A 57,671-nucleotide genomic window follows, 5' to 3' on the forward strand; every position below is an offset into this window, starting at 1 on the left:
CGGTCTGGAGTGGTGGTAGCTTTGTGTATGTCCCACGCAACGTGCGTGTCGAAGTACCTCTGCAAGCCTACTTCCGTATCAATGCCCAGAATATGGGACAGTTCGAGCGTACACTGATTATCGCCGAGCCTGGATCATATGTCCATTACGTCGAAGGCTGTACCGCTCCCAGCTATTCCAGCGATAGCTTGCACAGCGCCGTGGTAGAGATCAAAGCCATGGAAGGTGCGCGTGTACGCTACACGACCATCCAGAACTGGTCCAAGAACGTCTACAACCTGGTCACCAAGCGTGCCGCAGCGTATCGAGACGCCACCATGGAGTGGGTCGATGGCAATCTCGGTTCGAAAGTCACCATGAAGTATCCGGCCGTCCTGTTGATGGAGCCCGGTGCTCGTGGCGATGTCTTGTCGGTTGCCTTCGCGAACGACGGCATGCATCAGGATGCGGGAGCCAAGATCACCCATCTGGCGCCACACACCACATCACAGATCCTCTCGAAATCCGTTTCGAAGGGAACCGGGCGAGCATCCTATCGAGGACTGGTACGTATCAATCCAGGAGCGCATCACACCAAATCCAGCGTTCGCTGTGACGCTCTCTTGCTCGACGAGTTTGCCCGTACTGACACCTATCCGACCATCCGCGTCGAAGAGAATCAGACTGAGATTGGTCACGAAGCCACCGTCTCCAAAGTCGGTGACGACCAGCTCTTCTATCTCATGAGCCGTGGATTGGACGAGACCGAGGCGTATTCGTTGATCGTAAACGGTTTCATCGAGCCCATCACCAAAGAGCTCCCGATGGAATACGCTGTCGAGCTCAACCGCCTGATCCAATTGGAGATGTCCGGTAGCGTGGGCTAGTCTGCGCACGCTTCGATCATCACAAGAAATAAGAGGATGTCTCACATCATGTGGGGCATCCTCTTTGCTGTGGAAATGAGACTGGATCGAGATAGATGCTTTCGTTAGACAGTTCCACGATTGCTCATTCTCATGGCGGGTTTCCAGCGCGAGGTGGTACGATCGATCAGGTCCACGATGGCATTCAGGATCGCAGAGATGATGGTCAGAACCAGTAAGGCGGCGAAGACGCCTGCCGTATTGAAGTTCGCGGCAGAGTCATTGATCAGGTAGCCGAGGCCGTGGTTGGATGCGACCAGTTCGCCGATCACAGCTCCAATGAGCGCGTAGGGGATAGCGATACGCAAACCTACCAATACATAGCTGGAAGCCGAGGGAATAATCACCTTGAACAGAATATCTCGTCCTTTGCCGCCCATCAGACGTACGGCGTCGACAAGATCCTGATCGACATTGCGTACTCCGGCCAGCGTGTTGAAGAAGACCAGAAAGAAGACCGTCACGGCGGCCAGAATGACTTTCATGGGCATATCGATGCCGAGCCAGATGATGAAGACAGGTGCCAGTGCGACTTTAGGAATACTGTTGAAGGCGATCAAGAAAGGATCGATGATTTTTCCGATGATGTCCAGCTGACCGATGATAATGCCGCAGATGATACCTGTTGTCGCTCCAAAGAAGAGTCCCAGCAAGGTCTCCTCCAGCGTAATCGCTGTATTATCCCAGAGCGTGCCATCAAGTATCCATGCATGCGCCTGATCCCAGATCGCTGCTGGATTGCTGAAAAAGAGGGGATTGAGCAGTTTGCCCGATTCAAATTGCCAGATACCTAGAAATAAAATGAGGAACAGCAGTCGTCCTCCGTTGACGATCCATCCTTGTCGGCGCTTGTGGTTCTTTGCTTGCACGCTGGCAGATGTATGCAGAAGGACTGCCGGCTTCTGTTTCGAGGTCTTTTCCTGAAATGTTGTCATGCTTACACGTTCACTTTCTGCTGTGTACGAGCGTCCATTAAAGCATCCCATAAACGATAGTGAATTTGCGCAAACTCGGGACGAAAACGTATTTTGATGGCATCACGTGGGCGGGGAAGCTGAATGTATTCGTCGAGGACGATACGACCTCCCAGGCCGAGGACGATCACGCGGTCTCCCAGCACGATGGCCTCTTCGATGTCATGCGTGACAAAAATGACCGTCTTGCCGCTTCCCGACCAGAGGTTGAGCAATTCGTTTTGCAGCTCGACACGTAGCTGTGCATCCAGGGCTCCAAATGGCTCATCCATCAGCATGGTTTCAGGATCGGCTGCCAGCATACGTGCCAGGCTGGCGCGACGTAGCATTCCTCCTGATAGTTCACGCGGATAGTGTTTCTCGAAGCCCTTTAGCCCCACGCGGTTGATGATTTCGCTGGCTGTGTTCTGGATGCGCTCTTTCTTGGCCCCTCGGATCTCCAGTGGCATCTCGATGTTACGGGTAATGCTGCGCCAGGGCATCAAGGTATCTTTTTGGGTCAGATATCCCACTTCGAGGCGCGGATTGACCATCTGGCTACCTTTATAGTAGGCCTTTCCGGAGGTTGCGGGTAATAATCCGGCAATGATACTCAGTAGCGTCGATTTTCCACAGCCACTCGGTCCTACGATCGTGACAAAACTGCCCTGTTCAATATCTAAACTCGTAGCGTTCAGGACTGTGATTTCCTGATCACTGCGCACAAACGATTTGCTGAGCTTTTCGGTACGAATAATTGCAGTCATTGCATTACTTCTCCCTTACTGCCATCATCTTAAAGATTGGCATATCGTACGTGTCATGCACTGCGTTCTGTCCTACCACGCAGTCCCGACATGATGACGTTTTTTGGTGTGCAATTGCAACTTCGCTGTGCGTTATTTGTTTCATCTCGAAGTTACTCATAATACATTCCTTCTATCCGGAAGATGGTACAAATAAAAGGTTCCGACTTTCAATGCAGTAATACCAATCATCACATACAGAGAAATTGTGTGGATCATTTGCCAACAACGTTACATTTTTTCTGTAAGGAGAATCCTTTAAAAATGTACAACAATATTGTCTACAATCCATACTGCGCAACCAAAATACATTCGCACATTACCATACTGCAAATCATAATGTCAAACGTTTTTGATATTCTTCCTACCTTTGCTCTTTTTCTCTTACGAGTGCAGTTTATTTTCTCTAGTGGAGAATGACTAGAAAATTTGCAATAGTACCTTATCGTTCTTTTTAGCAAGAGAGTGTCATTTTTTAGCTTCTAGTGATAGACTTTTAAATACAGCATGAATTGGGCTTTACTCTTTAATGAAAAAACAAGTTAGCTATGTCGTTTGGCATATCTTTATATAATCCTTATTGACTACTACTTGACTATGCGTAAAAAATTTCTTTATAATAGAAACACTTTATTCTAGTAAAGTAACACTTACGAGTAAATAGTAGTGTGTGTATTACAACTGAGGTTGGCGGGTCGGGATGATCCAGGTAAAATTTGTAATACTTGAAGCGCAGAATTGCGTCCAGGACAGATAAAAGCTTCTATGAAAATTCTTGCCAATCTTTGCATTGGTTGAAGGCATGTGGGTCTCCACGCTGCTTTTGGGTACAGAAGTGCACTGAGGGGGGAATGAATACTCACGACTGTCTGGCCAAAAAACCAACCAGCCTCGTGCCTGTAGAGCCTAATCAATAGAGTTCTTACAAATCCATTGAGATAGGATGAACCCTGATCAATGTACACGCTCGATTTTGAAACAATGAAGCAAGTGATGCAAGAGCATCGGATGACCGGTTCCTTGACCGCTGAAGCTGCGACAGGGGTAATTGGATTGCATGAGCCCTGCCGCATTGAGATCAGCATTAAAGAAGGAGCCATTATTTCTGCTGCCATTATTGGTAGCACTAGTGGACGTAGCTTGACTGGAAAAGATGTGACCAAAGCGCTTTCTCGCCTTGGTCGTATACGCTGGGACTTCGCGGCTCAGCAGGCCAAACCAACTCAACCATTGTCTCCTGTTGCGTTTGTACCAGTGGAGAAAGTCTTTGTTCCTCAGCGTACTGTCATGTTGGATCAAAGGCAGATGCAATCCTGGCCGCGCATCCACCGCGTTGTTTTTGCCATGGCTGATGGGACTAAGAGCACTGTGAAAATTGCGTCTCTTCTTTCAACATCGCAACCGATCGTCGATAAGGTGTTGAGTGAGTTGCAGGCTATTGGTGTGATTACTATCTCACAGCATGACAAAAAGAATTTTCAGTAGCTACGTATGAGCTGTCTCCTCTTCGCTGCTATGTGTGACTTTATTTAAAGAGTGAGGTAGTTCAGTGTAATCGGACATTGTATTTTTTATGATTGGACATTGTCTTTGGCATGTGTGTCTCCGGCTATTTACGCGCTAGAGAGCCATGTGGCGCTGACAGTTAGTATTGGATATTGATGGGAAGACGTTGTTCGCATCTGCGTGCAGATGTGATAATCTGCTTTCTCGGTACACTGTAATATTGAAAGAGATTCACGCATGAATGAACTTTCTGCTAATTCAGCTGATCTTTCACATGATGGACAGCAAGGACCCTCATATTTAAATCGGCCACGTCAGCAAGAAAACAAAATTTTCTACTGGTGGTATCGTCTCGCCTCCCCCGTGAAACCAGAACCACTTGCCCCTTTTGAGGATCAAGAGAGGTTTCGGCGTGGGAGAACGGGCAGCCAAATCATCCTGGCGCTCTATCTTCTGCTTGGCGCCATTGGCTTATCTATCGTGACCGGCAGTGCAGGACCAAATTCTGAGAACCTGAGCGCCTTGCTCATTTATGCTCTGGTTTTGTTGGTTGTTGCCACTGTACTCAATCGCCTCGGCAAGGTTACTATTGCGGGTGCCCTCGTGGTGGTCACTTTTATCGCGGTGCCTGTTTTGAACATCATCACCACACCTGGCGGTCTGGGTATGATGGTCCTGCCAATTTATGGCCTTCTGATCCTACCTTTGGTCTGTGCGGTAAGCTTTCTCCCATCCTGGTGGGTCTTTATTGTTGCACTGGTTAATTGTATTTTTACCTTCTGGTCGTTGAGCTATATGCCTACCACTGCTGAGCTGAGCGTTATCCTTTTCGGCTATAGTGATGGGAGTCTTAAAGGCTCGTTGTATGCCATTCTCATTCCGATTATCATCAGCCAGATCATTGTCTCGATCGTAGCCTACATCTGGGTACAAGGTACCTCGAAAGCTCTGGTACGTGCTGATAATGCTGAGGAATTGGTCAAACTTGAACATGACCTTGCTGTGCAGGCCAGAATCGCCACGCAGGAGAAGCAGCAGTTGGAATCAAGTATCCAGAAAATTATTGACACGCATATGCGCGTTGCTAATGGCGACTTCGATGCTCGTGTTCCTTTGACCGAAGATAATTCGCTCTGGCAAATTTCTGGTTCTCTGAACAACCTGCTCTCTCGTACACAGCGTCTACGGCAGGAGGCGGCTCGCCTTCAGCAGGTGGAGCGATCCTTGATGCAGGCTCGTGAGGAGAATAGACGTTTACTACAACGTATAGAGGGGCGCTAGCTTGCCTGATGTTTTCTCAAAAAAGGAAGGTTTACCATCTCCAGGTAAACCTTCCTTTTTTATCTGTACCTCCTGGTAGGCTATTTTGAAACGTAGAAGCCGACCATTCCTCCCATCATATGTTCCGTAACGTGGCAATGATAGAGCCATGTCCCTGGATTATCCTCGACATAATCAAACGTTAAGGTCGTAGAGGGACCGAAGACAAGAGAGTCATCGTAGCGGCCGTTAAACTGCCAGCGGTGTCCATGCAGATGGAAGACGTGGAAATCTGTCCCTAGCACCATGATGCGCCAGCGTACGCGCTCTCCGACGCGTGCCTCAAAGGTGGGCGTATTTCCCAGGAAGGCAAAGCCATTGAAGCAATCGAAGTCCTGGCTGAGCTGTGGCACATCGGTCTCATAGAGATCGTGGAAGCAGAGGATGAATTCTCGATCCACTTTTGGTGTCTGAGCATCGGTGATCGCAATCATTCCGAACAGGCCTAACTCCGCTCCCAATTCCATGATGCCACTCGATGCGTTCATCTCGCTATCGCTGGAACCCGTGCTGCCTGGAATAAAGGCTGGCTTGGAATGATCATGATAGGGCCAGCTCCCAACCGAGCTGGCAACCGCCTTCCACTCGTAGGTAAAGGTATCGCCGACCATCAGTGCCGTTCCTGGTTGATCTCCATTTTTGGCGATCCAGGTGCCATCGTTGGCGGGAGTATAGAGCAGGCCGTGAGGATGCATGCTGTGAGCAAATTTATAATGTGTATCATTATTACGAAAGTGAATACGAATGGTGTCTCCGACCTCTGCGCGTAGTGTTGGCCCAGGGATACCCGTGTTAGGTCCAATATTGTCGTCGCCGTGCAGGAGCGTTTCCCAATTGGAGCTATAGGCTCGATATCCAACTGCCCAATAGGAGGTTTGATTGGCCATGTAACTTGTATTCGTCATTGCATCCATCCCCGTAGGCATCAGATTATGGAAGAAGGAATCGGCCTGAATCCAATATTCTCGCAGCTTCCCGCTTGACGGAGCAGTCGTGATGAGTTGATTATCAACCATAGCTTGCGTTTCTTGCGCACTGGAGGCGGCCGCCAGCACAGCTGCTCCACTGCTCAAGAAAGCAATCGTACCTGTTGCCACTGCCGTTCTGTTGAACAGGCGCCGGCGCGTGAAACCTCTTTTTGTGCGTCGTGGTCTCGATGGTGTTGGTGTGTCGTGCGCGTCCATAGACTAATTTGACCTTTCTGGCGAGGTATTGCTCTGTCAACGTCCATACCTCCTAATGTAGCGTCGCACGCTTGCGTGCGATGTCCCTGTTTTTCGTACGAGATAGTGGGGTCTCGGCGAGCAACGCTGGTCTGCCTGATCGTACGTCGAGTGGACATCGCACGCAAGCGTGCGACGCTACTATTAGTAAAAAAGTACAAGCTTATGCGAAGCAACCGCATAAGCCTGTACCATGTCGGGACGAGACGGTGAAACGGATAGAAGCGATTTTATTTTTTTGTTGGCTCGCCCGTACTTGGATTCAGATAGAGATGGGTATCTCCTTGCCTGAAATTGAGCATATTAGTGATGCTACCGGCACGCGCATCCAATGATTGATCGCCGATCTTTCCCAGGCTCCAGTTATCTTCGATGAAGCGTAAGATGGAGGTTTGATCGGTGGTGGTGTGATCAACAAAATTCTTCTTAGCAAATGGCGAGATGATCAGGAGTGGAAGTCGTGGACCATAGCCGCAACGAGCCTGATACGCGCCAGCCTGTGAGGTGCCACAGAGTCCAGTGCCAGTCAAGGCGTCGACGGCGCTGGCCGATTGGCTTTCGATCGGAGGCATGACATGATCATACCAACCATCGGAGTCATCATACGCGATGACGATCGCGGTGCTGTTCCATTCGGAACTCTTCTGCAGCGTATTGATCGTGTTGACCAGGAAGTTCTGCTCGTCGAGTGGATCAGAATAGCCAGCGTGACCATCCTCATAGGCAGGAGCTTTCAAGAAGCTCACAGCGGGCATATTCTTAGTCTGTACCGACGTCCAGAAATCGGACAGATCGTACTGATGATTGGCCTGATCAGTTTTCCCAATCATCCTGGCCGACGTGGGTGCCAGATGATGAGGATTGGCTGTGGATTGATAATATTGAAAGGGCTCATGATGCTGAGAATAGTCTGTGACGCTGACGCCGGCAATATTCTTGTGGGCTGAGCCACAGACAGCCTTGCCATTTGTCGTCGCGGTCGGCTTAAATCCGCCCTCGAACCAGCCCCAGGTAACATTCTTCGCATTTAACAGATCGCCTACATTCTTGCCAGACATAGAAGCTGTGTTGCCATTTGTGGTTGAGCAATCGTCATAGGTGGGATCAGAGTCACCAATCAACGTACCATCGGTGATCTGTGCGAGTGCTGAACCCGAGGTTGCGCCGTGCGTCTGTCCAGAGATAAGATTCAGTGCGCCTGGTGTCGATGGCCCAAAGGTTGTGTCAAAGGAATTATCATTCATGGCATAATTTTGTGCATAGTTCCACATTGCTGTCACCGTATTGCCATCATAGTAATCCATGACCGTTGTTTTATCGGTGCAGCTACCGCCGCTGCTGTATTGAACGAACTTATCGACCAGACCACTATCATAAGCTTTTTGCTCATCTGTATAGCCATGGTCCTGGTCGCAGGTAACCGCCTGCGAGCGATCCAGTCGCTGCGGATTGGCCGTGTTGGGATTATTGGTGAGGAGACCAGCACTCAATCCATTCACCGATGGCGTATTGGCGCTGGCATGAAATGCCGGTTCGCCAGCTGCATTGGTCGCATTTGGATAGGTCGCAAAATAGTGATCAAATGAGACGTTTTCCTGGAAAATTACGACAACGTGCTTGATCGGAGTCGTTGTATTGGATGCCGATGTCTCTATATGTTGTACCGCTCCGACCGATGTTCCAGACGATGTTAAGAAAAGTTGTACACTTAAGAGCACGACACCTAATGCAAAGATTGACGAAGCAATGATACGCCAATTTTTTTTCATACGTTTATCAATCCTCTTTTTAACAAGTAGCTAGAGATAGCCAGTCACACTTCTGGATTCTTCATTATTATACCCTTTTTATATTAAATTTGTACTAAATCCAAGTTAAAGTTGATAAGTCTATTTATACTTGTGCTTATAGCATCGTGCTTGCTTGCTCTCATTGCCACTGCTTGTCAAATCAAGGCTGATGCTCGATACTATTACCGCTTTGCTCTCGTTCTTAGAGAATAGATGAGTATAAGTTGGTTGGTTGTTTATTGTACTTAGTAGTAATGAAGGGATTTGTATGCAGATAAATATTCCAGGCGATTGGCACACGCATCTGGCACATGAGTTTGAAAAGCCTTATTTTGAGAAGCTCACAAAGTTTGTCGATGATGAACGCCAACGTGCCACTGTCTTCCCGCCTGAGGATGAGGTCTTTGCGGCATTGCAGCATGCTCCGTATGAGCGTGTGAATGTTTTCTTGCTCGGTCAGGATCCGTACCATGATCATAATCAGGCACATGGATTGTGTTTCTCGGTGCAACCAGGCATCAAGCCGCCGCCGTCGCTGGTCAACATCTACAAAGAATTGCGCGAAGATCAGGGCTGTCGCATCCCTAATCATGGCTATCTGATCCCGTGGGCCGATCAAGGTATCCTGATGCTCAACGCTGTGTTAACTGTGAGAGCTCATGAGCCGAACTCGCATAAAAATCGTGGCTGGGAGACTTTTACCGACGAGATTATCCGCGTGGTCAATGCGAAAGAGTCTCCAGTGATCTTTGTGTTGTGGGGCGGCTATGCGCAAAAGAAGAAGGCCCTGATTAATACTTCGCGACATACAATTATTGAGTCTGCTCATCCATCTCCATTATCCGCTCGCAATGGCTTCTTTGGCAGCCAACCGTTCTCCAAAATCAACGCCGCGCTCCTCCAGGCGGGCAAGCCTGCCATCGATTGGCAACTGCCCGACCTTTAGTCGAATCCGCATTCCTCTTGCTTTGAGATATGCTTTGTGCCAAAGTATACTTACATAGAATTGTGTACTTTACTGAATAGATAAGTGGAAGCTTTGTTTGAAGTTTCCACTCTTTTCATGGCGCAGAAAGTTGATGATGTATGACTCTTAAAAGTAGAGGTTCCTGGATACTTCTGGCGACGATTCTGGGATCAAGCATGGCCTTTATTGACTCCAGTGTTGTCAATGTTGCCCTGCCGCGTATCCAGGTTGATCTAAACGCTTCAGCTGCGACCGTTCAATGGGTGGTGGAGGCGTATGCATTGCTTCTTGGCTCGTTGATTCTGGTTGGTGGGTCGTTGGGCGATGTCTATGGACGTAAGCGGATTTTTGCTCTGGGTGTGATTATTTTTGGGTTTGCATCACTCTGGTGTGGCTTGACCGGCGACATTGCTCAACTGGTAGCTGCGCGGGCGGTACAGGGGATCGGGGGCGCTCTCCTGACTCCCGGAAGTCTGGCGATTATTCGCGCCAATTTCGCTGAGGACCAACGTGGGAAGGCAATTGGCTTATGGTCAGCATTTTCTGCGATTACATCTGCACTTGGTCCAGTAATCGGTGGCTGGCTGGTCCAATACGCGTCGTGGCGTTGGGTCTTTTTTATCAATTTGCCAATCGCGGTGCTTGTCCTGATCGTGGCGCTGGTCTTCGTGCCAGAGAGTCGCAGCGAGGAGAATAATCGGCATCTCGATATCGCTGGCGCTTGCCTGGCCACTCTTGGTCTGGGTGTGCTGGTCTTTGGATTTGTCGAAGCGAACACATTGAGTATCTTTGATCCTATTGTGCTGGTTTGTATTCTCGTCGGTGCGCTGACGCTGATCGGTTTTGTGTTTGTGGAGTGGCGGAGTCCTGCTCCTATGATGCCTCTTCATCTCTTCAAATCGCGGACCTTTAGCGGTACTAATCTGCTGACGTTTTTCCTCTATGGAGCTCTGGGTGCCACGCTCTATTTCTTGCCCTTTAATCTGATTCGTGTGCAGGGATATTCTCCTACGGCTGCTGGCTCAGCGCTGCTGCCCTTTACCCTGCTGATGTTTGCCCTGTCACGCTTTTCCGGCGGCCTGGTTACGCGCTATGGTGCACGTTTGCCGCTGGTGGTAGGTCCATTGATTGTGGGTGTGGGCTATCTCCTGTTTGCGCTGCCCGGGATCGGTGGTAGTTACTGGACGACATATTTTCCGGCGATTGTGACGGTCGGATTAGGCATGGCTGTGACGGTGGCTCCCCTGACGACAACTGTCATGGGAGCAGTCAGTGATCAATATGCGGGCACGGCATCTGGCATTAATAATGCTGTGGCGCGTGTGGCAAACCTGTTGGCGATTGCTATCTTTGGTCTTGTAGTTTTAAGTGTATTTAATCTGGCTCTGGATCAGCAGTTGTTGTCCCAGCACATCACGCCGGAGGTACGAGCGTTGCTGGACCCACAGCGAGCAAAATTGGCTAACGCGACCGTGCCTGCGAGCGTTGCTCCTGATATGAGGCTGCTGCTACAAGGTGATATTGCGGCCTCTTTTATCAGTGGCTTCCGTCTTGCGATGGTGATGGGGGCGGTTCTGGCATTTGTGAGCGCTATCTGTGCCGGACTGACAGTGCCATCACATCGTATCGTTGTGTCCACGGAAAAGCATGAGCAACAATGTGCAGATAATGCGTGTACACTAATGTATGCGCGCAGTCACCGTGAGATTGCAGGAGAGCAAGTTGCTGAGAAAGTGCGGGATGCTTGACAATGTTGTTATTTGAGTCGTGTGGAAGGTAGCTACTATGACTGATACGAAATCACCTTATATATTATCCCTGGATGTTGGTACGTCATCGACGCGAGCGCTCCTCTTTGACGCGGCTGGAAGGGCTGTGCCAGATATGATCTCGCAAAAAACCTATCAACTGACGACATCAGTTGAGGGAGAGGCGTCGGTTGATGCTGATAAACTCGTCGAGATTGTCACTCAGACCATTGATGAAGTGATCCAGAAGGCCGGGACGCTGGCCACGCAGATCAGAGCGGTGGCCATCGATACCTTCTGGCATAGTCTACTTGGCCTCGATGGTGAGGGACATCCTGTGACTCCTGTGATCACCTGGGAAGACACGCGGGCTTATGGCACGGCTCGTGCTCTGCGCCAGGAATTTGATGAGAAAGCTGTCCATGATCGTGTGGGGGTGCGCTTTCATGCCAGCTATTGGCCTGCGAAGTTGCGTTGGCTGGCGCAGAATCAGCCTCAGATCTTCAAGAGTGTCAGGCAATGGATCTCATTTGGAGAATATCTGCATCGCACGCTGCTCGGACGATCTGTCTGTAGCCTTTCGATGGCTTCGGCGACCGGCATGATGACAACAAAGACGCGCCAGTGGGACCCGGAACTGATGCGGGCGCTTGATGTCCGTCGGGATCAGCTCTCCGATATCGGCGATTTCCAGGATGCGATTACCGGCCTGCAAGGCAAGTACGCATCCAGTTGGCCTACGTTGAAAGACATCCCCTGGTATCCAGCCATCGGCGATGGAGCATCCGCGTGTGCCGGCACTGGATGCGTGACACTGCAGAACTGGTCGCTCACCATGGGAACGTCTAGTGCTGTGCGGGTTGTGATCGAACCGGGACAAATCGCAGAGCCTCCACTTGGTCTCTGGCTCTACTTTCTCGACGGTCGACATGCTATCCTGGGAGGAGCACTCAGCGAGGGAGGAAATCTTCTGGCCTGGCTCAAAGATACGCTTAAAATGTCCTCCTTGCAAGATGTAGAGCCCGAGGTGGCGGCTCTCGTGCCGGATAGCCATGGACTTACCATTCTGCCATTTATCTCGGGCGAGCGTAGCATTGGCTGGCACGCAGAAGCTCGTATGACCGTCTCTGGCATCTCGACTCATACCGCTCCGGTAGAACTTCTCCGCGCTGGCATGGAATCCCTTGCCTATCGTTTGGGCGCTATCTGCACCTCACTGCGTAGCGCACTTAACATGAGTCCTTCGGACTATCGACTCATGGCAAGTGGAGGGGTCTTATTCCACTCGTCAATTCTGCGCCAGATCATTGCCGACACACTTGATAGCGCCATTCATCCCTCGCAAGAGCAGGAAGCCTCCGCACGTGGAAACGCCCTCATGGCTCTTGAGGCTCTGGGTATCATCCCAGACCTCGAAAAGCTCCCATCCAGCAACCTGCCTCCGACGCAACCTGACCAGAAGAATGGCACCATCTATCGCAAAGCTGCCGCGCGGCAGGATGACCTTTATCAAAGGCTCCTGCCCGATTGAGAATGCTACTTGGCCCAGGATTCATCACCCCATTTGTTGTTGGTGATGTTCCTGTCCGCCGCCTGCTTCCAGGATGTGTCTAGCGCTTGCTCCGTCTGGCTAATGCTGTTTTTACCGAGCAGGAGCCCTTGCATGATTTGTGGGAACTCCTGTCCGGCTTGATTATCCAGGCCGGTGAGGGCGTAGCCGTTCGATTTTGGCGTTTTACCCCAGTCTCCTCCCGCGAAGCCGGCGACGCTGGATGGCGCTTGCACTCCGTTGATGGATGGGATACTGGTGGTGGCCGTGGTCCATGGTTGGTTATACTTTGGTGCGGTCATAAATTGTAGGAAGTCTATCGCCCATTTGAGTTGATCTCCTTTGATGGTTGAGGGGATCATATAGCTTGATCCGCCGGGTTGGACTCCAAAAGATGCCGGTTCGTTGGTTGAGAGTGGTGTGGTCGCAGTTGTGATAGTGGCAAAGCCCATGCTCCCAAATTTGAACTTTACGTCTGTCAGCGCCGAGACGCCGAAGTTTACTCCCCAGGCCATGGCGGCTTTGCCGGAGATGAAGTCTTGCAGGTTGACGCCTGCTCCTGACGAGTTACTGATACCTGACCAGTTGGGGGTGGCATTCCGTTGATAAAGCTGTTGGGCAAGGGTGAGGGCTTCGGTTACCTGTGGCGAGGTCGCGCTCAACTTGCCCGTTTTGATGGCGCGGGTGAGATCTTTGACGGTCAGGTAAGAATTTGTGCCAGCTTTTCCGAGACCGTCGAAGTAGTTAAACTGATCGTAGTTGTTGGCAAACATCTGGTTGAAGATGGAGCCAGTTGGAAAGTCGATGCCGATTGTTGAGCTATCCATTGCCATCGGCGTATAGCCAGCGGCCTTAATCTTTTTGGTCGCTGTTTCCCAATCGGCGTAGGTCTTGATAGGGAAGGGGATATCAAGCTTCTTGAAGATATCCAGATTGACAAAGAGTCCGACGCCTACCAGATTGAAGGGCACCCAGTAGAGATGTCCGTCGGCGTTGAGCGACTGGGGATTGCTAAAGCTGTAGGCGGTCGAATTGAATGAGTCGATCCATTTTGCCTGCCCGGAGACGTAGGGATTAGGCTTGTTGAGATAACTGTCCAGCTGTGTGACCATAAACGGTTTGTAGGTTGCCTGATTAAAGACGATATCTGAACCGGTTCCTGCGGCCAGCTCGGTCGAGATGGTCTGATTGAAACTGCTGAGCGGGAGCGCGTTGATCTTGACTGTGACGTTAGGATGCAATTTCTCGTACTGATTGATGGCTGTTGTCCAGGCTGGACCAAAGTCGGTACTGCTTGATGTGAACTGGTTAGGTGCGGAAAGTGTGATGGTTATCTTTCCGTCCGACGATGTGGATGAATTAGAGCAGGCAGAAATGAACAGTATGCACAATACAAGTAATCCTGAAACCATCGGCCTGACGGTTTTTTGCCATGAAGTAGCATATCCCATTAATTATCTCCTTTGAATAAATAAATGGCCTCAAAACGCATGTGTTTGGAGCTGTCATTGCTCAATATATAGTGGATCTGACGCAAGTACTCTTGTATGCCTGCTGGCAGGCTACGTCTTCGTCATTGTGACTGCCTGGACAGGATTGTGATGCATGTTGCTGCTACACGACGACCTCCCCTCCCGAGCTGCTGCCCTGGATGCCTGCGATAAAGTATTTTGAGGCGAAAACGAAGAATATGAGCAAAGGCAGGCTGGCGAGGAAATATCCAGCGAAGAGCGGTCCCCAGTCCGTCGTATATTGTCCCTGAAAGAATGACACTCCGATCGTGGCTGTACGCAGATTGTTATCCGTGATAGTCAGGAGCGGCCAGAAATAGTCGTTCCAGACATTAATCAAGGTAACCATGGCGATCGTGCCCATGATCGGACCTGAGAGCGGCATCACCAGAAAAAGATAGATCTGTGCCCCATTGGCCCCATCGATCTTCGCGGCTCCAAACAACTCCTCAGGAATCTGCTCAATGAAAGTGCGCATCAGAAAGGTACAGAGGACAACTCCGCTACTCACATACGGGATAATCAGTACCCAGTAGGTGTTGAGCAGATGGATGTCGCGCATTAAAATGAAGAGAGGGATCAAGCTGGCGATGAAGGGAACCATCAGGAGCAACATCACCAGTCCATAGAGAACATTTCTTCCCGGCAACTCACGTCGCGACAAGACAAAGGCGGTTACCGATCCAATAATGACCACTCCTGCAATCGAGACTACAGCGATAAAGATGGAGTTAAAGAGATAGATGCGTACCTGGTTCCAGGCGGTGATGTAGTTTTCCAGATGCAAGGGAAAGACTGGTGCCCAGTAACTTTGTACAAATTGTGCGTTATTCTTAAATGATGTAATGATCATGAACAGGTAAGGGAAGAGTCCCAGAAAGCTCAAGATGCTTAATAGCGTTGCCGCAATAATGTTGGCACGTTTGGTACGCGACAGGCTTTTATTGACACGCCTGGCATGCTTATAGGGCAAGACAATTTTCCCGGATGCCTGATCGAGACTCGTATCAGCGAGCTTGATAGCCATATGGCCCTCCTCCATTGGGACAGGAAATGATATAACGCAAGAAAAGATGTCATCTATACAACGCGGATCAAGCGCCACCCAGGGCGCAGTTATGAAGAGCTCAGTCTACTACAATCGAAGGTTTTTGCCGCGACAGGCGTTGTATGAGCAGGCTCAGGATAAACATGATGAGGAAGAGCACTGCCGAGAGTGCGGCTGCATATCCCCAGTCTGAATTGACGAAGGCTGCTTGAATCAGATAAAGGACTGGCATGATGGTTGAGTAAGCGGGTCCTCCATTGGTCAGCAAGGCCACGGGCACTGCAAATTGGAGGAGTTGAATCACGGCCAGCACAAGTAACAGGCGAAACTGTGGGAGCATCAACGGAATATCGATAGAGAAGCAGCGCCGCAAGCGACCGGCTCCATCGATCATTGAGGCGTCAAAGATCTCTTGCGGGATGGCCTGGAGCCGTGCCAGAAAAATCAAGAATGGGATACTGGCGATCCAGGGAGCATTCATAAACATCAATGAGTAGAGGGCCGTATTAGGGTCACCCAGCCAATTGTGTGCCAGAGTTCCTAATCCCATGGCCTGCAATAGCGTATTGAAGACGCCGACGTTTGGATCGTAGAGGAAGCCCCATAGCAACACCTGGACTGCGACCGGAAAGGCAAAGGGAACAATCAAGAGCGAACGAAAAAAGAAGCGCCAGCGTTCGCTTGAAAGAGTCATCACGAGCTCGGCGGCGAAGATCGGGAGCGCCCAGGCGATCGTGACGCCAAATATGAAGAATTGTCCAATATTCTTGAACGATTGCCAGAAGAGCGTATCGTGCAGCATCTTAGCGAAATTATCCAGACCGATGAAGTTGGCATAAAATCCTGGCTCCCACTCGAAGAAGGCGTGATAGAAGCCGTTGATCGCTGGATAGTAGCCAAAGATTCCAAGCAACAGGACGGTTGGAAGCAGGGCGACGTAGTAAGGCCATGCCTTGATGGCACGTCGATACCAGGTGGCGTTGGCATGTCCGGGACGATAGTGATGTTTTAGATTTCCAGCAGGAGATTTCATTGGTTGCAGCGTTGTCACGTATTATCTCCTCACATCAGAAGTGTAAATTACAAATCAAATGTAAACGGCGGCGTTGCCAATAGCACGAATAGTGGCACTCCCAGAGCATCTCAGAAAAAAGATCAGGTGGTTACTTACTCGTGTTACTTTTCAGAAACATACCATACCAACTCTTTATTTGTCAATCCCTCACTGGCAATCAATTTGGAGTGAATCATATGACTTTAGGTGAAAAACAGGCACGTTGACATTCTTCTTTGCGGTATATATACTGATCATATATGTTCGTTTAGGTGTGCTGACCGCAAAAGGGATTTACTCGTGTTAGCACGCATACAGCTGTGCATAAATGGGGAAAAGCATGAAAGATACTCAGCCCTCACGTAAGTTATCGGCCAGACGCCCAACCAGTGAAGATGTGGCTCGTCTGGCGGGCGTTTCCCGTGCGACCGTTTCGTTTGTGATGAATGATGTGCAATCCGCCAGCATCTCGAAAGAGACACAGGCGCGCGTCTGGGAGGCCATTGCCCAGCTTGATTATCATCCCCACGAAGCTGCGCGCAACCTGCGCAGCCAATCATCGCGTATTCTTGCCACCGCCATACCCGACGCCAATAATCCTCATTACCTGCAACTGTTCTCAGGCGTTGAAGCGTACGCCAAAGAGAAAGGCTATAGCGTCTTTCTTTCCACGACCAATTTCAAGGCTGAGGAGGAGAAGCGCTGCTTTGATTGGCTCAAGCAAAAGCGCAGCGATGCCTTGATCATGATCTCAGAGATGGAACGCACGCTTTTGGAAGAGCTACGTACCATTCATCAGCATAAATACATCGTCACCTCGGTCGGCTCGACCATCGTCAACAAGCTCAATCTCGACATCGACAGCATTATCACAACGCCACGGCTAGGAGAGCAATTAATCCTGAAGCATCTGGCGGAGCTGGGGCATCGGCGTATTGGATACATTTATGGTGTGGCGAACATCAATACCCTGGGAGATCGCCTCACAACCTGTCTGGAGATCCAACAGGCGCTGGGTATTCCGGTAGTTGAGCAATGGATTCGTTCGTGTGATCCATCGCAGGAGGGAGCCTATCAGGCTACCCGCTTGCTGCTGGATACATTTTCTCCCGCTGAACGTCCTACCGCGCTGATCGTGGTTAATGATCTGCTGGCCACGGCCGTACTGGCAGCACTGGCAGCCTCCCATGTGGCCGTCCCTGAGCAGATGAGTGTGGTTGGCTTTGATAATATTGCACCATCCGCCTACACTATTCCTCCTCTGACAACGATCGATAACGATGGCTTTCATCTGGGATGGGAGGCCGCTCGTATGACCATCGAACGCCTTACCGTCCCTGACCGGCCATCGGTACGGCTGGAGCTAGCACCGAAACTCATCGTACGTCAGTCGACAGGACCGGTGTCGAGCGCAGCGAAGACCTTACTTGTGTTACCTTGACAACAAAATTTAATCTAAGTATACTCGATTGATATAGCACTTACTCGTGTTACCTCGATGCTTTATTTCTTACGTATCTGACAGAGACAAAGGAGTCGGCTTGATGACGGTTGTATTAACTCCCACGCGCTTGCGCTGCGAATATCTGACGAATCCACTGGCGATAGACACGACTCATCCACGATTGAGCTGGATACTACAGAGCGAGCAACCAGAGAAGCGTTCACAGTATCAGAGCGCATATGAGATCCTGGTGGCCAGTACGCAGGATTTGCTTGCTGCCGATCAGGGAGATTTATGGGATAGCGGACGCGTAGCCTCCTCGATATCGGCCCATCTACCTTATGCAGGCCAGGAGCTTGTATCCAGCCAACGCTGCTGGTGGAAGGTACGCATCTGGGATCAAGATGGTCAGCCATCAGCCTACAGCGAGCCAGGCTCCTGGACGATGGGGCTTCTGACGCCCGATGAGTGGCAGGCCCGGTGGATTGGTCTGGAGCGCTCAGCCCTGAGGATCGCTGAGATTGATCCGCCGCTGGAAGGTCTGGTTGCAAGTCCCTATTTGCGCAAAGCATTTCATCTCTCCAAAACCGTCACCGCTGCCAGGCTGTATGTGACCTCTCGAGGAGTCTACGAATTATCCATGAATGGAGAGCGCGTCGGCGAAAGCTTATTTTCTCCCGGCTGGACCGATTATCACAAGCGTCTCCAATATCAAGCGTACGATGTTCAGCCGCTCCTGGCCACCGGAGAAAACATCATTGGAGCTATGCTTGGCCCCGGCTGGTACAGCGGCTACATTGGATATGCGGGACAACATAGTATCTATGGCTCTGCTATGCAACTGCTCCTTCAATTGCAGATCAGCTACAGCGACGGTACGAGTCAGACTATTATTTCAGATGAAAGTTGGAAAGGGTCGACAGGACCAATCGTCTTTTCCGATATGCTGATGGGCGAAACCTATGATGCTCGGCGCGAACTGTCTGGATGGCTTGAGCCCGACTTTGACGAGAGCTCCTGGCAATCTGTCACTACCGAGGAACGAGATCAGACGGCTCTTGTCTGTGATAAAGCGGAGCCTGTACAGATCACTCAGGAGGTTGCTGCGCAAGCCGTGACTATCCTTGCATCCGGCCATGCTATCGTTGACCTGGGACAGAACATGTTAGGCTGGATGCGTTTCAGTGTGCGTGGAGAGTCTGGCTCTCAAGTACAGTTACGCTTTGCCGAAGTCCTTAATCCAGATGGAACGATTTATACCGAGAACTTGCGCGCCGCTCGCTCGATAGATACCTACATTCTGAAAGGCGATGGCCTGGAGAGCTTTGAGCCGCACTTTACCTTTCATGGTTTTCGCTACGTCGAAGTGAGCGGTTATCCGGGAGTGCTCGACAAAGAAGCCTTTACGGGTCAGGTCATCCATTCCGCGACTCCCAGATCAGGCACTTTTGAATGTTCAGATGCGATGGTGAATCAGCTCCAGCAGAACATTGTCTGGGGACAGCGCAGCAACTTTCTGAGCGTGCCCACCGATTGTCCGCAGCGCGATGAGCGTCTGGGGTGGATGGGCGATGCGCAGATCTTTGTGCGTACGGCCGCTTATAATATGGATGTTGCGGGATTCTTCACAAAGTGGATGTTCGATGTGGCCGATGCTCAATCGCCTGCTGGAGCTTTCTCTGACGTGGCTCCCCGCGTAGTTGATGAGAATGATGGCGCACCAGCCTGGGGTGATGCTGGCATCATCGTCCCGTGGACGATTTATCAGATGTATGCCGATGTGAGCATCCTTGAGCAGCATTATGAGGGGATGACGCGTTGGATTGAGTATATTCAGCAAGCCAATCCTGATCTACTCTGGAGCAGGCAGTTGAATAACAACTTCGGAGATTGGCTCTCTATCGAAGCGGACACGCCTCGTGAGGTTCTCGCCACGGCCTACTTCGCCTATGATGTCCAGCTGCTTTCAAAGATTGCCAGCGTACTCGGTCGTCAGGATGATGCTCAAAGGTATCGAGAGCTCTGGCAGAGGATCAAAAGCGCCTTTAATGCGGCCTATGTGGACTCCGACGGCCGGATTCAGGGCGATACACAGACGTGCTATGTGCTGGCGCTCCTGATGGATCTCCTCCCGACAGACCTGAGATCGCGGGCTGCTCAGCATCTTGTCGACGACATCGAGCAGCGTAACTGGCACCTCTCGACGGGCTTCGTCGGAGTCGGATATCTTTGTCCCGTCCTGAGCGAAACTGGACACAATGACGTTGCCTATCGCCTGCTCCTCAACGACAGTTATCCATCGTGGGGATACTCTATCAAGCACGGAGCCACCACCATCTGGGAACGCTGGGATGGCTGGACCAGCGAGCATGGCTTTCAGACTCCCGAGATGAACTCTTTCAATCACTACTCTCTTGGTTCCGTCGGACAATGGCTCTATCAATACGTTGCAGGTATCGACATTGACCAAGAGCATCCAGGATATCAACACATCAACATACATCCCTATCCCGACAGCCGACTCACCTACGCCCATGCCGAATATGACTCATTACACGGACCCATTGGCAGCCACTGGTCGCAAGATAATGGCTTACTAACGTTGCGTATCAGCATTCCGGCCAACACAACCGCTACCGTCAGTATTCCCATCTCTGAAGGGCATCATATTTATGAAGGAGACTTGCCAGCCGACCAGGCCATAGGCGTCACGTATGCCGGTAGCGATGGCCGCCGCCGCCTGTACACAATCAAGTCGGGACAATATACCTTTTTCGAAAAGTAGCGTTGTATGCTTTCTTCCGTGACTCGTGGCATGCCACGTTCCATCACGAGACGCAAGAAGGTATGATTGAAGAAGTCTTTTTCTGCCCATACTGCTATAGTATTGCCATGAATGAGAGTGAATCTGGTAAAGGAGAGCAGAATTGTTTAAAGACATCCCAGCATTTTCTGGTTTTTCGACCGATGATGTGCAAAAGGCTAAAGAGTTTTATGGTCAGGTACTTGGGCTAGATATTTCTGAAACGCATGGCATGCTTCAGCTTCATCTTGCAGGAGAGAATACCGTCCTGATATATCCAAAGGCTAACCATACGCCGGCAACGTTTACTATCCTTAATTTTCCTGTGGATAATGTTGAGCAGGCTGTGGACGAACTGATCAGTCGAGGAGTGCATTTTGAGTCCTACAATGAGAGCAAGTTGGTAACAGACAGCAAAGGAATTTCTCATGGGGGAGGCCCAAAGATTGCCTGGTTTAAAGATCCTGCGGGCAATATCTTATCGGTGCTCGAAAAAGATGCATGATCTTTCGTGAGCTCTGCTGAGTTAGGAAGGATGTTGCGCATTTTTTGCTGTTGGGGGACACTTGTTTTTTGCTACCCAGCGTTCTATAATCATCCATGATGATTGTTGGGGATCAAAAGGCAAGGATGGTGTGTGATGCCAAAGCGTGCGCAATATCGAGTTGTCTGGTCGCCGGAACGGGCAACCTATTTTCTCTGTCAAGCTGGGAGCCTGGAAGATTTTTCTCTCTCCGAAGGTAGCGAGGACTGGTTGCGCTGGCTGGAGGAGCATTCTGCGTTTGCCTTTGATGGTCGCGATGGGCATCTTAATGTGCTGAAAGAGAAGCGTCGACGTGGAGCCGATGGCTACTGGTATGCATATCTGCGTCGCGATGGGCAGATGATCAAGCGTTACGTGGGTCGCAGCGAGCAGGTGAGTATGGAGCTTTTGGAGGAGGTTGTGACTCTGCTATCAAAGCTTGCCAGCGAGGGGCCGACGAGCTCGTCACCGGCAGACACCTATCAAATGCCCCCTCAACCAGCTCTTCTGCCCACCATCCAATTCGAGCCGCTGCTGATGTCCAAATTACAGGTGCCTCATTTGCAGAGATCGTTGCTGGCGCGAGAGAACCTGCTGGAGCGTCTCGACAAGGCTCTGGAGCGCAAGCTGACGGTGGTGGCTGGTCCGGCTGGCTATGGTAAGACGACGCTGATTGGTCAATGGATTGCTTCTCGAGCTGTGCATGTGAATGCTTTTCGGGTCGCTTATGTGACTCTGGACGAGAAGGATAACGATCCAATCCGTTTCTGGCGCTATCTTATTGCTGCCTGTCAGACCTTTCAGCCAGATTTTGGTAAAGAGGCGCTTGCCTTATTGCTCGCGCATCGGCTACCTCCCTTTAAGTCGCTGGAAATGATGGTGACGGTGTTCCTGAATGAATTGAGCCAACTTGAAATTCCAGGCGTTCTGGTGCTGGATGATTTCCATGTACTTGAGCGATCGGCGGTCACAGAAACGCTGAGCTTCGCTCTTGAGCATCTGCCGAGCTCTTTTCATTTAGTCATCCTTATTCGTGGAGACCCTCCGTTCTCGCTGACGCGCCTACGTGCGAGCAATGAATTGCTCGACATCTATCCTCCATATCTTGCGTTCACGCCGGAAGAGACGCGCACCTTTTTGGAACAAGAGCTTGGTTTTACGCTGACCCCAAATGCTCTGCGTCAGATTTATGAACGTATTGTCGGTTGGCCGACCGGTTTACGCTTGCTCATCAAAGCGGTTAACGAGCCGGGTTATCCACATAAGGATATTGAGTCGCTGCTGGGGAATTTTGCCGGAAGCCATTGGAGTATCCAGGATTATTTTCTCAACGAAGTGCTGCACACACTACCGCCGCCGCTGCAAGAATTTTTGTTGCAGACCAGTGCATTACCTCTGCTTTCTGCTTCCCTTTGTGATGTCATTCTGGAACGTACTGATAGCGCACAATTGCTGAGCACACTCAGTGGAGGCGATCTTTTCCTCATACGGCTCAATGGGATTAGTGAGTGGTCATTTTATCAATCACCCTTTGCTGTAGCCATGCAGCAGGAGGCTCATCGGCGTCTGGGAGAGAGCTGGTTATGTCAGCTTGCCGCACGGGCAAGTATCTGGTACGAGCAGTATGGATTTCTGGCGGAGGCTATCGAGACGGCGCTCAATAGCACTGACTGGAAGCGTTCGTCCAGACTAATCAAGCAACTTCTGCATGATCAGCAGCAGAGTAAGATTCCCACGGTGCCCGAATGGTATTCCTTGAATCGCTGGATGGGACGCTTGCCGGAGGATGAGCTGAGACATCATCCTGATATTTGTTTGCAGTATGCGATGTCGTTACTCTTTATCCAGATGGAGAGTGATCGTAGTTTAACAGGGAAAGAACGCATTTATCAGTTGCTCCAGGTTGCGGAGCAAGCATGGCGGGATGCGAATGATATGGAGAAACTGGCGGAGGTCTTTGCCTTTCGGGCACTGCTGGAGCGTCAGGAGGGAAGAATGCTCCAGGCAGTTACCTGGGCTAATCAGTCCCTGGCCTGGCTTCCCAGGGATAATCTTACCTGGCGCAATCTTAGCCTGACTGTGGTTGGCATCGGCGAGTTACTGGATGGTGATCTTAATCTTGCTCAGAGCCTGCTGCTAGAAGCGCTGGCGATCAGCGAACGGCAGGGGAATACTCTTTACGCGCGTGCTACCAGAGGGATGCTCACCGGGCTGCGTTTTGAGCGTGGAGAGCTGCGCCGTCCCTCCGAGCAGTTTCGTCAGATGCAAGCTGAGGCGAGAGAACAAGAAGATCGCGACGATATCGCTCATACTCAGATAGGGTTGGCGCTGATCGAATATGAGTGGAATCATATCGTGGAGGCAGAACTGGCCGCACGTGAGGCATTGACGATCGGTGAGCACATGCATGTTGAAGAGTTTCGGGCTCGCTCGTTGACGCTTCTGGCTCGGATTGAGTATGCGCTTGGTCATACAGAACAGGCACAACATCTCTTGATCGCCTGGTTGGCACATGTACAAAGTCCTCCCAACCCTCACATCAATCAGCTGATGCGCGAGGTAGCGTTTACATTGGCACGTATCCAACTTGCAAGTGGCGACCTCATCTCAGTGGAGCGCTGGTGGGATAGCATCAATTACGATGAGAAGAACGTACCTCTGCTGCAATTGCAACGTGAACAACTATTGCATCTGCGCTTCCTGTTGTCTCAATCGCAAGGAGAGATATCTACGGTGATCGAGGAACTGCAAGGTTTGCAGGCAGTGGCTCTAAAGACAGGGCATGGGTACCTGGGATTAGAAGTGCAGGTTGTCTTGACGCTGGCATATGCTCGGCAAGGATCAGATGCCAGAGCGCGTGTGCAACTGCATGAGCTATTGAATGCGACACGCAATGAAGGTTATCTGCGTTTTTTTCTCGACGAAGGTGAACAATTATTCAGTATATTGCGTGGACTTCTTCTGCATCTGCGTGAGAGTGCGCTGATAGCCTATGTGCAGCATCTTATCAGTCTCTTTGCCCTGGAATGCGGTATGCAGATGAAGGATAGCAAACCTGAGGTAATGCTTTTGCCAGAGCCATTGAGTCCACAGGAACAGAAGGTTTTGCGCTTACTGATGGCAGGCAACTCCAATGCGGAGATCGCACGAGAGCTCATTGTCTCCGTTAATACCGTGCGTACTCAGGTTCAGAGTATCTATCGTAAACTGGGCGTCAAGAATCGTGTGGAAGCGAGTGCTGTTGCCAATCAGCTTGGCTCGCTGGCTTGAGAGATCAAAAAGAGCCGCATTAAAAATCATCCAGCGGATCATGCATAGTGGTGATGACGACTCATCCCTCTGAGAATTATAGTTGGGACAGTTATGAACTGAACAACTATCAGATTGGAGGGTATTACTTTGAACACATCTGATATCACAACATCTCAAGTGGAAACGCCCGATGAGAAACGATCCGCTCCGAGCCGGAAAGCCATCATCTTTCTTTTAATCGTTGCGTTTTTGAACACCATGGGGATGACCATTATTGCCCCCGTTATCCCATTTATGACATTGCAGCATTTGAGCGATCCCAGAGACCTCGCCATCGTGGTTGCCTGGATGACCTCGATCTATGGCATCTGCCAGCTGATCGCCTCGCCGGGACTGGGCCTGCTCAGCGATCGCTTTGGACGTCGTCCCGTACTCTTTGTGTGCCTGTTGGGATCAGTGATTGGCTATCTGCTCTTCGGATTGGGCGGCTCGCTCTGGATTCTTTTTCTGGGTCGCATCATCGATGGCTTAACTGGAGGCAATTATGGCGTTATCTTTGCCTATATGGCCGATATTACCGAACCAGAGGAGCGCGGCAAATACTTTGGGATCGTGGGAGGCATTTCAGGTGCGGGTTTTATTGCGGGGCCAGCCATCGGTGGACTATTGGCAACTATCAGCTATAGTGCTCCCTTTATTGCAGCCGCAGCGGTCATTTTACTCAACCTTATCTGGGGCTTTTTCTTCTTGCCTGAGAGCTTGCGTAAAGAACATCGTGTCGCTGCGATCCAGTTGCGCGACCTGAATCCTATCAAGCAGTTGCGCGATGTCTTTATGACTGGTAAGTTGCGCTGGCTACTGATCGCCAGTTTTCTTTACTTTCTTCCCTTCTCAATCTTGATTTCGAATCTGACCATCTTGTTGAAGGATAGCCTGGGATGGGATGCTACGCAGGCGGGCCTCCTCTCATCTGTTGTCGGTATCGCCGATATCTTTGTACAGGGAATACTGGTCGGTCAATTGTTAAAGATCCTTGGCGATGTGAAATTAAGTATTGGATCTCTGCTTCTGGTTGCAATCAGCTACCTCCTGATTGGAGCCATCACAATCATCGCCTCACCGATCCTCTTGCTTGTCGGCGTGATCCTCTTCGCAGGATCGGGTGGTCTGGTCGAGAACGCTCTGCGTGGTATGACTTCTCGGTTGGCTGGATCTGAGCAGCAAGGAATTGTTAGCGGCGCCAGTCAATCGATGGCGTCATTGGCGATGATCGTTGGTCCTTTGCTTGGTGGATTGCTCTATGTGCAGCTTGGACATGCCATCCCCTATTGGACAGGCACACTGATTATTATTCTGGCCATCTTCGCTGTTGTTCTGACCATCCCTCCACAGCCAAAAGCTCATCAAGAGTAAAAGCAGGCCATCTGGATTACCTATGGCTGTGATCCAGATGCTTCCCGGAATTTGTACTGCTCCTGGGATCTCCCGTGCCATATTGTATCGCTCTATCAAGGAGTCAGGAGCAATCACGTAATTCGTAAATTTTTGCCCATATCATTCTATAAAATGCGCATACAGTTAGAAAGGAAAACTAGATGTCTACGAAAGAGGAAAACCAGATGTTAACAGAGATGGACTACGATGTGCTCGTGGTAGGGGCCGGTCCTGTTGGCTTGATGCTTGCTACAGAACTACAGTTGGCGGGAGTCCGGGTGATAGTCGTCGAGCGGCGGACGGAGCTCGATACCGCGACCAAGGCAGGGGGGATCAATACCGCTACTGCCGAGATCTTCGAACGGCGTGGCCTGCTTCCCGCATTGGAGGCAGTAGGAGGGCCGCGTGGGGAGCAGAGAAGAGCGCCTTCTGTGGGGCACTTTGGTGGAATTCAGGTTCCAGCAGATCCCGTCGATGAGGAGGATCCTGGCCTGCGCGGCCATGGTCCAGCCTGGTATATGATAGTTCCGCAGATCGAGTTGGAGCGGATTCTTGGTGAGCGTGCGGTGGAGCTGGGCGTCGAGGTACGGCGTGGGGTGGAGGTGCGTGGATTCGATGCGGAAGAGGCCGGCGTCACTGTTCATCTACAAGATGGAGACGACTTGCGTGTGGCGTGGCTTGTTGGCTGTGACGGAGGCCGCAGCCTGGTCCGCCACCAGGCGGGCTTCGATTTTCCTGGCACAGACCCGGTGATCACGGGCCGACAGGCGGTGGCTACTATTGAGGGGGTGGAGCTCCTGGGGCAAGGCTGGCAGCATACTCCTACCGGCGTCTACGTCTATGGGCCGAGGCCAGGTTGGATTCGCACCGTTGAGTTGAATGGCCCTCCGGCGGACCGGGAGGCACCAGTCACTGCGGCCGAGATGGAAGCCAGTCTACGGCTTGTCAGCGGCGTCGATGTGCGCGTGACCGATGTTATCAGCGGCTCGCGCTACACAGACAATGCGCGACAGGCATCGACTTATCGGAGCGGTCGTGTATTACTCTGCGGCGACGCTGCCCACGTACACTCGCCGTTCAGCGGCCAGGGACTGAATCTGGGGATAGGCGATGCGGTCAACCTGGGCTGGAAGCTCGCTGCCACCGTGCAGGGATGGGCACCCGATGGACTGCTTGACACCTATACCAGCGAGCGGCACCCGATTGGTGCCTGGGTACTTGATTGGACGCGTGCGCAGGTGGCTGTGATGCGCGGCGATGCCTACAGTTGTGCCCTCAGGGATGTGGTCACTGATTTTCTCGGCACGCGGGATGGAGCAACTTACTACGTGAAGCGGATTTCTGGTCTGTGGCAGCGCTACGACCTGGGGAACGATCATCCGCTGGTCGGTGCGACGATGCCCAAACTCCAGCTGGACGACGGCACACGGCTCTCCGACTACACTCATGAGGGTCGGTTCTTGCTCGTCGATCTTGCCGGGGACGACCGGCTGGCAACTCTAGTTATGTCCTACGCGGGACGTTTGGAGTTGGTGCAGGGGCATTCGGACGGCGCCGAAGTGAGCGGTTTGCTGGTGCGTCCTGATGGGTTCGTGGCGTGGGCGTCGGACGACAGTGTTAGTGACTTTTCTGGCCTGGAAGCCGCCCTGACGCGCTGGTTAGGAGACGATACGGGTCGCTCTAACTAATCCATTATTGAGTACGCTTCATCCGAAAATATGTCGACTCTTTGCAATTGCGTAGTTCTTACTTATCATCTGCACCCATACAAAGGCTCGCGAAGAGTAACAGCAAGGCATCTGAATTACTGCCATAGATAATTTAGATGCCTTCTGCGTTTTTTGTTGTCGCTACAATGGTGACTTTATTGGATGCCCCAGGCGAAATCTGTGGCATTGGCGATCAGATCTTTTCCTATCGATGTGCCTATGGTGTATACCTGGATACTTTTTGTGCTTCCATTGTCTGCGGCAAACGATGTTCCATTGGCGTTCCAGGATATGTGGTTTGGATCTTTTATCGCATAAGTTTGCATACTCGCTGGATTGTTTACGCTACTGGTATAGAGTGTGGTGTAGCTTTCAAGCAGGATATGTTGGCTGTCGGTGGACCACAAAAGTGTTACATCCCCGCTATCAACTTTCTCTGTAGAAGGTACTTGCGTAAAGATTGGTGTTGTTGTGTTCCCCTTTTTGAGATCGACCAGTATCAGTTTACCCTGGGGATGCTCTACATCCGTAGTATCTATGGCTGAGGTAATAAGATGAGCCCCATCGGGTGAGATATCCCACGATAGATTGATGATTGGACCATTTTGCTGACCTAATTGGCAGGCAATCTCACTTCCAGCGTCGAATATCTTTGTGAATACCTTTACGCTGGAGACATTTCCGTTAGAAAGAGGATAGCTATAGAGCATAAGGTGTGATTTGCCGGCACTATCAGGCGTTGATATGATTCCGTAATACAACTGTCCATTTCTCACTGATAGAGAGAAGATGTTCTGATTGTAGGTTGGCAGTTTTGATTGTGGAATCAATTGTGTGGCAGTTTGAGTTGTGAAATCATATTGGTAAATACCATTAGAGTACCAGGCTAACAGATGGGTGTCATCCTGCACAGCTATATCTGCCCACAGGCCATCTAAGGGTATTGCTTGCGATAGGCCTGGACCTTTGAGGGTCGCAGCTGTAGTTTTCATGGTGGTAGTATCGATCACAAAAAGTTGTCCCATGAGTGGCAGACGTAAGCAGTAGTTGCCTCCGCGTGCACTGTTTTCCACTGTGAAGGCGATGTAGCGATCCTGATCAAACCAGAACAGTTTGCCCCAGGTAGTAGATGATTGGCCTCCCGTAAAATTTGTGGCTTGTGTTGGTGTTTGTCCATTGAGTGCGACCCATACTTGATTATCACGTACAAAGGCGTAGTCTTTGCCCGTGCCTGCCGTTTGATTGTTGTTACCTGTTTGGGTTGGAGTTGTACCGGTGGTTGCTACAATGGTTGGACTTGGTGTTGCTGTGGGTGTTGTAGTCGTTGAAGCTTGAGTGGTGGTCCCGCCAGATCCACACGCTCCCAGAAAAAGACACACCAGCATCAATAATGTTCCTAATGTGAAAGTATTTCTGTCAATCAGTTTTTTCATAACAGTACCTCATTGAGCATATATATTCAAAATATAATTTATATACATATAATAATATGCTGGCTGATTCGCTGTCCATGATATTATTGTGATCCATTTCACTTCCATTTTGTGACCTACTCCATATTCGTCGCTCTCAATCTGCTTGAGAGCGACGAATATGGATCGAGCGCGATATGTGTTCAGCGTTCAGTACCTTTCAGAGAAAGTGAGAAATCTTTCCGTCCCAGAAGCATATGCCCGCTGACGTAGTGGCGTTAGCTTAACCATATCATCTCCAAGATGGGACGTTTCTGGTAGGAGAATATGCTCTGACAATCCGGCTCGGAAAGTCGAGAGTCGGCTCTGTTAGCTCATCGAGCCGGGCAACGTGTGCGGGTGCAAGTTGTACATCGAGTGCAGCCAGATTCTCTTCAAGTTGCTTGAGTGTACGAGCTCCAATGATGGTTGAGGTGACACCAGGACGCCCTTGCACCCATGCCAGAGCTACTGCCGCACTCGTTGTATCTAATTCGTGAGCAATTTCGCCTAAGGCCTCGATGAGCTCATAGTCTTTCTGTGTCAGAGTGGGCATTCCTACATTGCGATCTCCTTTGACCGTCCCGGCGTTTTCGCGTGTGTATTTTCCTGTCAATACTCCGTTATTCAAGGGACTCCACGGAGTCACTGCCAGGCCAAATTCTTGAGCCATTGGAATCAGTTCACCCTCAACGGTTCGTTGTCGCAAAGAGTATTCGAGCTGCATGGCAACAAGCGGTGTCCATCCCCGAAAGTGTGCGATGGTTTGAGCCTGCGCGACTTTCCAGGCAGGGACGTCGGAGAAACCGATAGAGCGGATTTTTCCTGCGGTCACAAGATCATTAAGGGTGCGCATTGTCTCTTCGATAGGAGTCAATTGATCCCAATTATGGAGCCAGTACAGGTCGATATAGTCGGTCTGTAAGCGCCTGAGCGACTGTTCGCACTGCTCGATGATGGCTTTGCGGCTTGCTCCTCCACCATTTGGATCTTCCCGATAGAGGTTGAAGAAGAATTTGGTCGCCACAACGAGACGATCTCGGCGTACGTGATTCTTGGTGATGAAGTCACCAATGATCTTTTCTGAATGACCATCGGTATAGATGTTTGCGGTATCGATGAAATTGCCGCCAAGTTCAAGATAGCGGGCAAGAATAGCCTCGGCATCGGCCACGCTGCTTCCCCAACCCCAATCTTCTCCAAACGTCATCGTTCCAAGGGCAAACGGGCTTACGCGCAAGCCAGATGTTTTGAATGTAACATATGTGTCTAAAGGCATTGAAAGCTCCTCTTCTGATTGCTTTAAATGATTGCTTCAAGGCATCAACTTTTTAGGGAGCAGGAGCAAGCTCACAAGAGAGACTTTTCGCCAGGAAGAACCTCACAAAGATTGTTGCCACCGTTCCCATGCTCTACTTGTATGATACGAGAGGAGTAATTGGAGAGTCTTTCACTTTCTTGCGTCAATTTTTGTCGAAAAATGGGGAAAGGAGATACTTTTTCCGTGGATTTGTCGATATCTGAGTGGCGTTTCTCCCAGGCGTTCTTTGAAGGCGTGGGTAAAGTGACTCTGGCTCTGAAAGCCAACTGAGAATGCTATCTGCGAGAGGGGCCAATCAGTCTCTTTGAGGAACTGTTGGGCGGTCTCAAGTCGTGTGCGTATTACAAATTGATGGGGCGTCTCGCCTGTGCTTTTGCGAAAGAGATGGGCAAAATGATACGCGCTCAGACCCACCTCTTGAGCTAATGTTTCCAGCGCGAGCGAAGTATGAAGGTGCGCCAGGATATAGTCGGTGAGTTGCGTGATTTGCCGACGAGTCAGGCCCTGTGTGCTATCCTGGATCTGAAGAGGTGCCCTGGCCGCCAGATAATGACTGAGAAGATGAGCCGTAAGCATCTGAGCCGCAGAATCGGCATAGAGTCGTCCAGTGGGTGCGGCCTGTTCCAGTGCTCGAGGGAGAGCAAGGGCGATCTGTGTCAAGAGCGGGTCCCGGAAACCAGAAAGGGCCGGAAGTTTCAGATGGGCCTGATCATCCTGCATCATTTGTGCAGTGGTTCGTGCGAATAGCTCCGCATTCAGGTGCACTTGCAGCGACTGAATCGGTTCGGTGGAGAGGTTATGCCAGGAGACATCATAGGAGACGGAGCTACCAGGAGTCAAGAACAGGTCACCTGGGCGGGCATGTACTTTCTCCAGCATGCCATCTGCATCTCTGCTTTCCAGGTACAGAGTTCCTTGTTCGACCAGCACCAGATGAATGTCTGGGATCGTGGGCATATTCGCTTGCCCATGCTCGAAAGGCAGAAAGTCGGTGCTTACCGCTATATTTTCCCACCCGGCTTCTATACTGGATAGGATCGGCGGGTTATTGCTAGCTTGCTCCAGGTGATGCATTGACGCAATCTGGGGAACCATGGGTCCTTCGGTAGTCATGTTTTTATTATCCAATCAGTCTCCTTTACTTCAAGTATAGCATAGTAGGAGGTTTACCGTGCAAGCAGAAAGAGGCCAAGTGAAGTGGGGATACTGATTATGAGGATGCTGCATTTAGAAGCTACGGGAAACCTCCTCGAGTATCAGACGATGAGGGCACCGCCGTCAACGGGTAGGACGATGCCTGTGACGAACGATGATTCATCGGAGACGAGATAAAGAACGCCATTGGCATAATCCTGTGTGCTGCCATGCCCGAGGGGGATGTGGCGCTGGATCGGTTCGACGCCGCTTTTGGCCCAGGCCAGCTGCTGCTCTTCGACGTTGGCGTTGATGGCGGTCGGTGCGCCGAGCGGTGCCAGGGCGTTGACGCGTATATGATGGGGAGCCAGCGAGACAGCTAATGCTCTGGTCAGGGCGTCGACGCCACCTTTGGAGGCGATGTAGTGGATCTGATGGGGACTACAGACTTGCGTTGAAACGGTTGATATGTTGACGATGACTCCTTTGTTCTGCTTGATCATGATGGGAGCAACCGCTCTGGCAAGATAAAACATGCCGGTGAGGTTGATGCTGATGGTTCTGTTCCAGATTTCGTCGGTGATGGAGAGCAGGTCTCGGAATGGACAGATACCGGCGTTGTTGACAAGGATATTGATCCGTCCATATTTTGTTGCGACCTCCTCTACCGCTTTGTTGACTTCGGTAGAGGAGGAGACGTCGGCAGTGATCGCCTCGACCTGCACTCCTTGTGCTCTGGCAGCTGTGATTACTATCTCGACGTCGTCCATATTCTGATCCAGGATCACTACGTCAGAGCCGTGTTCAGCCAGCACCTGGACAATGTTGGCTCCAATGCCTCGAGCACCACCTGTCACAATTGCCACTCGGCCCTCCAGTTTGCGCATATAGCACCTCTTTACGCCAGAATATCATAGTTGATGTGAATACCTAATCCAGGTTGCTCGCTGGGTCGCAGGCGACCATGTTCAGGATCGGGAACTCCCAGCACGGAGGCCGCCGGACGACCTTTCGCTCGATCCCAGGTGCGCACCCATTCGGCGAATGGACAGTTGACCTGGCTCTTGATCAGATGTTGACCTGCTGCTTGCAGTCCTCCGGCGTGCGGGACGACGATGATGCCCCAGGCCGAGGCCATGGCGCAGATGCGCCGAGCTTCTGTGATCCCACCAACCCAGGCCACATCGGGCTGGAGGACTGAGATAGCTCCTGTACTGATCAATTCACGATGTCCCCAACGCGTGTATTCATGTTCACCGGTTGCCAGTGCAACTGGTCCCGTATAATTGGCGAGCTTTTCGTAGCCGCGAATGTTGTCTGGTGGCAGGGCCTCTTCGATCCAGCGGACACCGTACGGCTCGACGGCGTCGATCATGCGGATGGTAAACTCGACGTCCCAGGCCATGTAGCAGTCCAACATGATATCTCGCGTGTTGCCGATGCGCTCTCGACATTCCTTCACGAGATCACGATTCTTGAAGACGCCTGCGCGACCATCTGCCGGCCCATAAGGCATTGCCAGCTTTACCCCGAAGAACTCATTTTCATCCCAATCGGCACGATCATTTGTCGTCTCGTAGACAGGCACATCATCTTTGGTTGCCCCGCCCAATAGGCGATAGACCGGTTGCTTCAATGCCTTGCCCAGGATATCCCACAGGGCGCAATCGACACCGCTGATCGCCATGGTCGACAGACCTTTGCGATCATAGGGGGACGCTGAGCGAAACATCTGATCCCATAGACGCTCGATGTCAAAGGGATCTTCTCCAACCAGGAGATGAGCGAAATGCTCTTCGACGATCGTCTTGACGGCGTAACCACCATCTGCCACTGCGATCCCCTGGATGTCTTCGTCGGTGTCGATGATGACCGCCAGTGCCGGGAATCTGGCCGACCACAGTGAGCGTTTCGCGGCGTACTTTGGATAGATCGACATCGGATTGGCAATCACCGTCTCCGATAACCATGAAGGCTGCGAAATAACCTCTTCTTTGAGGATCAAAGGTTTACAACGCACTTGCGTGATTTTCATTGTTATATTCCTTATGAAAGAGCCCGATGTTTGCTGTTTAACTAACACGTAATAGTAGTTTTGGGAAGAGGGCGGGACCATCGATCTGTTCGTCGAAAGCCTGCTTGCCCGTCGCGAGAGGACGGATATCCAGCCAGGATTCATCCGGGACGATACGTCTGTTTTCGAGGAGATGCTGTGCTCGTTGGAAGTCTTGATCGGTATAGCAGAACGAGCCAACGATCTCTATCTCCTGGCGCACAATCACGTTGCCAGGGATCGCTGTCTCATCGAGATGGAGTCCAATGAAGACTACGCGTCCGCCGGCTCTGACAGAAGCAATGCCATCCTGACGCGTCTTTGGCAGCCCAACGGCATCGATGACCCGATCGACTCCGTCTGGACACCATTTCTGGATCTGCTCTTTCACGTCGTCGTGCAGCGGATTGAGCGTATCAGTGGCCCCCCAGAGATGTGATTTCTCCAGACGAGCATCGTTTGTGTCCACAATGATGCAGCGGGATGCACCTAGCTCTTTGGCGACTCGTAGAGCCATCAGACCAATAATGCCCGCACCCATCACCAACACTACATCATCGAGCTGCGTTTGTGCCTGCACGTTGGCTCGCACAGCGCACGCCAGCGGCTCGACCAGTGCTCCCTGGAGCTCGCTCTCGATCGGATAACAAGCGCCTGCTGGCACCGCCACATATTCTGAGTATCCGCCTGGCCGATGGATGCCCACAATGGATTTGCTCGGACAAAGCTGTCTCAGCCCTCTCAGACAATAGTGGCAATGTCCACAGGAGAGCAGCGGATTAACCGTTACCAACTGACCAATCTCCCAACCTTTTACATCATCGGCTGCATCTGCGATTGTCCCACTAAACTCATGTCCCATGATCAGAGGAGGGATGCGCAAGCTATTCTGTCCCAGATAGCCAGAGAGCTCCGATCCACAGATGCCTGCGATAGCAACCTTGATCAATACTTCTCCAGCCGCCGGCACCGGCTTCTGATCCTCCTGGATCTCCAACTGACGTGGCCCCGTCCAAATAAGACTTTTCACCTTTTCATAACCTCCCAGGCATCATTGCCAACGTGACTCAGAGGAAACTACTTACACGTTTTAGTAAAAGTATAAGGACGTCCGGCTCGATTGTCAAGGCCAAAAGTAGCGTCGCACGCTCGCGTGCGATGTCCCAGTAACTCGTATGAGACAGCAGGAGCTTGGCGTATCACGCTGACCAGTCTGATTGTACGTCGAGTGGAACATCGCACGCGAGCGTGCGACGCTACTACTCTGTCAATGGTCATCGTGACGTTGCCCGGACAAGAAGGATGACCCCTTGAACCAGGCATCCACGTTTGCCGACGTAGCGCCGTGGTCTTGTAATTCGCTTGATCGCGACGTACCCGGCGGCCTCGTGACGTACGTACTGTTCAATTTTGTCACGCAATAGTGAAAGAAAAGAAATGCAATTGTGCATGTGGGGGCTGATATTCAGCAGTTTCGCACGTGAACTGGCCGCCGGGTACGTCGCGATCAAGCGAATTACAAGACCACGGCGCCACGTCGGCGAGCCTCTCACCTCATTGGGATCGCGTTTTCAATGCGACATCGGCGCGGCTCCGCCGTGCTGTCTGTGACTCGTCCGACCACGCTCCCTATGGGGTTCCATTGCGGGATCTTCCCACCGTGGATCGTCTCGTCTGCGTTGCTTTCAGATGCACATGGGACGTGTTCGTGCGGGAAGTGACAGCACGGCGGTACGTCGCGATCAAGCGAATTGCCGCGCCGCTACGTCGGCTAGCCTGAGCGCCTGGTTCAAGGAGCCATCCTCCTTTGCCACGCAACGTCCTTCTGTGTTTTGACAGAGCACTACGAGACGCGTTTATTGCGTTGTTGCTGTTGCAGGCGGCTCTGCCAGACGACAACGATCAGCAGGAAGATGCCGCGAATAACATTTTGCCAGAATGAATTGAGATAGAGTCCACCGCCATTATCCAGCGTATAATTGTTTTCGAGTTGGAGAATCTCCACGATCATGCCTAATAGCAGCGTTCCGACGAATGTCCCAAAGACCGACCCGACGCCTCCGCTCAGGAGTGTTCCTCCGACGACGACGGCGGCGATGGCGATCAATTCCCAGCCATTGCCTTCTGTCGCTGAGCCGCCGTTCAAGTTGATACTTAAAAGCACTCCTACCAGTCCTGCGAGGGCTCCGCTGAGTGTGTAGACAAAAAAGATTGTCCGTCTGACCGGGAGACCCATCAATTGAGCGGCTTCAGCATTGCCTCCAATGGCCAGCACATAGCGTCCGAAGCGTGTATAGCGCAGGACCAGCATCCCGATCAAGAAAGCTATGATCAGTAGTGGAACGGTAAAAGGAATACCATTGCCAAAGGTGGTCCCGGCGACTGTCGTATAGTCACTCTTCTGATCAAGATTGATGCTGGCGGCGTCGTTGATCAGTCTCAGGGCGATGCCGCGTACGATATAGAGCGTTGCGAGCGTGGCGACAAATGGTGGGACGCGCATCCAGGCAACGACGACTCCATTGACGATCCCGACCAGGGTGCCTGTGATGATTGCTGTGATCAGTGCGTAGAAGAAGCCGTGAGGACTGCTGAGCGCCGCGATTACGCTGGCGATTGCAGCCGTTCCTCCGACTGAGAGATCGATGCCGCCGGTCATAATCACAAATGTCATTCCCAGTGCGATCAGTCCAAATTGCGCGTTAAAGCTCAGGACGCTATAGATGGTAAATGTATCGAAGTTGTCATAACGGATGAAGCTGAAGATGACGACGATGATAAGTGCGATCAGAGCACCTTGCTGGCGTAGCCTTTGTGTGGCCTGCGGAAGGTATGCTTTGATCTGGCTGAAGCGCGCGGTTGTTTCAGGCGCATCTGCCAGCGTCTCAGTATCTGACTGTGGTGAAACCTTTGACATACGTAGAGCCTCCAAACTCGTTAAGCTGCTTTGCGCTGACGCTGGAGAAAGACTGCCAGGACGATGAGTATACCGATGATGACGCTTGCAATATCATCTGGCACGTTGAGCGAGACGACTGTTTGACGGATAAGTTGGATAAAGATTGCACCAATCACTGTTCCCATGATCTTGGCGCGTCCGCCGGTCAGAGGCGTGCCACCCACGGCGACGGCCGCAATCGCATCGAGCTCTTTGCCCAGACCGTCGGTGACCGGATTGGCGGCGGAATCAAAGGCGATATAGGTTAAGCCAGCTATTCCGGCCAGCAGTCCGCTGATCGCGTAGACAATGATCAGGATACGGGTCACAGGTACGCCAGCCAGGCGGGCCGCCGATTGATTGCCTCCCGCCGATAAGAGATAACGACTGAATGAGGTGGCACGCATCAGCCAGGCAAAGATAGCGACGATCACAGCCATCAGAATCACCTGCTTGGGTAGAAAGCCAAAGACATTGCCACTCAACCAGCTCACGATGGGGGCGCTTAAAAAGGCAAACTGGAAGCCGTTGACGGTAACTTCTGCGACCCCACGAATGGTGATCAGGGTGATCAGGGTGGCTACGATGGGCTGTACTTTGAAGCGTGTCACAAGTAGTCCATTGAAGGCTCCTATCAACGTCGCCACGGCCAGGACGATTGGGATCGCTACGGCGGTACCCAGCACGATATTGTGGATTCCAAACAGCTTGCCACTGAAAATGAGATAGGTTAAGATGCCGGTCAGCCCCATGATCGAGCCGACGGAGATATCGATACCGCCGGTTGCGATTACCAATGTCATGCCGACGCTCAGGATCAGCGTAGGAGTCACGTGTACCAGGAGATCGGTGATCGAGATGACCGATTTGAACTGATTGGTAAAGAAGAGATTAAAGATGATAAGTACGACAAGTGCAATCAATGCTCCGTAGTCTTGTCCAAGCGTGCGCCACTGCTGTGGGACAAGATTACCTGACTTGAGAGCGGTCAAACGTTGGTCTAAGCGAATCATGCATCTTCTCCCGTGCCAGCATGTACCTGGCCGTGTGCCATTGCCGTCAAGATAGCATCTTGTGTGAGACCTTCACGCGAAAGCTCGGCTACCGTGATACCGTCGCGCAATACAACCACGTGATCACTCCCTTCGACGATCTCTTCGAGCTCCGAGGAGATGAGTAAGATACCCATTCCGGCCACAGCAGCCTCTTCGACCAGCTTCTGAATCTCGCTTTTGGCTCCCACATCGATCCCACGCGTCGGTTCATCGAGGAGCAACAGGCGTGGATTCAGGCAGAGCCAACGCGCCAGCAACACTTTTTGTTGATTGCCTCCCGAGAGTTCGCGGATCTTTTGCTCTGGTCCGGCGGTCTTGATGCCCAGACGCTGGATAAAGCGCTCGACTATTTCGGCTTGCTGCTTGCGATCGACGATGCCATAGCGCGTCAATGTTGGCAGCACCGCCAGTGTGAGATTTTCGCGTACGGAGAGATCTGGGATGATGCCGTCGATCTTGCGATCCTCGGAGCAGAAGCCGATGCCGGCTCGGATTGCATCCTCGGGCGTGCGGAAGTGAACCGCTTTGCCGTCGATTGTGATTGTGCCGCCATCAATCGTATCAGCGGCAAAGATAGCGCGAGCCACCTCGCTGCGTCCCGAGCCCAGTAATCCAGCCAGACCGACAATCTCGCCTGCATGGACTGTGAGGTTGGCATCCTGGAGCTTGCGTCCTTCACGTAGACCTGTAACATTCAGTAGTGATTCCTGTCCCACATTATGACGCGTGACATCAAAGCTTGTCTGACCGCTGCGTTGCACTATCCCGATCTCTTTGCCGAGCATCTTTGCGACCAATTCGAGCTTGCTGATCGTGTTGATGGGTCTCTCGTCGACCGTCGCGCCATCGCGTAAGATGGTGATGCCGTCACAGATTGAGTAGAGTTCGTCGAGGCGATGGCTGACGAAGATTGTCGCGACCCCTTCTGCTTTCAACTGGCGGATGACGTTGAAGAGAGTTGTCACTTCGTCGTCGTTGAGTGAAGATGTTGCCTCGTCCATAATGACGAGCTTACTCTTGAAGGAGATTGCTCGCGCAATTGCCACCATCTGTTGCGTGGCGATATTGTATGTATTGAGTGGCTTTGTGACATCAATCGAGATATGGAGTTGCTTCAGTAACGTGTTGGCTTCAAGATGCATCTTCCGCCAATCGAGCAGCCCCCAATGGAAGATCTCACGACCCAAAAGAATATTTTCAGCCACGCTACGATAAGGGACAAGATTGATCTCTTGATAGATAGTGCTGATCCCTTCACGCTGTGCTTGTTGGGGGGATTGAAATGTGCGGGTGCGTCCATCAAAGCGAATCGTGCCCTCATCAGCACGATAGACACCTGTTAGAACTTTGATCAGCGTTGATTTCCCCGCACCATTCTCGCCAATGAGGGCGTGAACTTCGCCTGGAGCTACATGGATCGAAGCATTGGAAAGTGCAACCGATCCGGTGAAGCGCTTGGTAATATGTTCCATATCCAGGAGGAAATTATTTTCTTGCATAAATGTACCTTTTTTGATCGTTGCTTCTCACCCTTTTGACCATTTCGAGGTTGCTCTACGCCATCGAAGTGACGTAGAGCAACCTGCTATGTGGACTCTGTGAGGTATCGATGCAAATGCCTGGATAAAGACTAGAATGCGTCTGGAAGATAGGCCTGTGCCGAGCCATCGGCCTTTTTGAAGACTTTATCTGGTTGAACAACCCAGGCGGGTAGATCTTCACCCTTGATGTACTTGCCGAGGCTCTGGAAGACTAACGGGCCAAGGCGTGGATTCGATTGGACGACGGCGTACTCTTCACCGGAGAGGACAAGATTCGTGGCGTCTTTTGTGCCATCGATAGAGACAACCTTGATATCCGTCCCTGGCTTTTTGCCCGCCGCTTTGAGCGCTGTGATAGCACCGATCGCCATCTCGTCATTGTGTGCGAAGACTCCCTTGATAGTGGGAAATTGTGAAATCAGGGTCGACATGACTTGCTGACCCGTGGAACGATCAAAATTGGCGGTCTGCTCGGCGACGATTTTAATGCCGGGAGCTTTCGAGGTCAGTTCTCCGTCAAAGCCACCACCGCGCAAGATGGCGGGTGATGATCCAGTTGTGCCGGTAAGCTCGACGATGGTTGCCTTGGTGCTTGGCCCACCTAATGATTCGATCAGTGCATCGGCGGCCAGTGCGCCCTGTTTTTGGAAGTCCGAACCAACAAACGTGGCGAAATCGCGACCCGGTGTGGCCAGACTCTCGTTGACATCACGGTCGACAACGATAACCGGAATGCATGCTTTACGGGCGTCGGTGACTGCTTTCGCTTCAGCATCTTCGGTATGTGGATCGACAAGCAGGACATCAGGTTTGTCATTGATCAGATTCTGGATATCCTGCACCTGTTGGACATCTGAATTATTCGCGTTTGTCTTCAACAGCGTGTATCCCGCAGCTTTGGCCGATGACTCGATGCTGGCTTCTTCGGCAAAGCGCCAGGCACCATCGAGTGCATTTTGTGACCAGGCTACCTTGTGGGCGCTTGTCAACTGGACTAACTTGGTATTGCTACCAGGAGTACAGTTCGGATGGATACTGGTGCTACTGGTATTACTGCTGTTCCCACACGCCATGAGTGTCATACTCATAACTGTGATCGCAGCAATATTCATTACCACAGACTGTTTAAAACGAGGCCAAGGAAAATGCATCATAGAATTAACCTTTCAATTAGTCAAAATAAAAAATGACGTGACAACTGTGTCTGGCGACCCTCGCTCTGTATGATTGAGGGTCCCTGGCGATGGTTCCTCCTGATGAAGCTACAGCGTTAATTGCAGTACAGTGATCGAAAAAGGAAGAAAGTTATTATGAAACGAGGAACTCCGGGTACTCAATTGATGGGTGACCGGAAAGATCTTCGTAGGAGTAGTCAAGGGGTTAGATGTCTCGCTGCTGGATTGTTCGCCATTGATCATCATGCTCTCCTTATAGATCATCGCGCTAACTCATAGAGACATCACAACTTTATGATGTTCGCCAGGGATGAGATCGCCTGCTTACGTCGCTTGTAGCCACAAGGAACGTTTCGCGTAGAGAGAAAAACAGCCCGGGAAAATGAGAATGTAGAGCCAATTTAGCTGCTAGATTGTGCGCTATTGTGTTGATCAGAGCAGATTATAACGGGAATATGCATAGGTATTCAGAAATATCAGAGTAGTCTCGAAATTTCATCCAGAGCATACCATATAGAGAGGTAAATCAGCTATCATAAATATAAAGCACGACTTGATAGTTTATAAATAGCCAGTCAGGATCAATCTTCATTTAGTATTGCTATTGTACATGTAAAATAATTAAATGTCAAGGATAAATTTGATAGAATCGCGCAAAAAATATGCGTGAACACGCACACTTATTGCGCGATACCCAGATACAATGGGCTTCGGTTAGCTTATAAGAACTCTTTTGCGCGTTCGTGCGATCTTGCGAAGAAATATCCGCTGCTTTTTTTCCTCTTTTCTGTTTGTTGAAACGGCAAGTATCAAAAGGCTGTGCTGTAATGGATGTGCTATTCTACACATGAATTACAGCATCACTACAAAATTTAGCTAAAGAGAAATAGATCCCTAAGGTGGCGCTCAATGTTGTTAATGGAAGATCCATGAAAGATGCCCATAATATAGTGATCAGGTCGCAGTAGGAGTAAGACATCGTGCCTGTTGCGGAGGAGTTGATGCAGTACGCCTTCGCTATCTATAATCGTTGTTGTAGTGGAGTGTGGCTCTAAATTTGAAGTTTGATCTGGTAGAATCGTAATGAACTGTGTATCCAGATGAGACCATATGCTCGCTTGTGGTGGAGTCCATGGTGGTGCCGATCTTTCATATAGTTTGAGTAAGGCGAAGCGTTGCCCAAGGACCTGATCGAGGCGTAGCTGTTCTCCCTGGTTTGTCTGGATATACGGCTGTGGGAGCAATTTCCCTGTCTGCGCGGACAAGGTGGTCAATCGGTGTGGGAGGAGCAACTGGCTGCGCTGATACTTTGGTTGCGGTTTGACATTCATCTCTGTGAGTTGTGTGCGCAGAGGTGCAATCCTGGTGAGGCTGTGGATGGTAAGATCTCGTATCTGTGCCAGCGCATGTTGTGTTGGCATGATCAGCGTGCCCAGAATCGATGAGAAGAAGATCATTTGTGTGACGTGAGGAAGCCTTTCTTGCTGATACGTGGCAAGCAGTTGCTGATGCATATTTTTTTGCAGCCTTAATTGGAGCTTCCAGCATAGATTATATGCGTCGCGCAGACCACTATTCATCCCCTGACCTCCGAAAGGAGGCATCAAGTGTGCGGCATCGCCGAGGAAGAAGATGCGTCCACTGGAGAACGTCTCCGCAACGGTTGCATGGAATGTGTAGATGGCTTTGCGCGTGATGGGTGCCAGATAAGCATGCTCTAATGATCGGTTGCCCTCGGGCAAGCTCGCGCTCGTTCGCTTGATCAGCAAAGCGATCGTGTCATCATGGAGCAACTGTGCTGCCCGCTCGCGTGGTTTGAGTAAGAATTCCCAGCGTCTGCGACCCTCTGGAGCGGGTACCGAGACGGCAGGTCGCATGGGATTGCAGAAAAAGATGATTGGTGCGCTGTGAGCATGTCCGTCAACGCTATCGACGACGAGCCAGCGCTGTGTGTGTTCAGTGCGTGGTTTGTGGTTATGAGTTGCATGCGTCCGCTTTGGCATAGGAAGCAGATTGCGCGCAGCGGGCGCTTTGAGCTCGATGCCACTCAGACGGCGCAGCGTGCTGCGACCACCGTCACAGGCCAGAACGTATGTGCAACTGAGCGATTGCCGCTCCTGCTCTGCTGTGAGCAGATCGATTGTAACGCTTTCTTCTTCTTGCTTGATAGCTACGACTGTGTATCCAAAGCGGGCTGTCACGCAGGGGAAGCGTGCCAATCCCTGATAGAGGATACGTTCGAACTCTGGCTGATAGAAGGTTGAAATCTGTGGGTAACCATAACCCTGTTGCGCTGGCGCGACTTTCACCAGATACTTCCTTTGCGAGACGTAATGCGCCTCTACCGCCAGCCGCATGTGTGCCAGGATCTCAGTGCTTAGCCCGAGCGCCTGACAGATACGTAGCCCCTCATCGTCGATGGTGATCGCTTTGGGATCGTTACTCAGACCGACGTGACGCTCGATCAATACCGTCTCGATACCGGCCTGCCCCAGCAGATTCGCCGCGACGAGTCCTGTTGGACCTGCTCCTATAACTGCAACGCGCACTTTATTCTACCTTCTTGAGTGCCAGCACACTATTGATTCCTCCCGTGGCGCGACCTGCTACCAGGGCGACCTGTGAGCCCGGTCCGTTGGCATTTATCTGATGGGATGTGTCTTGCACCAGTTGTATTTGATAGTCAGGATCAAGCTTTTCACAATTGATTGTGGGTGGAATGATGCCATGTTTGAGCGCGAGCAACGCCGTAATTGTGTCGATCGCGCCTGCCGCTGCATAGCTATGACCAAACATTGTACGTGGAACGCTGATCGGGATGTCCTGAAGATGCGTTCCGAACGCTAGCTGTAACGCGTTCACCTCGCCTTGATCGCTCTGTGGCAGAGCACGACCATCCAGGCTCATATAGGCAATATCTTGCACACTGATCTTCCCCTGCTGGAGTGTCTGGCAGATGGCTTTCGCATAGCGCGTGCCATTGGATGAAGGAGCGATCAGGCCATGAGCGTCATTGGTCTGCCCATAGCCGACAATCTCGCCGTAGATCGGAGCGTTGCGGCGCCTGGCATGCTCGTATTCTTCTACGACGCAGATACCTGCTCCCTCAGCCAGGATCAGTCCACTGGCGCGCCTATCGAATGGTCGATAGGCATGGATATCGTCTGTGGTGACGTATTGGCCTTGCCTTGAGAGAATCATCAGAATGAAGGGATGCAAAAAGGCTTCGCAGCCGCCGGTGAGCAGGACATCCGCTGCGCCACGCTGAATGGCTGTATAAGCCATCCCGAGCGCATCGAGTCCACCGGTGGTATCGTTGATGGGTGTTTTACAGTAGCCCTGGATGCCATAGCGGATCGCTGTCTGCCCGATATTGGAAACATGGAGCCAGGCGATGGCTGTATAGGCGCTCATGAAGCGAGGTCCGCGCGCATAGAGATTCTGGAGTTGTTGTAGCACGTAGTTGACACCACCCATGGTGTTGGCGATCACGGCTCCGACGCGTTGTGGATCTTCTTGGGTTAGTTCGAGTTGAGCATCAAAGAGTGCCTCCTGGAGAGCGGCGAGGGCGAAATGTGTCATACGGTCGGTACGCTGGATGAGTTTGCGTTCCAGATGCTCTATCTCGACGAAGTTGCGTACGATACCCGCTACCCGGATTGGTTTACTTTCCTCCTCGAAATCAAGCGGTGTAATACCCACTTGCCCTGTACTGATCGCATTCCAGAACGCCTTCTGTCCGATCCCGTTAGGGGCGACCACGCCAAGTCCAGTAATCACAACGCGCCGTGATGGCATCTTATTCATCCTCCTTCTTCCAATCTGCTCGCGCGAGGAGTAGAGCACTGTTCACGCCCCCAAAGCCGCTGGAATGGGTTAAGGCGATATTGACTGTGGCAGAGCGAGCGCTATTTGCTACATAATCCAGGTCGCAAAGCGGATCGTTTTGATCCTGATTAATCGTGGGCGGAATCTGCTGCTTATCAAGGACCAGAGCGGTCACCACAGCTTCGATCGCGCTGGCTGCTCCCTGGCTATGTCCGATTAATGATTTCGTGGCGCTGATCGGAATCCTGTACGCTTGCTCACCGAAGACCGCCTTATAGGCTGCGGTCTCAGCGCTCTCGTTGGGACGCGTTGAGCTGCCATGTGAATTGATATAATCGATCTGTTGTAGCGATATCTCTGCCTCATTAAGCGTCTGTGTCAGCAGATGTTGTAATGGGAGGCCATCGGGCGGCAGTGATGTCATGTGATAGGCGTTGCTGTTGGAGGCGAAGACGAGGATTTCTGCATAGATATGGGCTCCTCTGGCGAGGGCATGTTCGCGCTCTTCCAGTACCAGTACGCCAGCGCCTTCTGACATCACGAAGCCGTCACGTGCCTGATCATAGGGGCGCGAGGCGCGTGCTGGCTCATCGTTATAGCGTGTGCTGAGCGCTCCGATCACGCAAAAAGCATCCATGACCCCATAACTGATAGCGGCATCGGTGCCACCGGCCAGCATCAGATCGGCCCGCTCCTCCTGGATCGCCCAAAATGCCTGGCCGATGGCATCTGCACCAGCCGAGCAGCCAGTGGCGACAACCAGGCTGGGTCCATGGAGTTGGTGATGGGCCGCGATCGCGCTGGCTGCCGTATGAGACATCAAGAGTGTGGTGGGAAGTTGTTCTTGCGCCGAGAATTGTGGCGGATGCGTTCCCTGATCGGTCATCATGGCCCAATGTCGTTCGCCTTCCTCCAGGCAGGCCAGGGCCAGACCTATCATTACACCGGTCAGTTCGCGATCGCTCTCATCGAAGCTATTCAGGAGTTGAGCGTCATCCAGGGCTTGATTGGCTGCCGCTAGCGCGAATTGTGCGGCCCGATCCATGTGTGTGACTTCTTCTGTCGTGAGCCCTGCGGTGAGCGGATCAAAATTGGAAATCTCACCAGCTACCTGAGCTGGCAGGGGACTGGCATCGAAACGGGTAATCCGTTGTAGTCCAGAGTGACCTGCCAGGCACGCTTGCCAGAAAGATTCTTTCCCAATGCCATTAGGAGCTACTACTCCCAGGCCAGTAATCACCACACGGCGCCATGCTTGAACGTGGATTGCAGCCATTGGCATCTCCCTTTTGTTTACGGTTGGAACTGTGTCATCGAATCTCTTCCTGTGTTCTTGGCGACAAGAAAGGCTTCAATTAAAGGGGTGACTGTTTCAGCGCGTGAGTACATGAAAAATCGTTCCCTACCAGAAACGACGTGATAGCCAGCACAATAAGGTAAATTTTTTGCCAACCAACGCGTTTTTGCTTCCGGCGAGAGAGCATCATCGGTACGATTAATCAAAAGGATGGGCATCGTGAGCTCCTTGAGGCGCTTACTGATGTCGAAATTATGGATGATCGGTAGAATGGAGCATTTATAGACAAAGGTCCATTGCTTAATCTTGCAGAATTGTTCTTCGATCAAGTGACGCGGCAGAGAGGGTATGGTGTGATTATCCAGTGCATGCGCCAGAATATAGTTGATCACGTTTGTGCGCAGGAGCGAGGCAGGAAGGACATATTCGAATGGGAGTCGGTAGAGCAGTTCGTGTAGGAGCCAGATAAGTGGATGTGGTTGGATACGATAGTCAGCCCCCTGCGCGATAATGGTCAGGGATTTGCAACGCTGTGGATAGCGTAATGCAAAGTCGAATAGGACCATCGCAGCATCGCCATGCGCGATAAAATCGACGGACTCCAGGCCGAGCCCATCCAGCACCTGGCTCAGTTCCTGAGCGCGATCATTGGGACCCCATGGAGTTCTGCGCATCTCCTGTCGCCGATACAGGATCACACGCCGCGAGCGACTTAAATCGCGGATCTGGCGTGCATAGACGAATTCAAGATGCTCAAGAATGGGCACAAAGACGAGAGGCTCACCTTGCCCAATATCGATGATTGGTAGCTCGATCGTCCCCAACGATCGCTGTTGCCAGAGTGATTCTATATACTGAACATCTGCGTGAAATACTGCATCATCGATCCAACGTTCTATGTGAGTGGTCAATGCTAGCCTCCCCATGCAAAATAGCGTACGATGCTACGATATACTCTCTCTATTAGTATATGAACAAGTAGATCTCAGTCATAAGATCAAAAAATACGCCTGAGTGTCTGCATAAAGTGTATCACTCAGGCGTATTGTATGCTTTATTTCGTGCTTGGATCGATTACTTTTTGTCTTTTTTTAGCTTTTTGATGGCGTCCTGCATTTCCTGACGCGCTTGTTCTGGCGTGATTTTTTCGATACCATCAAGCTCATCGGAACTTCCGCTTGGTTTCTTTACCTTTGCCACCTTTGCTGCGGCTTGCTTGAGTTCTTGCTTCTCCTCTTTCGCCTGCTCGCGAGAGATCGGCTCCGCAACTACTTTTTTGACCTTCGCTTTATCACCCGCCATAATTATCTCCTTTAGCATAGAAAATCCTGATAGAAGAGACAAAAGCAGCATGTGCTCCGAAGCGCCAGTCAGGAAAGAAGCCAGCGCTTTGTACTGACACGTTGATTTGTCGTGTCAGGTTACAGACAAGGCAGGTGTCTGGACAAACACCTGTTCGCTGGTCGCTATGAGATGTCTCAGGTATTGAGAACGTATTGTATGATAAAATTGCAAGAGGGGGAAATTGATATGTCTTTAGAATCGCCCGTGAACCGGTGGATTGCGGCCTTTAACGCTCATGATGTGGCAATGATTGTCTCGCTCTATCATGATGATGCCGAGCTCGATGATGCTGGTATGAAGCATCCTCGCCATGGCAGGCAGGCTATCGAGGAGTGGTTCACAAAACGCTTTCAGACGATGCCATCGATTAGTTATATGCCACGTGAATATGTCTGCCAGACCGAGACCCGCGGCGTCGTGACCTGGACCACGCGTTCAAAGAGTCCTGTTCCGGGAGGGCGACCCTGGCTAGCCTGGTTATCGAGATCCTTCGCAGTCGATGGAGTCAGCGTTTTTGTGCTCCAGGATGGCTTAATTGTCAAGCAGCGCGGATATTATGATCATCTTGCCGTTATCCAGCAGATTCTACCTCCCCTTAAATATTTGTTACCTGTACGCTTCTAGCGAGTTTACGCAAAGAAGGTCGCTATCGTATGCCTGATGTAGTGCCGTCTTCCATCTCGATAATTTATCCTGAAGAAGAACTGATGCTTCTTTCTGCATTTACGAGGAGCTGTAACGTCGAATATCCTTGTATCAGGCGTTACAGCATATTGTTTAAGAAGAGGCTTCTTCTGTTGTGTCAGCTGTGCTTTTTTTACTCTTTTTCCTGGCTGGAGCCTCTTTCTCCTCAGATTGAGGAGGAGTATCCTGAGCGACTTCTGCCGCTTCAGACGTTTGTGTTTGCAGCTCTTGCAGGCGTGTCTGATATTTTTCTAGTTTGGCTTGTGCCTTGTCATGCCTGGCTTGTGCTTCTTGTAACTGCTCCTGAATCTCCTGAATCTTGTTTGTTGCTTTGGCTATTTGCCTGGTGTTCCTTTTCGTTTGCTTACGGATCTTGGCAAGGTGAGCCGCTGAATTTGGATTTTTAATTGTCTGAGCCATAATGCACCTTTCTTTTGCTTCACATTTGGTTTATTCTATCTTGACATATTTTGAGGATAGCGTCTACTGTTGAGTATAGTTTACTCCCCTGGTAAAGAGAATATGGTTTATTATAAACCTTGTGACTTGCCATGTGTATAAGCGAAGTGTTCTAATCTGCTACAGATGGATGTCTGTGAGGTATGTGTGAGCTGTTCCATAATTGTTACATTGTCTTTTAGTAGACAGTTTGCCATATTTTGTTCGGTAAATCATATCAGGCCGTTATAGCTTGATTGTTCCCTTTTGTTTCTGCTATGATACAGCTATCAAAATCGCTAGACATCGCGTTCAGTACTGATGATCGTGTCAATAAGTAACACTCTTGTTTATGCATACCGAAGGAGCTTTTTTATGGCCACAGAATCTCAACCAAAATCGCCGCGTCAAACTGGAAGAATCGGGCAAAGATTGCAGCATTTCTTTACGCAAGGTCACACCTCTCTCTACCGCCTGACGGGAGGGAAAGTTGGCGCTGGAAAATCCACCCTTATCCTCACCACAACGGGCCGCAAGAGCGGTGTAGAGCGCTCGACGCCGCTCTTTTTCTTTGCCGATGAAGGACGATTCATTATCATCGCCTCCAATGGGGGAGCGGCAAAACATCCTACCTGGTGGCTCAATCTGCAAAGCAATCCGCATGCAAAAATCCAGATTCGATCACGCGTCATTCCTGTGATTGCCAGTCAGGCTGATGTAGTGGAACGTAAGCGCCTATGGGCTATCATCTCCGAAAAATATACCCAATTCGTCGACTATCAGCAACGTACGCCACGAGAAATCCCTGTTATTATCCTCACGCCCGAAGCATAAATGGTGCGATCGGGCAAAATTGGTCTCTAGAACCAGATCGTTGTTACTTGCAACGAGAAATAGGTTCCGGAAGCCATCAAAAAAGTGCAGCGCTTTTATTCCCTCAATTTGTTTTCTTCCAAGGTCGGCAAGTTTACTTGAGTGGATTATCTATCAGACTGAAGAAAGTATTCAGTTTTTCTTCAGTCTGATAGATAATCCACTCAGGTACGCGATTTTACATTGACACGCTATTGCTCTCTGGACATAATTGCACTAGTGGTGAGATATCCTTGTGGTAAAGGCGATCTTTAGCCTGTGATTCAAGGATAGAATGGAATGCAAGTTGGTCGCAATGAGGGGCCAATGAAAGTGAGACTGCTCTCTTTTTACCCTTAGTTTGATATGTCTGGCTGCATGGGAAGAGGAGATGCCGCTACCTTTCGCGGTTGCCTTTCGTCGCCTTTCAAGGAAGGAAAGAGACCATGTGGTCATTATCGAAACACACTCTGCGCAAGCCAGGACGTTGGATTGCCATCATAACGGCAGCGTTGCTTGTGGTTTGTAGCTTATCGGCGTATGCCGTACCAGGTATTGCCAGCTCTGTCATGCCCAAAGCCGCGAATGCTGGTACGGGAGCCTTTAATTACGGCGAAGCCTTGCAGAAATCCATCTATTTTTACGAAGAGCAATCCTCGGGACCGAAACCGTCCTGGAACCGTGTCCCCTGGATTGGCGACTCCGCGACGACCGATGGCTCGGATGTGGGATTGGACTTAACGGGTGGCTGGTATGATGCTGGTGACCACGTCAAATTCGGTTTGCCCATGGCCTACTCTGCGACTATGCTGGCCTGGGGAGTCATCGCCAATCGGCAGGCCTATGCCAATGATGGCCAATTGACGTACATGCTCAATAATTTAAAGTATGTCAATGATTACTTTATTAAGGCGCATCCGTCGCCCAATGTGCTCTATGGACAGGTTGGCGATGGGAGTTCAGATCACGCTTTTTGGGGACCTGCCGAGGTGATGGGTCAGGTTTTGACGCGACCATCCTATAAGATCGATGCCAGTTGTCCCGGCTCAGATCTGGCTGGCGAGACGGCGGCGGCGATGGCGGCCTCCTCGATCGTTTTTCAGGCGACCGACCCGACGTATGCCGCAACTCTGCTGACCAATGCCAAACAACTTTACTCGTTCGCTGATACCTATCGTGGCAAGTATGATGCCTGTATTACGGCGGCCAGCGGTTATTATACTTCATATAGTGGTTATAACGATGAACTGGTCTGGGGCGCAGCCTGGCTCTATCAGGCGACTCAGGATACATCTTATCTTACCAAAGCCGAAACCTACTATGCTAACCTCAGTAACCAGAGCCAGACGACAACCCATTCCTATGAGTGGACGATGAGTTGGGATGATGTCTCTTATGGTTGTTATGTCTTGCTTGCCGAGATCACGGGTCAGCAGCAGTACAAAGATGATGCGCAGCGCTTCCTGGATTGGTGGACGGTAGGGGTGAACGGCTCCAAAGTGACCTATTCGCCGGGTGGCGAAGCCTGGCTGGATCAATGGGGATCGCTACGCTATGCTGCCAATACCTCATTTTTGGCGTTAAGCTACGCTGATTATCTGGGCTCATCTAACACTTTATACTCGCGTTATCACGATTTTGCGGTAAAGCAGACCAACTATATTCTGGGCGCGAATCCGCGCAATTGTAGTTATATGGTAGGATTCGGCACCTGCTATCCACAGACGCCGCACAGTCGCGAAGCCCACGATTCCTGGACCAATGATCTCTCGAATCCGACGTACAATCGCCATATTATTTACGGTGCGGTCGTCGGAGGACCCTCAACGGCTGATGATTCGTTCACTGATAGTCGTCAAAACTACACCTCGAACGAGCCCGCCGACGATTACAATGCTGCCTTGACTGGCGTGCTGGCACGTTTGTATAACGAGTACGGAGGGAGTCCAGCCAGCTCGCTGCCCGATAAAGCCAAGGATGATGATGAGATCTATGCAGAAGGTGGTATCAATGCCTCGGGTACCAACTTTACCGAGGTCAAAGCACAATTCATTAACAAGACTGGCTGGCCCGCTCGTGTCACCAGCAATCTCTCCATACGCTACTACTTCACGCTAGAGGCTGGCGTGACGCCTGCAATGCTCACCTTGACGATGAATTATTCTGAGTGTGGAAACCATCTGACTGGACCGACCCAATACTCGGGCAGTATCTATTACGTTACTGTTAGCTGTGCTGGTACACCGATCTATCCTGGTGGACAGAGCGCCTATCACAAGGAAGTACAATTTCGCATTGCCAGCTCGGGAGCCTGGGACCCCACGAACGACTGGTCATATCAGGGGATCGCTGCGAACGGCGCAACTCCTGTCAAGATGACCAATATTCCTGTCTATGATGGTACTACGCTTGTCTGGGGTAGTACACCTGGCGCGAGCACAGCCACTCCCACACCTGTACCGACCACTACTCCGACATCTACACCGACGCCAGGAACGACTCCCACACCGGGAACGACTCCGACCGTTGTGCCAACGGCCACGCCAACACCAGGAGTAACTCCAACTGTAGTACCAACATCCACAGCTACCCCGACTCCTGGAGCCGCTTGTAAGATCGCTTACACGATTCAAAACCAGTGGACAACAGGTTTTACTGCCAATATTACGCTGACCAATAGCGGTACCACTGCTATGACTGGCTGGACACTGGTCTTTACCTTCCCTGGAAATCAACTGGTTAGTCAGGGATGGGGTGGAACATTTACCCAGCAGAGTAGCAAAGTAACTGTCACAAATCTCAGCTACAATGGAGCATTGTCATCTGGAGCGAGCATTTCATTTGGCTTTAACGGCTCCTACAGTGGCAGCAACGTCTCACCGACCTCATTTACCGTCAATGGATCAAAATGCATGTAGCGTCGAACGCTTGCGTGCGATGTCCCACTCGACGTACGAGAGAGCTGGTTCTCGGTGCACCACGCTGGCGGGCCTGATCGTACGAGCTTCTGGGACATCGCACGCAAGCGTTCGACGCTACGGTGTCCCTCGCTTCGCTGGACACTGGTCATGGGAACGCCGCATCCAGTAGCGTACTCCTTCATTGACTATTCAATTGAAGATATTGTATATTTGCCAATAGTTGATCTAGTATAGCTCTGTGTCTAGTTGATCTAGTATAGCTCTGTGTCAATACCTTTTTTCCTTATTTAACCATTGAGAAAGAGACCTATTATGGCGGCTGATCAGCCTGTGCCTTTGACGTCGGATACGACATCGAAGTCGCGTCATTCTGCATTTTCTATCAACTGGCGTTCTCCCTTTATCGCGCTGTTTATTGCACTTATTTTGATTGTCGGTGGAGGGCTGATTGCTAACATTGCGCAGACCGATGGCGGCGATGTTGCTGTTCGAGATGTGACCTTTGCGGGTACGAACGGCACCATAATGAGCGGTCTGCTCTACATCCCCAACACTGCCACCACGAAGACACCTGCCTGTGGTGTTGTGGCGATTCACGGATATATCAATTCGAGAGATACCATGGATGGCTTTGCGATTGAAATGTCTCGACGAGGCTGTGTGGTTCTCGCTGTCGATCAGACAGGTCATGGCTATTCTGATCCACCGGCCTTCGGAAACAGCTTTGGTGGTCCGGATGCGCTGGCGTATCTCAATTCGCTTGCTATTGTGAAGAAGGGCGATATTGGTCTGATCGGACACTCGATGGGAGGCTGGGCCTCCGTGCTAGCCGCTGCAGCTCATCCAGATGCCTATCGCTCGCTGGTGCTGGTCAGCTCCTCCACGAGCACGCCGGGCGTCGAGCCAATTCCAGGCACGGCTACTTTCCCTAAAAATGTCATGGTTGATGAGGCCCAGGACTCCGAGTTTTCAGTTTTAATGTGGGTCGAAACGACAGGGAGTCAATTTATACACTCAGCGCGCATGCAGGCACTCTTCGGCATCTCTGACACTATTCAAGTTGGGCATACCTACGGCTCCATTGATGAAGGGACGGCTCGTCAGTTGCAACTTGTCAACACCACCCATCCAGGCATAACTTTCACCAACGCAGGAGTTGGCAATGCGGTCTCCTGGATGCAACAGACGTTGACCGGTGTTAGTCCGCTTCCGACCTCCGATCAGATCTGGCTCTGGGACGAGATTGGAACGTTTCTGGCCTTATTGGGAGTTGTTCTTTGTATCTTCCCGGTTGGCTTTATCCTGCTGGGTACAGGCTTTTTCTCAGAGCTCAAGCAAGCGCTTCCAACTTCTAAAGCTGCCACTGGGATTGGCTGGTGGATCGGCGCAGTCATTCTCGTTCTGGTTGGTGTGTTGACCTTCTTCACCTTCCAGAATTTTGGTAACACTCTCCTGCCGGCCAGTGCCCTCTTCCCCCAGACTATCACGACCGGGATTATGGTCTGGGCCTTCCTTGGAGGTATCATTGCACTTGTCCTGCTGACCCTGTGGCACTTTGTGTTTAATCGCAAGGAGCCGGGTGCTCGACTGGCAAATTATGGTATCACCGACGAGTCAAATCATTTCGAATGGCGTAAGATTGGAAAAGCTCTCCTGCTGGCATTGGCAACGCTTGCCGCTCCGTATATCGCAGTAACCTTCCTCAACTGGGCATTTCAGACCGATGCGCGTATCTGGGTCTTCAACATCAAAATGATTACCCCATATCACGTGCCGATCATCCTTGCCTACCTGATCCCATTTGCCTTCTACTATCTCATCTTGAGCGTCGTGCTGCATGGACAACTCCGCTCGGCACGCTATTCATTGGTGAGCGAGATGGGAAAAAACATCATCATACTGGCGGGGGGATTTGTACTCTTTCTGTTGGTAGAATATATCCCGCTTCTGGCGGGCGGCACACTTTTTTCAGCGGATCAACCATTGCTCTCGATTGTCGCCTTCCAATTTGTGCCCGTCTATATCATCGTAGCGGCCGTCTCGACCTACTTCTTCTATCGAACCGGAAGAATCTACACCGGAGCATTTATCAACGCCATTTTTATTGTCACCATCATCGTCACCAGCACCGCAACTCAATATCCTGTGCTGCTCCGCTAATCTATGCTACGGGAGGTTTTTTTGATACCAGGTCAGAGCTTCTCCTACGTTGACGACTGCGCCGATAATTGTCAGGGCGGGTGCCGATAGACCGGCTTGTATGGCTTGCTCGGCGATAGTTGCGACGTTGCCTTTAACCATACGCTGTTCGGCGGTGGTGCCATTCTGGATGATAGCGGCTGGCGTGGCTGGATCTAATCCTGCGGCGATCAGGCGGCGAGTAAATTTGGGGAGTGCTGTGACTCCCATCAGGACGATCAGCGTGCCTCCCAACGCGGCCAATGCTTCCCAGTTGACTGTAGGTGAGGCTGAGCTCCCTTCGTGCCCCGTGACGACGGTAAATGAGGTTGTGTAGTCGCGATGCGTGACCGGGATGCCAGCGTAGGCTGGAACGGCAATCGCTGAGGTGATGCCGGGTATGATCTCGAAAGGGATGTTGGCCTCTGCCAGTGCAAGTGCTTCTTCGCCGCCGCGTCCAAAGACAAATGGATCTCCACCTTTGAGGCGTACAACCGTATGGCCCTGACGTGCGTAGTGGGTGAGTGAGGCGTTGATCTGTTCCTGAGGCATAATATGGTGGCCTGGATCTTTACCAACATAGACTAATGTGGCGCCTGGGCGTGCCTCTTGCAGTAGCTCCTGGCTGATCAGTCGATCGTAGAGGATCACGTCGGCGAGGCGCAGGCAGCGTAGTCCTTTGACTGTGATGAGCTCTGGATCACCTGGTCCGGCACCGATGAGATAGACTTTGCCTACTTGTTGCGTGGTTAGATCTCTTTCAGAAGTATCTGGCTCTGAGAGCGGGGTATTTAATTCAGAGGCATGATCGTTTGGTGTGCCGAAAACGGTCATGATGTCTCCTTTTCTGCATCATTCATATCATGAATGATGGTTGAGACCGAGATATCGACATCATAGCGACGCAACAGGCGAACTGTGCTGGCCAGAGCTTCTACATCATCATGTTCTGTCAGCATTGTCAGGATATCCGAAGCAAAAAAGTCGCCAAAGAATAGATCTCGTTGATTATAGGAAAGTCCCGCTGCACGCATATATTTACGTGCAATCGTGGCCAAACGCATATAGCCTTCATAAGCCGAGGGAAAAATATCCTCAAGCTGCTGGCGGATGCGCTTGGCAAGGCTGGGACTGGTCCCTTCGGTGGATACAGCGATGGTTAATGACCCTCGCCGTAAAATAGATGGGATGATGAAGTTACATCGTGCTGGAACGTCGACGATATTGACGAGCTGCCCATTCTGCTGACCATCATTCCAGATGGCTTCAGCTAATTCTGGCTCATACGTTGCCGCAGCTACCACAATAAACGCTCCTGCTAGATCGCTGGCTTCGTAGGCTTTATAGCGCAAAGTGATGTCCTGACTTTGTGCCATCTCCTGTATCTCCTCACAGAAATCGGGGCTCAAGATCGTGACGCGTGCTCCGGCGGCATGGAGGGCCGCAGCTTTTTCGGCTGCGACCGTGTTGCCTCCAATAACAAGCGCGGGCTTGTTGCGGACGTCCAACATGATGGGATAGTAGCTCGGCATAATCTCCTTTATCCTACACTGACGTGTGCCGTCACTCTTTCTTGTAGTTGATCGATGCCGATACGATGGCAGAAATCCCCGAATGCCTCATTGGGCTCGCGTGCATCGCGCCAGAAGATAAAGAGTGACTGTAACTTGGCTGGTATCTCATTGATGTTGATGCTCTGCGCATAGAGCGTATTGAGTCGGGTGTAGCCCTGGTCTCCTCCAAGGTGGATGTTATAGAGATCTTTGGAGCGACCGACAAAGCCGATGTCGCCGACATAAGGACGGGCACAACCATTGGGACAGCCAGTCATACGTATTCCTATTTTCTCCTCTCCCAATCCCAGAGCGTGAAGGTTAGCTTCGAGGATTTTGACCAGATCAGGCAAGGCGCGTTCGGCTTCTGCGACCGCCAGGCCGCAGGTCGGCAGGGCTGGACAAGCCATGGCGAAGCGATACGCTCCCGCTGCGTTGGGATCAGTGGAGATGCCGTATCCCTGGAGACTGGCTTCGAAGGCGGCACGTTGTCCTTCGTCAATGTCCAGCAGGAGGATATTCTGCTGAGCCGTCAGGCGGATATTCGGCGAGAATTGCTCAATGACGGCGCGTAGACCACTTTTCAGGCGCACGGCTTCAGTATCTTTCAGGCGGCCATTCTCGACATGCAATCCCAGGAACCAGCGTCCATCGGCCTGCTGATGCCATCCCAGATGATCATCGATACCGTGAAAGTGTACCTCGTCGGGATCGCTGAGCGTGTAGCCCAGACGCTCTTCAACTTGATGACGGAACCATGCGATCCCGCGCTCCTCGACCAGATATTTCATGCGTGCATGACGGCGATTGGTGCGATCACCATAGTCTCGCTGCACGCTCACAATCGTCTCGGCGACCGGGATGACCTGATCGATCGTAATGTTGGCGAAAGGGACCGCTACAACTGGATGGGTCTCTTTTTTGCCGTGTGTCGCGCCCATACCTCCGCCAATAATCACTGTAAAGCCGATCAGTGCATCATCTTCGACACGAGCGATCAAGCCGATGTCCTGTGTGAAAACGTCGATGCAGTTATCGCCGGGATAGGCAACCCCAATCTTGAACTTGCGTGGAAGATAGGTCGGTCCATAGATCGGCTCGAAATCCTTATCCTCTTCGGGTTCTTCGCTAGAATGAACCTTCTCGCCATCGATCCAGATCTCATGATAGGCTTTGCTCTTGGGGGCCAGATGCATGGCGAGCTTATAGGCAATCTCCTGAAGATGTGCCTGTGCCCGATTGGTGATGGGAGCAGGACAAGCCATGACGTTGCGGTTGACATCTCCACAGGCGGAGAGGGTTGAGAGAAGCGAGGCGTTGATCTCGTGGATAGTGCTATGAATATCACCCTTGAGGATGCCATGCAGCTGGAAGCTCTGGCGCGTCGTGATACGCATCGTATGGTTACCGTATTGCTCGGATAAGCCATCCTGTACGAGATACTGCTCGGCGGTCAGCGATCCACCAGGGATACGTGAGCGGATCATGAACTGATAGGCTTTTTCGCTGCCAGCAGCCCGGCGAGCCTGGCGAGCGTCACGATCTTCCTGCTGATACATGCCGTGAAATTTTATGAGTTGCACCTGATCCTCGGAGAAACGTGCTGTATCCTGACTCAGCTCTTCTACAATCTGTCCACGCAGATAATCACTGCTAATCTTGATGTGCTCGACCTTGCTACCTTCACCAGGGCCTAGTTGTAAAATGGTGGTTTCTGGTATATTCTTATCCTGGTCGGGTGTGCTCATGGTATCTCCTTTGAGATCTGCGACTATCACAGGATTGATAATGGTGCAACTACGAACGTCCGAGTTGTTAAAAAAGTTTCCCTCGCCATTATAGTCGCTTTGTACTGGTAATTATGGTCCTTTTGTCTCTTGCACTTTATGTCGTTTTGTTGATATAGTAGATCAACAAACTATATGGTCACTCTAACTATAAGACCACTGGTCTGCTCTGTCAACCTTTTTGCGGTCATTGGACACTGGTTTTCACTGAAATATGTAAGGATTAAACACATGAATTTCCTCCTGAGTTGCATCTCTACCCGACATTCTATGTTGAAGAACCATTGGGCTGAAACCAAGCAGTCCCAGCAGGAGCAGCTTGAGTGTCCGGTGACGGCCCTGGGCAGCATGGAAAAGCCAAAGGAAGATCAAGGTGGTCAGCTCTGTATCCTGAACGAGCAAGGCGAAGTGCAATCCAGCCTTGCCCTCTCTATGCCCGCTGGTATGGTTCTGACCGATGATCATATATTGGTTGCCACCAATTTTGCCATTCACCACGTTGCACGTGATCTTTCATCGATTCGCCAGGAAACAATTAGCCTGCCATCTTTCAACCTCTTGCATTCGCTCTCGCGT

48 protein-coding genes (2 of these 48 running past the window's edge) are annotated in these 57,671 nt (G+C 51.2%); 19 read left to right on the plus strand and 29 right to left on the minus strand.

What is annotated here, in order from left to right:
- Window positions 1-866, plus strand: the 3' portion of a protein-coding gene (gene sufB, locus AC27N8_RS26900) for a Fe-S cluster assembly protein SufB (protein WP_487071206.1). The gene continues 535 nt to the left of window position 1, outside the view; the window shows 866 of its 1,401 coding nt (coding positions 536-1,401); the start codon falls outside the window, past its left edge; its stop codon occupies window positions 864-866.
- A 104-nt stretch (window positions 867-970) separates the two neighbouring features.
- On the opposite strand, the gene AC27N8_RS26905 is transcribed toward sufB, so the two are convergent.
- The 3 genes from AC27N8_RS26905 to AC27N8_RS26915 all read right to left on the minus strand — a co-directional run bounded on the left by AC27N8_RS26905 (window position 971) and on the right by AC27N8_RS26915 (window position 3,468).
- Complete coding sequence (locus tag AC27N8_RS26905) at window positions 971-1,840, minus strand: ABC transporter permease (RefSeq protein WP_487071208.1); 870 nt, start codon at window positions 1,838-1,840, stop codon at window positions 971-973.
- A 2-nt stretch (window positions 1,841-1,842) separates the two neighbouring features.
- The gene (locus AC27N8_RS26910) at window positions 1,843-2,625 is read right to left on the minus strand and encodes an ABC transporter ATP-binding protein (protein ID WP_487071210.1); all 783 of its coding nucleotides are present in this window, start codon (window positions 2,623-2,625) and stop codon (window positions 1,843-1,845) included.
- Window positions 2,626-3,339: 714 nt separating this feature from the next.
- Window positions 3,340-3,468, minus strand: coding sequence for a hypothetical protein (locus AC27N8_RS26915; RefSeq protein WP_487071212.1), 129 nt, complete (start codon window positions 3,466-3,468; stop codon window positions 3,340-3,342).
- Window positions 3,469-3,621: 153 nt separating this feature from the next.
- On the opposite strand from AC27N8_RS26915, the gene AC27N8_RS26920 reads away from it, so the two are divergent.
- Together AC27N8_RS26920 and AC27N8_RS26925 are read left to right on the plus strand one after the other, a co-directional pair.
- Complete coding sequence (locus AC27N8_RS26920; protein ID WP_487071214.1) at window positions 3,622-4,149, plus strand: hypothetical protein; 528 nt, start codon at window positions 3,622-3,624, stop codon at window positions 4,147-4,149.
- A gap of 258 nt (window positions 4,150-4,407) precedes the next feature.
- On the plus strand, window positions 4,408-5,451 hold the full coding sequence (locus AC27N8_RS26925; RefSeq protein ID WP_487071216.1) for a hypothetical protein: 1,044 nt from the start codon (window positions 4,408-4,410) through the stop codon (window positions 5,449-5,451).
- Window positions 5,452-5,531: 80 nt separating this feature from the next.
- On the opposite strand, the gene AC27N8_RS26930 is transcribed toward AC27N8_RS26925, so the two are convergent.
- Both AC27N8_RS26930 and AC27N8_RS26935 read right to left on the minus strand, forming a co-directional pair.
- Window positions 5,532-6,674 carry a multicopper oxidase domain-containing protein gene (locus tag AC27N8_RS26930; RefSeq protein ID WP_487071218.1) on the minus strand — a complete coding sequence of 381 codons (1,143 nt, stop codon included), beginning with the start codon at window positions 6,672-6,674 and terminating at the stop codon, window positions 5,532-5,534.
- Between the two features lie 269 nt (window positions 6,675-6,943).
- Entirely contained in the window at window positions 6,944-8,482 is a 1,539-nt protein-coding gene (locus AC27N8_RS26935; RefSeq protein ID WP_487071220.1) for a phospholipase C, read from the minus strand.
- Between the two features lie 289 nt (window positions 8,483-8,771).
- On the opposite strand from AC27N8_RS26935, the gene ung reads away from it, so the two are divergent.
- The 3 genes from ung to AC27N8_RS26950 all read left to right on the plus strand — a co-directional run bounded on the left by ung (window position 8,772) and on the right by AC27N8_RS26950 (window position 12,749).
- A complete protein-coding gene (gene ung, locus AC27N8_RS26940) occupies window positions 8,772-9,449 on the plus strand; it encodes a uracil-DNA glycosylase (RefSeq protein WP_487071222.1) in 678 nt (225 codons plus the stop codon).
- A gap of 140 nt (window positions 9,450-9,589) precedes the next feature.
- Window positions 9,590-11,218 (plus strand): MFS transporter, encoded by a 1,629-nt coding sequence (locus AC27N8_RS26945; protein WP_487071224.1) that lies wholly within the window; start codon window positions 9,590-9,592, stop codon window positions 11,216-11,218.
- A gap of 37 nt (window positions 11,219-11,255) precedes the next feature.
- The gene (locus tag AC27N8_RS26950) at window positions 11,256-12,749 is read left to right on the plus strand and encodes a gluconokinase (protein ID WP_487071226.1); all 1,494 of its coding nucleotides are present in this window, start codon (window positions 11,256-11,258) and stop codon (window positions 12,747-12,749) included.
- Window positions 12,750-12,754: 5 nt separating this feature from the next.
- On the opposite strand, the gene AC27N8_RS26955 is transcribed toward AC27N8_RS26950, so the two are convergent.
- From AC27N8_RS26955 to AC27N8_RS26965, 3 genes are all read right to left on the minus strand, one after another.
- Complete coding sequence (locus AC27N8_RS26955) at window positions 12,755-14,218, minus strand: ABC transporter substrate-binding protein (protein WP_487071228.1); 1,464 nt, start codon at window positions 14,216-14,218, stop codon at window positions 12,755-12,757.
- Between the two features lie 163 nt (window positions 14,219-14,381).
- Entirely contained in the window at window positions 14,382-15,305 is a 924-nt protein-coding gene (locus AC27N8_RS26960) for a carbohydrate ABC transporter permease (RefSeq protein WP_487071230.1), read from the minus strand.
- Between the two features lie 100 nt (window positions 15,306-15,405).
- A complete protein-coding gene (locus AC27N8_RS26965; protein WP_487071232.1) occupies window positions 15,406-16,377 on the minus strand; it encodes a carbohydrate ABC transporter permease in 972 nt (323 codons plus the stop codon).
- 343 nt (window positions 16,378-16,720) lie between these two features.
- Here AC27N8_RS26965 and AC27N8_RS26970 point away from each other — a divergent pair, with 343 nt between their 5' ends.
- The 6 genes from AC27N8_RS26970 to AC27N8_RS26995 all read left to right on the plus strand — a co-directional run bounded on the left by AC27N8_RS26970 (window position 16,721) and on the right by AC27N8_RS26995 (window position 27,524).
- The gene (locus AC27N8_RS26970) at window positions 16,721-17,821 is read left to right on the plus strand and encodes a LacI family DNA-binding transcriptional regulator (protein ID WP_487071234.1); all 1,101 of its coding nucleotides are present in this window, start codon (window positions 16,721-16,723) and stop codon (window positions 17,819-17,821) included.
- Window positions 17,822-17,924: 103 nt separating this feature from the next.
- Window positions 17,925-20,609, plus strand: a complete 2,685-nt coding sequence (locus tag AC27N8_RS26975; protein WP_487071236.1) for a family 78 glycoside hydrolase catalytic domain — start codon at window positions 17,925-17,927, stop codon at window positions 20,607-20,609.
- A 142-nt stretch (window positions 20,610-20,751) separates the two neighbouring features.
- Window positions 20,752-21,132 (plus strand): VOC family protein, encoded by a 381-nt coding sequence (locus AC27N8_RS26980; RefSeq protein ID WP_487071238.1) that lies wholly within the window; start codon window positions 20,752-20,754, stop codon window positions 21,130-21,132.
- A gap of 135 nt (window positions 21,133-21,267) precedes the next feature.
- Window positions 21,268-24,420, plus strand: a complete 3,153-nt coding sequence (locus AC27N8_RS26985; RefSeq protein ID WP_487071240.1) for a winged helix-turn-helix domain-containing protein — start codon at window positions 21,268-21,270, stop codon at window positions 24,418-24,420.
- A 129-nt stretch (window positions 24,421-24,549) separates the two neighbouring features.
- Complete coding sequence (locus AC27N8_RS26990; protein WP_487071242.1) at window positions 24,550-25,815, plus strand: MFS transporter; 1,266 nt, start codon at window positions 24,550-24,552, stop codon at window positions 25,813-25,815.
- Between the two features lie 182 nt (window positions 25,816-25,997).
- Window positions 25,998-27,524 carry an FAD-dependent monooxygenase gene (locus tag AC27N8_RS26995; RefSeq protein WP_487071244.1) on the plus strand — a complete coding sequence of 509 codons (1,527 nt, stop codon included), beginning with the start codon at window positions 25,998-26,000 and terminating at the stop codon, window positions 27,522-27,524.
- A 176-nt stretch (window positions 27,525-27,700) separates the two neighbouring features.
- On the opposite strand, the gene AC27N8_RS27000 is transcribed toward AC27N8_RS26995, so the two are convergent.
- The 6 genes from AC27N8_RS27000 to AC27N8_RS27025 all read right to left on the minus strand — a co-directional run bounded on the left by AC27N8_RS27000 (window position 27,701) and on the right by AC27N8_RS27025 (window position 34,534).
- A complete protein-coding gene (locus AC27N8_RS27000; protein WP_487071246.1) occupies window positions 27,701-28,978 on the minus strand; it encodes a hypothetical protein in 1,278 nt (425 codons plus the stop codon).
- Between the two features lie 271 nt (window positions 28,979-29,249).
- Window positions 29,250-30,275, minus strand: a complete 1,026-nt coding sequence (locus AC27N8_RS27005; protein WP_487071248.1) for an aldo/keto reductase — start codon at window positions 30,273-30,275, stop codon at window positions 29,250-29,252.
- Window positions 30,276-30,446: 171 nt separating this feature from the next.
- Window positions 30,447-31,445, minus strand: coding sequence for a helix-turn-helix domain-containing protein (locus AC27N8_RS27010; RefSeq protein WP_487071250.1), 999 nt, complete (start codon window positions 31,443-31,445; stop codon window positions 30,447-30,449).
- A 128-nt stretch (window positions 31,446-31,573) separates the two neighbouring features.
- Window positions 31,574-32,338 (minus strand): SDR family NAD(P)-dependent oxidoreductase, encoded by a 765-nt coding sequence (locus AC27N8_RS27015; protein WP_487071252.1) that lies wholly within the window; start codon window positions 32,336-32,338, stop codon window positions 31,574-31,576.
- Between the two features lie 11 nt (window positions 32,339-32,349).
- Complete coding sequence (locus AC27N8_RS27020) at window positions 32,350-33,486, minus strand: enolase C-terminal domain-like protein (protein WP_487071254.1); 1,137 nt, start codon at window positions 33,484-33,486, stop codon at window positions 32,350-32,352.
- 37 nt (window positions 33,487-33,523) lie between these two features.
- On the minus strand, window positions 33,524-34,534 hold the full coding sequence (locus AC27N8_RS27025) for a galactitol-1-phosphate 5-dehydrogenase (RefSeq protein ID WP_487071256.1): 1,011 nt from the start codon (window positions 34,532-34,534) through the stop codon (window positions 33,524-33,526).
- 90 nt (window positions 34,535-34,624) lie between these two features.
- Here AC27N8_RS27025 and AC27N8_RS27030 point away from each other — a divergent pair, with 90 nt between their 5' ends.
- Window positions 34,625-34,810: a hypothetical protein gene (locus AC27N8_RS27030; protein WP_487071258.1), complete on the plus strand. Its 186-nt coding sequence runs from the start codon at window positions 34,625-34,627 to the stop codon at window positions 34,808-34,810.
- Between the two features lie 323 nt (window positions 34,811-35,133).
- Here the strand turns inward: AC27N8_RS27030 and AC27N8_RS27035 are convergent, their stop codons facing one another.
- The 11 genes from AC27N8_RS27035 to AC27N8_RS27085 all read right to left on the minus strand — a co-directional run bounded on the left by AC27N8_RS27035 (window position 35,134) and on the right by AC27N8_RS27085 (window position 46,640).
- A complete protein-coding gene (locus AC27N8_RS27035) occupies window positions 35,134-35,322 on the minus strand; it encodes a hypothetical protein (RefSeq protein WP_487071260.1) in 189 nt (62 codons plus the stop codon).
- 25 nt (window positions 35,323-35,347) lie between these two features.
- On the minus strand, window positions 35,348-36,421 hold the full coding sequence (locus AC27N8_RS27040) for an ABC transporter permease (RefSeq protein ID WP_487071262.1): 1,074 nt from the start codon (window positions 36,419-36,421) through the stop codon (window positions 35,348-35,350).
- A gap of 20 nt (window positions 36,422-36,441) precedes the next feature.
- Window positions 36,442-37,455: an ABC transporter permease gene (locus AC27N8_RS27045; RefSeq protein ID WP_487071264.1), complete on the minus strand. Its 1,014-nt coding sequence runs from the start codon at window positions 37,453-37,455 to the stop codon at window positions 36,442-36,444.
- Window positions 37,452-38,996, minus strand: coding sequence for a sugar ABC transporter ATP-binding protein (locus tag AC27N8_RS27050; protein ID WP_487071266.1), 1,545 nt, complete (start codon window positions 38,994-38,996; stop codon window positions 37,452-37,454). Before AC27N8_RS27050 ends, AC27N8_RS27045 begins: the two co-directional genes overlap by 4 nt.
- A 131-nt stretch (window positions 38,997-39,127) precedes the next feature.
- A complete protein-coding gene (locus tag AC27N8_RS27055) occupies window positions 39,128-40,192 on the minus strand; it encodes an ABC transporter substrate-binding protein (protein ID WP_487071268.1) in 1,065 nt (354 codons plus the stop codon).
- A 108-nt stretch (window positions 40,193-40,300) separates the two neighbouring features.
- Window positions 40,301-40,459 carry a hypothetical protein gene (locus AC27N8_RS27060; RefSeq protein ID WP_487071270.1) on the minus strand — a complete coding sequence of 53 codons (159 nt, stop codon included), beginning with the start codon at window positions 40,457-40,459 and terminating at the stop codon, window positions 40,301-40,303.
- Between the two features lie 626 nt (window positions 40,460-41,085).
- Window positions 41,086-42,762 (minus strand): FAD-dependent monooxygenase, encoded by a 1,677-nt coding sequence (locus tag AC27N8_RS27065; protein ID WP_487071272.1) that lies wholly within the window; start codon window positions 42,760-42,762, stop codon window positions 41,086-41,088.
- Between the two features lies 1 nt (window position 42,763).
- Complete coding sequence (locus tag AC27N8_RS27070) at window positions 42,764-44,011, minus strand: beta-ketoacyl-[acyl-carrier-protein] synthase family protein (protein WP_487071274.1); 1,248 nt, start codon at window positions 44,009-44,011, stop codon at window positions 42,764-42,766.
- Window position 44,012: 1 nt separating this feature from the next.
- Window positions 44,013-45,317 carry a beta-ketoacyl-[acyl-carrier-protein] synthase family protein gene (locus AC27N8_RS27075; protein ID WP_487071276.1) on the minus strand — a complete coding sequence of 435 codons (1,305 nt, stop codon included), beginning with the start codon at window positions 45,315-45,317 and terminating at the stop codon, window positions 44,013-44,015.
- A gap of 17 nt (window positions 45,318-45,334) precedes the next feature.
- Window positions 45,335-46,249, minus strand: coding sequence for an alpha/beta fold hydrolase (locus AC27N8_RS27080; protein ID WP_487071278.1), 915 nt, complete (start codon window positions 46,247-46,249; stop codon window positions 45,335-45,337).
- A gap of 163 nt (window positions 46,250-46,412) precedes the next feature.
- Window positions 46,413-46,640, minus strand: a complete 228-nt coding sequence (locus AC27N8_RS27085) for a hypothetical protein (RefSeq protein WP_487071280.1) — start codon at window positions 46,638-46,640, stop codon at window positions 46,413-46,415.
- 228 nt (window positions 46,641-46,868) lie between these two features.
- Here AC27N8_RS27085 and AC27N8_RS27090 point away from each other — a divergent pair, with 228 nt between their 5' ends.
- Window positions 46,869-47,306, plus strand: coding sequence for a nuclear transport factor 2 family protein (locus tag AC27N8_RS27090; protein ID WP_487071282.1), 438 nt, complete (start codon window positions 46,869-46,871; stop codon window positions 47,304-47,306).
- A 153-nt stretch (window positions 47,307-47,459) separates the two neighbouring features.
- Here AC27N8_RS27090 and AC27N8_RS27095 read toward each other — a convergent pair whose 3' ends face one another.
- Window positions 47,460-47,786 carry a hypothetical protein gene (locus AC27N8_RS27095; protein ID WP_487071284.1) on the minus strand — a complete coding sequence of 109 codons (327 nt, stop codon included), beginning with the start codon at window positions 47,784-47,786 and terminating at the stop codon, window positions 47,460-47,462.
- Window positions 47,787-48,179: 393 nt separating this feature from the next.
- Between AC27N8_RS27095 and AC27N8_RS27100 the strand changes: the two genes are divergently transcribed.
- From AC27N8_RS27100 to AC27N8_RS27115, 4 genes are all read left to right on the plus strand, one after another.
- A complete protein-coding gene (locus AC27N8_RS27100) occupies window positions 48,180-48,638 on the plus strand; it encodes a nitroreductase family deazaflavin-dependent oxidoreductase (RefSeq protein ID WP_487071286.1) in 459 nt (152 codons plus the stop codon).
- A gap of 464 nt (window positions 48,639-49,102) precedes the next feature.
- On the plus strand, window positions 49,103-51,574 hold the full coding sequence (locus tag AC27N8_RS27105) for a glycoside hydrolase family 9 protein (protein ID WP_487071288.1): 2,472 nt from the start codon (window positions 49,103-49,105) through the stop codon (window positions 51,572-51,574).
- Complete coding sequence (locus AC27N8_RS27110; protein WP_487071290.1) at window positions 51,555-51,746, plus strand: hypothetical protein; 192 nt, start codon at window positions 51,555-51,557, stop codon at window positions 51,744-51,746. The genes AC27N8_RS27105 and AC27N8_RS27110 overlap by 20 nt, the downstream gene beginning before the upstream one ends.
- Window positions 51,747-51,889: 143 nt before the next feature.
- Complete coding sequence (locus AC27N8_RS27115; RefSeq protein ID WP_487071292.1) at window positions 51,890-53,737, plus strand: alpha/beta hydrolase family protein; 1,848 nt, start codon at window positions 51,890-51,892, stop codon at window positions 53,735-53,737.
- Between the two features lie 6 nt (window positions 53,738-53,743).
- On the opposite strand, the gene cobA is transcribed toward AC27N8_RS27115, so the two are convergent.
- From cobA to AC27N8_RS27130, 3 genes are read right to left on the minus strand one after another with little or no spacing between them, the layout of a single operon-like run.
- The gene (gene cobA / locus AC27N8_RS27120; RefSeq protein ID WP_487071294.1) at window positions 53,744-54,589 is read right to left on the minus strand and encodes a uroporphyrinogen-III C-methyltransferase; all 846 of its coding nucleotides are present in this window, start codon (window positions 54,587-54,589) and stop codon (window positions 53,744-53,746) included.
- The gene (locus tag AC27N8_RS27125) at window positions 54,586-55,287 is read right to left on the minus strand and encodes a precorrin-2 dehydrogenase/sirohydrochlorin ferrochelatase family protein (RefSeq protein ID WP_487071296.1); all 702 of its coding nucleotides are present in this window, start codon (window positions 55,285-55,287) and stop codon (window positions 54,586-54,588) included. Before AC27N8_RS27125 ends, cobA begins: the two co-directional genes overlap by 4 nt.
- An 8-nt stretch (window positions 55,288-55,295) precedes the next feature.
- Window positions 55,296-57,056 (minus strand): NADPH-dependent assimilatory sulfite reductase hemoprotein subunit, encoded by a 1,761-nt coding sequence (locus tag AC27N8_RS27130; protein ID WP_487071298.1) that lies wholly within the window; start codon window positions 57,054-57,056, stop codon window positions 55,296-55,298.
- A gap of 270 nt (window positions 57,057-57,326) precedes the next feature.
- On the opposite strand from AC27N8_RS27130, the gene AC27N8_RS27135 reads away from it, so the two are divergent.
- Window positions 57,327-57,671, plus strand: the 5' end (the start) of a protein-coding gene (locus AC27N8_RS27135) for an aryl-sulfate sulfotransferase (RefSeq protein WP_487071300.1). The gene runs 612 nt beyond the window's last position; only the first 345 of its 957 coding nucleotides appear in the window; its start codon is at window positions 57,327-57,329; the stop codon falls past the right edge of the window.

The organism is Dictyobacter sp. Z7_2, from assembly GCF_057551105.1.

What these genes read in the sequence shown, in the direction of transcription:
- cobA (WP_487071294.1), bottom strand. Translation starts at nt 54,589, where the DNA reads ATGACCGTTTTCGGCACACCAAACGATCATGCCTCTGAATTAAATACC.
- AC27N8_RS27100 (WP_487071286.1), top strand. Translation starts at nt 48,180, where the DNA reads ATGGCCACAGAATCTCAACCAAAATCGCCGCGTCAAACTGGAAGAATC.
- AC27N8_RS27095 (WP_487071284.1), bottom strand. Translation starts at nt 47,786, where the DNA reads ATGGCTCAGACAATTAAAAATCCAAATTCAGCGGCTCACCTTGCCAAG.
- AC27N8_RS26960 (WP_487071230.1), bottom strand. Translation starts at nt 15,305, where the DNA reads ATGGCTATCAAGCTCGCTGATACGAGTCTCGATCAGGCATCCGGGAAA.
- AC27N8_RS26950 (WP_487071226.1), top strand. Translation starts at nt 11,256, where the DNA reads ATGACTGATACGAAATCACCTTATATATTATCCCTGGATGTTGGTACG.
- AC27N8_RS27115 (WP_487071292.1), top strand. Translation starts at nt 51,890, where the DNA reads ATGGCGGCTGATCAGCCTGTGCCTTTGACGTCGGATACGACATCGAAG.
- AC27N8_RS27130 (WP_487071298.1), bottom strand. Translation starts at nt 57,056, where the DNA reads ATGAGCACACCCGACCAGGATAAGAATATACCAGAAACCACCATTTTA.
- AC27N8_RS27090 (WP_487071282.1), top strand. Translation starts at nt 46,869, where the DNA reads ATGTCTTTAGAATCGCCCGTGAACCGGTGGATTGCGGCCTTTAACGCT.
- AC27N8_RS26925 (WP_487071216.1), top strand. Translation starts at nt 4,408, where the DNA reads ATGAATGAACTTTCTGCTAATTCAGCTGATCTTTCACATGATGGACAG.
- AC27N8_RS26975 (WP_487071236.1), top strand. Translation starts at nt 17,925, where the DNA reads ATGACGGTTGTATTAACTCCCACGCGCTTGCGCTGCGAATATCTGACG.
- AC27N8_RS26955 (WP_487071228.1), bottom strand. Translation starts at nt 14,218, where the DNA reads ATGGGATATGCTACTTCATGGCAAAAAACCGTCAGGCCGATGGTTTCA.
- AC27N8_RS27005 (WP_487071248.1), bottom strand. Translation starts at nt 30,275, where the DNA reads ATGCCTTTAGACACATATGTTACATTCAAAACATCTGGCTTGCGCGTA.
- AC27N8_RS26970 (WP_487071234.1), top strand. Translation starts at nt 16,721, where the DNA reads ATGAAAGATACTCAGCCCTCACGTAAGTTATCGGCCAGACGCCCAACC.
- AC27N8_RS27125 (WP_487071296.1), bottom strand. Translation starts at nt 55,287, where the DNA reads ATGCCGAGCTACTATCCCATCATGTTGGACGTCCGCAACAAGCCCGCG.
- AC27N8_RS26930 (WP_487071218.1), bottom strand. Translation starts at nt 6,674, where the DNA reads ATGGACGCGCACGACACACCAACACCATCGAGACCACGACGCACAAAA.
- AC27N8_RS26920 (WP_487071214.1), top strand. Translation starts at nt 3,622, where the DNA reads ATGTACACGCTCGATTTTGAAACAATGAAGCAAGTGATGCAAGAGCAT.
- AC27N8_RS26985 (WP_487071240.1), top strand. Translation starts at nt 21,268, where the DNA reads ATGCCAAAGCGTGCGCAATATCGAGTTGTCTGGTCGCCGGAACGGGCA.
- AC27N8_RS27040 (WP_487071262.1), bottom strand. Translation starts at nt 36,421, where the DNA reads ATGTCAAAGGTTTCACCACAGTCAGATACTGAGACGCTGGCAGATGCG.
- AC27N8_RS27070 (WP_487071274.1), bottom strand. Translation starts at nt 44,011, where the DNA reads ATGCCATCACGGCGCGTTGTGATTACTGGACTTGGCGTGGTCGCCCCT.
- AC27N8_RS26995 (WP_487071244.1), top strand. Translation starts at nt 25,998, where the DNA reads ATGTCTACGAAAGAGGAAAACCAGATGTTAACAGAGATGGACTACGAT.
- AC27N8_RS27050 (WP_487071266.1), bottom strand. Translation starts at nt 38,996, where the DNA reads ATGCAAGAAAATAATTTCCTCCTGGATATGGAACATATTACCAAGCGC.
- AC27N8_RS27075 (WP_487071276.1), bottom strand. Translation starts at nt 45,317, where the DNA reads ATGGCTGCAATCCACGTTCAAGCATGGCGCCGTGTGGTGATTACTGGC.
- AC27N8_RS27055 (WP_487071268.1), bottom strand. Translation starts at nt 40,192, where the DNA reads ATGATGCATTTTCCTTGGCCTCGTTTTAAACAGTCTGTGGTAATGAAT.
- AC27N8_RS26905 (WP_487071208.1), bottom strand. Translation starts at nt 1,840, where the DNA reads ATGACAACATTTCAGGAAAAGACCTCGAAACAGAAGCCGGCAGTCCTT.
- AC27N8_RS27045 (WP_487071264.1), bottom strand. Translation starts at nt 37,455, where the DNA reads ATGATTCGCTTAGACCAACGTTTGACCGCTCTCAAGTCAGGTAATCTT.
- AC27N8_RS26910 (WP_487071210.1), bottom strand. Translation starts at nt 2,625, where the DNA reads ATGACTGCAATTATTCGTACCGAAAAGCTCAGCAAATCGTTTGTGCGC.
- AC27N8_RS26945 (WP_487071224.1), top strand. Translation starts at nt 9,590, where the DNA reads ATGACTCTTAAAAGTAGAGGTTCCTGGATACTTCTGGCGACGATTCTG.
- AC27N8_RS27110 (WP_487071290.1), top strand. Translation starts at nt 51,555, where the DNA reads ATGGATCAAAATGCATGTAGCGTCGAACGCTTGCGTGCGATGTCCCAC.
- AC27N8_RS27015 (WP_487071252.1), bottom strand. Translation starts at nt 32,338, where the DNA reads ATGCGCAAACTGGAGGGCCGAGTGGCAATTGTGACAGGTGGTGCTCGA.
- AC27N8_RS27060 (WP_487071270.1), bottom strand. Translation starts at nt 40,459, where the DNA reads ATGATGATCAATGGCGAACAATCCAGCAGCGAGACATCTAACCCCTTG.
- AC27N8_RS27000 (WP_487071246.1), bottom strand. Translation starts at nt 28,978, where the DNA reads ATGAAAAAACTGATTGACAGAAATACTTTCACATTAGGAACATTATTG.
- AC27N8_RS26915 (WP_487071212.1), bottom strand. Translation starts at nt 3,468, where the DNA reads ATGCCTTCAACCAATGCAAAGATTGGCAAGAATTTTCATAGAAGCTTT.
- AC27N8_RS27105 (WP_487071288.1), top strand. Translation starts at nt 49,103, where the DNA reads ATGTGGTCATTATCGAAACACACTCTGCGCAAGCCAGGACGTTGGATT.
- AC27N8_RS27020 (WP_487071254.1), bottom strand. Translation starts at nt 33,486, where the DNA reads ATGAAAATCACGCAAGTGCGTTGTAAACCTTTGATCCTCAAAGAAGAG.
- AC27N8_RS26935 (WP_487071220.1), bottom strand. Translation starts at nt 8,482, where the DNA reads ATGAAAAAAAATTGGCGTATCATTGCTTCGTCAATCTTTGCATTAGGT.
- AC27N8_RS27085 (WP_487071280.1), bottom strand. Translation starts at nt 46,640, where the DNA reads ATGGCGGGTGATAAAGCGAAGGTCAAAAAAGTAGTTGCGGAGCCGATC.
- ung (WP_487071222.1), top strand. Translation starts at nt 8,772, where the DNA reads ATGCAGATAAATATTCCAGGCGATTGGCACACGCATCTGGCACATGAG.